Genomic DNA, 40,993 nt, shown 5'->3' with positions numbered 1-40,993 from the left:
TGATCAGCGCGCGGGCGACGGCGACGCGCTGCTGCTGGCCGCCGGAGAGCTGGGCCGGCCGGCGCCGGGCGAAGTCGCCGAGCTGGACGAGCTCCAGCATCTCGGCCACCTGCTTCTTCACCGACTTCACGCCTCGGCGGCGCAGGCCGAAGGCGACGTTCTCGTAGATGTCGAGGTGGGGGAAGAGGGCGTAGCTCTGGAAGACGGTGTTGACCGGGCGCTTGTACGGCGGGAGGGCGGTGACGTCCTGGTCGCCGAGGTGGACGGTGCCGGCGGTGGGGTCCTCGAGGCCGGCGATCATGCGCAGGGTGGTGGTCTTGCCGCAGCCGGAGGCGCCGAGCAGGGCGAAGAAGGAGCCGGCGGGGATGTCGAGGTCGAGCGGGTGGACGGCGGTGAAGGACCCGTAGGTCTTGCTGATGCCGGTGAGGCGGACGTCGCCGCCGGGGGCGGTCTTGGGCATGGGTGGGTTCCCTCGCTGGTCAGGCGCCGGTGAGCTTGGCGAACTTGTCCTCGAACGCCGTCTCTTCCTCGCCCGACAGCGAACGGAAGGCGTGGGCCTTGGCGGCCATCTCCTCGTCCGGGAGGATCAGCGGGTTCTCGGCGAGCTTCTTGTCGATCTTCGCGAGTTCGGGGCGCACCCCGTCGACCGGGCAGACGTAGTTGATGTAGGCGGCGACCTTCGCGGCGACCTTGGGCTCGTAGTAGTAGTCGATGAGGCGTTCGGCGTTCTTCTTGTGCCGCGCCTTGTTGGGGATCAGCAGGTTGTCGGTGGAGATCATGTAGCCCGCGTCCGGGATGGCGAACTCGACCTCCGGGTTGTCCGCCTGGAGCTGGATGAGGTCGCCCGCCCAGGCCACGCACGCGGCGAGGTCGCCCTTGCTGAGGTCGCCGGTGTAGTCGTTGCCGGTGAAGCGGCGGATCTGGCCCCGGTCGGTGGCCTTCTGGAGGCGCGCGACGGCGGCGTCGAAGTCGTCGGCGGTACAGGTCTCGGGCGGCTTGCCCATGTCGAGGAGGGTGAGCCCGACGGTGTCGCGCATCTCGGTGAGCAGGCCCACCCGGCCCTTGAGCTTCGGGTCGTCCAGGAGCTGGGCGAGGGAGGTGACCTTGCGGCCGCCGGTGGCCTTCTTGTTGTACGCGATGACGGCCGGGATGCCGGTCCACGGGTAGGAGTGGGCGTGGCCGGGGTCCCAGTCCGGGTTGCGGAAGGTCTTCCCCAGGTTGGTGTAGGCGTGCGGCAGACGGGACGCGTCCAGGGGCTGGATCCAGCCGAGCCGGATCATCCGGGCGGCCAGCCAGTCGGTGACGCAGATCAGGTCGCGGCCGGTGTCCTGGCCCGCGGCCAGCTGCGGTTTGATCTTCCCGAAGAACTCGACGTTGTCGTTGATGTCCTCGGTGTACTTCACCGTGATGCCGGTGCGGCGCCGGAACTCCTCCAGCGTGGGACGGTGCTTCTCGTCGTCGGTGACGTCCATGTACTCCGTCCAGTTGGAGAAGTGGAGCGTCTTGTCCTCGTCGGAGTGGTCGTCGGCGGCGCCCGACTCGCCCTTGCGGCCGGCGGGCGGAATGCCGCAGCCGCTCAGCGCCCCGAGCCCGCCGAGCGCGAGCGCGCCGGAGCCGGCGCGCAGCAGCGACCGGCGGGTCAGGGCCATGCGGCCGCTGGTCATGCTGCGCCGTATCGCGGCGATCTGGGGCGGGGACAGGCTCTCGGGCTCGTGCCGTGCTTCCATGCGCTGTGCCCTTTCGCGGGTGTCGGCCGGTGGTCAGCCGGTACTGCTGGTCATCGGTCCCCGAAGACGGTGCGGTGCCCCCGCACGGTGGTGACGGTGCGGCGCCCCCGCACGGTGGTGGTCGGCGCGCCCGCGACCGCGCCGTGCGCGGCGGGGGCTTCAGAGGGGTGGTGTGGCCCGCGGCGAGGGCCGGCCGGGCCTTCCGGGCGGTCTTGTCCGGAGCGGCCGGTCAACCGGCGTGGCCGGTCATCCGGATGGGGCGGTATCCGGAGGGGCGGTCATCCGGAGGGGGCGGTCGCGGGAGGCGAGGGAGCCGGTGGTCCCGATCGGCTCCCGCCGGAGGTACGAGGTGGTGGGGCCGCGGCCGTTACGCGGCGGCGGCCATGGCCCGCCTCGGGCGGGCGACGCCCGCGACGCGGGCGGGGTCGTCGAGCGCGCCTGTGGGGTCGTGCCCGGTCGGGAGCCCGATCGGGCGGCCGTGCGCGGCGATTCGGCGCGGGCGGGGCGCGGCGCCTGCCGGACAAGTCCGGCCGCGCGGCGGTGGGGCGCGTCGGGCCGCTCGCCGGGGGCGGGGGCGGCCACCGTGTGCGTACGCCCGGGGGTGGCCACCATGTGCGTACGCCCCGGGGCGGCCACCGTGTGCGTACGCCCGGGGCCGGCCGGCCGCGGACGGCCGGCGAGGCACCGCGCGCCGTCGGCGAACCGCCCCGTCACCTCGAACCGCTGCTCCATCGCGACGCACTCCTCCGCCGGGCCCCAGAGGGGCTGCGGCGTAGCTCCAACCGGAATCGGAGGCCGATCCTGACAGAGGATCCGCCCCTCAACAAGGGATTCCGTTGTTGCTTTTTGGTTTCGCGACGGATTCGGTCATCGGAGCGGCGCCGACGTCACCGATTCCGGCCGTGGAGAGCCGGGGGGAAGGCGGCTAGAAGACGGAGTCGAGTGCGGCGTCGAGCGCCAGCAGGTAGATGGCCGGGATGACCATGCCGACGATGCCGCAGACCAGGCCCGCGGTGGCCGATCCGCCGTTGCCGGCCTCGCCGCGGCTCGCCTTGCCCTTGCCGACGGCACCGAAGATGATCGCGAGGATGCCCAGGACGATGGCGAAGACCCACAGGAAGTAGGTGATCCCGCAGACCAGGCCGATGATGCCGCACACCAGCGCGGCGGTCCCCATGCCGTTGCTCTGCTGCATGGGCATCCCGGTGGGGCCGCCCGGGTAGACGGGCGGCGCGGCGGGGTAGCCGGCGCCGGCGGGGTACTGCGGGGGCTGGCCGGGCGGTTGGGGCGTGCCGTACTGGTTCGGGTCGTACGGGCCGGGCTGCGGGTTGGTAGCGGACATGGGTTGTCTCCCCTCCTGGTAAGTGCCGGGCAATGCTATGGGCTGACCGATCTTCGGGCCCAACCGTCGCGATGGCTCCATCGAGCGCTGTCGGTGGCGGGTGCGAGAATCCGGGCATGGAGACGAACGGGGAGAGGGATTCGGTTTCGGCGGACGGCGGGCCGCGTTCGGTGGCGGAGCTGACCGAGCGGGCCGGGCGCGGCGAGCGCTTCAAGTACGTCTGGTTCTGGGGGCATCGTCCGCCGCGCGGCGGGGGCCTGGGCCCCGGCTGCTTCAGCCAGTGGTGGCCCTCCGAGTTCGTCGTCGACGGAGTGCGGTACGCGACGGCGGAGCACTGGATGATGGCGGGCAAGGCCCGGCTGTTCGGCGACGCGGACGCCGAGCGGCGGGCGTTGGAGGCGGTCCACCCCAAGCAGGCCAAGGACGCGGGCCGTTCGGTGCGCGGCTTCGACCAGGCGGAGTGGGAGCGGCACCGCTTCGAGTTGGTGGTCCAGGGCAGTGTGCACAAGTTCGGCGCGGATCCGGGGCTGCGCGACTATCTGCTGGGGACGGGGTCACGGGTGCTGGTGGAGGCCAGCCCGCTGGACCGCGTCTGGGGCATCGGACTGGCGGCGGACGACGATCGGGCGCAGGACCCGGCCCGCTGGCGGGGGCTGAATCTGCTGGGCTTCGCGTTGATGGAGGCCCGTCAGCGGCTGTCGGCCGGGGAGTCCACGAGCGTGGCGGCGACCTCCGTGTAGCCGGGTCCGGCGGCGTACGGGTCGTCGTCCTGCTCGTCCGCGATATAGACGAAGATCATCACCACGCTCGCGATCACGGCGATCACCCCGAGGACGAGTCCGGTCAGGGCCTGTCCGCCGTTGTCCGCCTCGCCGCGCGTGGCCTTGGCGCGGCCGAGCGCCCCGAAGATGATCGCGAGCACGCCGAGGATGACGCCGAAGACGACGGTGAGGAAGAGGACGGTGCCGACGATGCCCAGCACCATGGCGGCGGTGCCGTTGCCGTTGTCCGGGGCGTAGGACCCGGGCCCGTAGCCCGGGCCCGGGTAGCCATAGGCGGGATACCCGGGGTCCGGATACCCGGGATAGGTGGGCTGCGCTCCGTACGGGGTCGCGCCGTAGCCGGTCTGCCCATAGCCGGTCTGCCCGTAGCCCGGCTGCCCATAGCCGGCGGGCGGGTACGGGACCGGCCCGTACGGCCCGGGCGGGGGCTGATACGCGCTCGGCGTGCCGGGGCCGGTCGGCGCGAGGGGCGGCGGGGGCACCGCGCCCGGCCCGGCCTGCGGGGGCGGCGGCTGGACCGGGGGTGCTCCCGTGACCAAGGGCGCTCCCGGCACCGGCGGGGCACCTGGCACCGGCTGGGCGCCCGCCCCCGGGGCGGCCGGCTTGTCCAGGGCCACCCGCGGCTCCGGCGGGGCCCATGGATCGCGCTCGCGCGGCTCCGGCGCCTTCGGCTGTCCCGTCTGGTCAGGCTGGTCAGGCTGGTCAGGCTGGTCGCCCATGTCTCCCCCCAGGTGATGTCCGCCCATGTTACGGCCTGCGCCGGCCCGGGGCCGACGCCCCATTACGATGACCGGAACCGTCGCAGCCGGCCGCCTCCCGGAGGATTCGTTGACCGATCTGACCACCTTCATCGCGGGCCTTCCCAAGGCGGAGCTGCATGTCCACCATGTCGGCTCCGCCTCCCCGCGCATCGTGGCCGCGCTCGCCGCCCGCCACCCCGACTCCGCGGTCCCCACCGACCCCGAGGCCCTCGCCGACTACTTCGTCTTCCGCGACTTCGCGCACTTCATCGAGGTCTACCTCTCCGTCGTCGACCTGGTCCGCGACGCCGACGACGTACGGCTGCTCACCTACGAGATAGCCCGCGACATGGCCCGGCAGAACATCCGCTACGCCGAGCTGACCGTCACCCCGTACAGCTCCACCCGGCGCGGCATCCCCGACGTCGCCTTCGTCGAGGCGATCGAGGACGCCCGCAAGGCGGCGGAGTCCGAGCTGGGCACGGTGCTGCGGTGGTGCTTCGACATTCCCGGCGAGGCGGGCCTGGAGGCCGCCGAGGAGACCACCCGCATCGCCTGCGACCTGGGCGCCGCGGGCCTGGTGAGCTTCGGCCTGGGCGGCCCGGAGATCGGCGTGCCCCGCCCCCAGTTCAAGCCGTACTTCGACCGCGCCATCGCGGCCGGGCTGCACAGCGTGCCCCACGCGGGCGAGACCACCGGCCCGGAGACCATCTGGGACGCGCTCACCGAGCTGCGCGCGGAGCGCGTCGGCCACGGCACCAGCGCCACCCGCGACCCGAGGCTGCTGGCGCACCTCGCCGAGCGCCGGATCCCGCTCGAGGTCTGCCCCACCTCCAACATCGCCACCCGCGCGGTCGCCACGCTGGACGAGCACCCGCTGAGGGAGATGGTCGAGGCCGGGGTGCTGGTGACCATCAACAGCGACGACCCGCCGATGTTCGGCACGGACCTCAACACGGAGTACGCGGTGGCGGCGCGGCTGCTGGACCTGGACGCGGCGGGCGTCGCGGCCCTCGCCAAGAACGCGGTCGAGGCGTCCTTCCTCGACCCGGAGGGCAAGGCGCGGCTCGCGGCCGAGATCGACGCCTACACGGCGGTCGCGGGCCGATGACGGCGGCGGCCCCGTCCTGCACGGCGGTCGGCCACCGCGGCGACCCGTACGTGTGCCGCGAGAACACCCTCGCCTCGGTGCGCTCCGCGGTGCTGGCCGGGGCCGGCGCGGTGGAGATCGACGTGCGCTCGACCCGGGACGGCGTCCCGATGCTGCTCCATGACGCGACCCTCAAGCGGCTGTGGGGGCACGACCGCCCCCTCGCCGCGCTGACCGCCGCCGAGGTGCGGCGGCTGACCGGCGGCGGCGTGCCCCTGCTGCGGGACGCCCTCGCCGCGGCCGACTCGACCCGCGTGATGATCGACCTGCCCGACGCCTCGGCCGCGCACGGTGCCCTCACCGAGGTCCGCGAGTCCGGGGCGGCCGACCGCGTCTACTACTGCGGCAACCTGGCCGCCCTGCGCGCGGTGCGCCGCGCGGACCCGGACGCGGAGATCGCCCTGACCTGGACCACCCTCGCCCCGCCCCGCCCGACCCTGCTCGCCGATCTGCGCCCCCGCTGGCTCAACTACCGCTTCGGCCTGGTCTCCCCCGAGCTGGTCGCCCGCAACCACGCGGACGGGCTGCTGGTCTCCGCGTGGACCGCCGACACCCGGCGGTCGATGGCGCGGCTGCTGCGCGCCGGGGTGGACTCGATCACGACCAACCGGGTCGGGACGCTGTGCGCGCTGCTGCGGGTCAGTCGTGAGGGAACTGCTCGGTCGAGATGACCAGGTCGACGACCGTGCCGGTGAGGTCGATCGGCTCGCCGAAGTCCACCGTCCGATGGGTGCGGTACTCATCGCCCTTCGGCTCCGTGAAGACGTGGCACTGCCGCTGGTAGGGGTCGGCGATCAGATAGACCGGGACCCCTGCGACGGCGTAGGTGTCCCGCTTGGGCCCGTAGTCGTTCCGGCCCGTCCCCCGGGAGATGACCTCCAGCACGAACTCCACGTCGCGGTAGGACCATCTGTCGTCCTCGTCGCGCACCGCTCCCTCGGCCACCTTCGCCAGGTCCGGACAGAATCCGTTGAGGTAGCCGGGGAAGTCGATCCGCACGTCCGAGGTGATCTCGGCGTCCTCACCGAAGCGGTCCTCCAACTGCCGCAGCACCCTTCGGATGATGTTCCAGTGCGTCCTGCGCTGCGGCGTCATGCAGATGGCCCCCTCGACGACCTCGGCCCGGTAGCCCTCGGGGAGCATCCGCTCCAAGGGCTCGAACATCTCGTCCAAACGAGCCTTGTCGCTGTCGGCCATCTCGATCCGTTCGGTCAATTCGACGGTCATCGTGCCGCTCCCTCCCCTGTCGCGCGTGTGTACGCGCAGCCGCACAGTTCAACGATACGGACGGCCCCGGGACACGGGGGGGGTGAGCCCCGGGGCCGTACGCCGTCAGCCGTCCAGCGAGGTCATCACGTGCTTGATGCGCGTGTAGTCCTCGAACCCGTACGCCGACAGGTCCTTGCCGTAGCCGGACTTCTTGAAGCCGCCGTGGGGCATCTCGGCGACCAGCGGGATGTGGGTGTTGATCCAGACGCAGCCGAAGTCCAGGGCCTTGGACATCCGCATGGCGCGCGCGTGGTCCTTGGTCCACACCGAGGACGCCAGCGCGTACTCCACGCCGTTGGCGTAGGAGACGGCCTGGGCCTCGTCGGTGAAGGTCTGGACGGTGATGACCGGGCCGAAGACCTCCTTCTGGATGATCTCGTCCTCCTGCTTGAGCCCGGAGACGACGGTGGGGGCGTAGAAGAAGCCCTTCTCGCCGACGCGGTGGCCGCCCGCCTCGACCTTGGCGTGCGCGGGCAGCCGGTCGATGAACCCGCTGACCTGCGCGAGCTGGTTGGCGTTGTTGAGCGGGCCGTACAGCACGTCCTCGTCGTCGGGGGCGCCGGTCCTGGTTTCGGCGGCGGCCTTGGCCAGGGCGGCGACGAACTCGTCGTGGATGGACTCGTGGACCAGGACGCGGGTGGCGGCCGTACAGTCCTGGCCCGCGTTGAAGAAGCCCGCGACCGAGATGTCCTCGACGGCCTTGGCGATGTCGGTGTCCTCGAAGACCACGACGGGCGCCTTGCCGCCGAGTTCCAGGTGGACCCGCTTGAGGTCCTTCGAGGCGCTCTCGGCGACCTGCATGCCAGCCCGGACGGAGCCGGTGATGGAGGCCATGGCGGGCACGGAGTGCTCGACCATCAGCCGGCCGGTCTCGCGGTCGCCGCAGATGACGTTGAAGACGCCGCGGGGGTGGCCCAGCTCGGTGAGCACCTCGCCGATGATCTCCGCGATCAGCACGGTGGAGGCGGGGGTGGTGTCGGAGGGCTTGAGGACGACGGTGTTGCCCGCCGCCAGCGCCGGGGCGAACTTCCACACGGCCATCATCATGGGGTAGTTCCAGGGCGCGACCTGCGCGCACACCCCGATCGGCTCGCGCCGGATGATCGAGGTCAGCCCGTCCATGTACTCGCCGGCCGAGCGCCCCTCCAGCATCCGCGCCGCGCCCGCGAAGAAGCGGATCTGGTCGATCATGGGCGGGATCTCCTCGCTCGCGGTGAGCGCGAGCGGCTTGCCGGTGTTCTCGGACTCGACGGCCACGAGTTCCTCGGCGCGCGCCTCGAAGGCATCGGCGATCTTGAGCAGCGCCTTCTGGCGCTCGGCCGGGACCAGGTCGCGCCAGGCCGGGAAGGCGGCCGCGGCGGCCGCCATGGCGGCGTCCACGTCGGCCTGGCCGGACAGCGGGGCGGTGGCGTAGGGCTCGCCCGTGGCCGGGTTGACCACCTCCGTGGTCCGCCCGTCCGCGGCGTCCCGGAACTCCCCGTCGATGTAGTTGCGCAAACGACGCAGTTCGGTGGTCACGTGCCACCCCTCCTTGTCGGGTGTCCATTGGATGAGACACCACAGTAGTCGGCATGACGACGCTTTCAACATACCCGCCACACCCAAACAACGGAATCAGCGATATAAGACCCTCTCGACAACGAATTTCATCGAATAAGGGTTGCGAGACGGCTGAGGCTCGTGCACAGTGGGCTCCGTGGCCACACCTGACAAGAACGGCACACCGCCGGTCGACTCCGTCTCCCTGGCGATCATCGAGCAGCTCCAGGAGGACGGCCGCCGTCCGTACGCCGCGATCGGCAAGGCCGTGGGCCTGTCCGAGGCGGCCGTACGGCAGCGCGTGCAGAAGCTGCTCGACCAGGGCGTCATGCAGATCGTCGCGGTCACCGACCCGCTCACCGTGGGGTTCCGGCGGCAGGCGATGATCGGCATCAACGTCGAGGGCGACCTCGACCCGGTCGCCGACGCCCTGACCGCCATGGACGAGGTCGAATACGTGGTCGTCACCGCGGGCTCCTTCGACCTCCTCATCGAGATCGTCTGCGAGGACGACGACCATCTCCTCGAGGTGATCAACAAGCGGATCCGCACGCTTCCCGGCGTGCGCTCCACCGAGAGCTTCGTCTACCTCAAGCTCCGGAAGCAGACCTACACCTGGGGAACGAGATAGCAATGAGCGCCGACCTCTCCACCACGGCGTACGACCACCTGTGGATGCACTTCACCCGCATGTCGTCGTACGAGAACGCCCCCGTACCCACCATCGTGCGCGGTGAGGGCGCCTACATCTACGACGACAAGGGCAAGCGCTACATCGACGGCCTCGCCGGGCTCTTCGTCGTCAACGCGGGCCACGGGCGCGTCGAGCTCGCCGAGACCGCGTACAAGCAGGCCCAGGAGCTCGCCTTCTTCCCGCTGTGGAGCTATGCCCACCCCAAGGCCGTCGAGCTCGCCGAGCGGCTCGCCGGCTACGCCCCCGGCGACCTCAACAAGGTCTTCTTCACCACCGGCGGCGGCGAGGCGGTCGAGACCGCCTGGAAGCTGGCCAAGCAGTACTTCAAGCTCGTCGGCAAGCCCACCAAGCACAAGGTCATATCCCGCGCCGTGGCCTACCACGGCACCCCGCAGGGCGCCCTGTCCATCACCGGGCTGCCGGGCCTGAAGGCCCCGTTCGAGCCGCTCGTCCCCGGCGCCCACAAGGTGGCCAACACCAACATCTACCGCGCCCCCCTCTTCGGCGACGACCCCGAGGCGTTCGGCCGCTGGTGCGCCGACCAGATCGAGCAGCAGATCCTCTTCGAGGGGCCGGACACGGTGGCCGCGGTCTTCCTGGAGCCCGTGCAGAACGCGGGCGGCTGCTTCCCGCCGCCGCCCGGCTACTTCCAGCGGGTCCGCGAGATCTGCGACCGCCACGACGTGCTGCTCGTCTCCGACGAGGTGATCTGCGCCTTCGGGCGGCTGGGCACGATGTTCGCCTGCGACAAGTTCGGCTACGTCCCGGACATGATCACCTGCGCCAAGGGCATGACCTCCGGCTACTCCCCCATCGGCGCCTGCCTGGTCTCCGACCGGCTCGCCGAGCCCTTCTACCGCCAGGACAACACCTTCCTGCACGGCTACACCTTCGGCGGCCACCCGGTCTCGGCGGCCGTGGCCCTGGCCAACCTCGACATCTTCGAGCGCGAGGGGCTCAACCAGCACGTCCTGGACACCGAGGCCGACTTCCTCGCCACCCTGCGCCGGCTGCACGACCTGCCGATCGTCGGCGACGTGCGCGGCAACGGCTTCTTCTACGGCATCGAGCTGGTGAAGGACAAGGCCACCAAGGAGTCCTTCGACGCGGAGGAGACCGAGCGCGTCCTGTACGGCTACCTCTCCAAGGCGCTGTACGACAACGGGCTGTACTGCCGCGCCGACGACCGCGGCGACCCGGTCGTCCAGCTCGCGCCGCCGCTGATCGCCGACCAGGCGCTCTTCGACGAGATCGAGCAGGTGCTGCGGGCGGTCCTGACCGAGGCGTGGACCAAGATCTGAGCGCCTCCGGGCCACCCCTTCCGACCGGCCGGATTGCGGCTGATCGGAGGAAACGGCAGCGTGCCCGCGCCGAGCCTGGGCGCGGGCACGGGCCGGAGTCCTTACCGTGCCAGTGACCCATTGGCTCTGCGGTCGTTCCCCCAACCGGGGGAACGCACGGACGATCGCAGCTGAGGCGAGGTGCTTCGCATGGTGGCTCCGCCGGACAACGACGTGCTCTGGGCACGCACCCTGACGTACGCCTACGGCGGGTCGCCCGCCCTCGCCGGCGTCTCCCTCGGCGCCCGCGACGGCGAGATCCTGGCCGTGACCGGCCCGCGCGGCTGCGGGAAGACCACCCTCCTCAAATGCCTGTCCGGCCTGCTCGTCCCGGACCGCGGGGAGGTGTGGTTCAACAGCGCCCCCGTGCACACCCTCTCCCCACTCGGCCGCGAACAGCTCCGCCGCGACCGCTTCGCCTGGATCGACACCGAGCCCCAGCTCATCGCCGAGCTCACCGCCTGGGAGAACGCCGCGCTGCCCCTGATGCTGCGCGGCACCGGCCGGCGCGAGGCCAAGAGCACCGCGCACGAGTGGCTGGACCGGCTCGACATCGGCGAGTGCGCCCGCCTGCGCCCCGCCGCGCTCCCCCAGGCACAGCGCCAGCGCGTGGCGATGGCCCGCGCGCTGGCCTCCGCGCCCGCCGTGCTGTTCGCCGACGAGCCCACCGCCCCGCTGCACAGCACGGACCGCGCCCAGGTGCTGCGCACCCTGACCACGGCGGCCCGCTCGCACGGCATCACGGTGCTCCTGGCCACCCATGACGAGGAGGTGGCCACCCTCGCCGACCGCACCGTCGCGCTGCTGGACGGCCGCCGGGTGGGTTCGCCGCACTCCCCCGAGGCGGAGGGCAGGTCCGCGTGCTCAGTCTCCGCCTAGCCCGCGGCGCCCGGCCCCTGGCCCTGCTGCGCCGGTCACTGGTGGCGACCGCGGCGGCGGGCACGGGCTTCCTGCTGCTCTGCGCCCTCGGGTACGCGGCCGGGCATCCCGAGCAGGCCGACGACGCGGTCGTACGGCTGCTCTGGTGCGTGGTGCCCCTGGCGGCCACCGCCCAGCTCGCGGTCTCGGTCGCGCGCGCCGACCCGAGCGTCCCGTTCGGACCGGTCTTCGCGGCGGCCGGCGGCGGCCCGGCCAGGTCCGCGCTGCTCGCGGCGGCCTCGGCCGCCCTGTCGTGCGCGCTGGGCTGTGTGCCGGCCCTGCTGGTCTTCCTGCACCTGCGGGGCGATCTGGGCGGCTCGTGGCCGCTGTGGCCCGATGCGGGGAGCGGGGCGGCGAGCGGCGCGCTCGGCGCCGGTCACCCGGTGCCCTGGGCGGCCGCGGTCACCCTGCTCGCACTCGTACCGGCGGTGGCGGCCGCGGCCTGCGCGGTCCACCTGTGGCCCCGGGGAGCGCGGCGCGCGCGGGGGGCGCGGGCGGGCGGCCGGGCGCGGGGCGCGGAGACGGCCCCGCGCGGCGCGGCGCCGGAGCTCGCGGCCCGGCGACTGCCCTGGGGCATCGCGCTGACCGCGGCCGGCATCGCCATGGAGGCGTACACGAACAACGCCGACAGCGGCCCTCCCCCGCCCCCCGGCGGGCTGCTGCCGCTCCCCGGCCACCTCGGCGGCAGCCCGCCCGGCGTGGTGGGCGGCTGGGCGCTCACGGCGGTCGGCCTCGTGCTGGCCGGGCCCGGCCTCACCCACCTGTGCGGCAGATTGCTGGCCGCGGGCCGCCCGGGGGCGCTGCGGCTGCTGGCCGGGCGGGTGCTGCAGCAGGAGGCGGGGCGCCTGGGGCACCCGATCGGCGTGCTGTGCGCCGTCGCCTCCGGCGCGTACGCCGCGGTCCAGCTCTACGGCGCGGGCCCCGGCCCGTCCGGGGACCGCCCCTTCGGCCCGCTCACCGGCCTGGGCGCCGCGCTGATCATGATGTGCGCCACCGCCTCGGCGCTCACCGCGGCGCTCGAGACGAAGAGCGCCCGGGGCAGGACGACCGAAGCCCTGCTGCGCCTGGGCGCGCCGCCGCGCCTGCTGCGGGGCGCCGCGGCCCTGCGCGGGGTGGCCCTGCTGATCTTCCTGGCCCCGCTGGCCTGGGCGGTCGCGGAGCTGAGCACGCTCCCCTTCGACCGCTGAGCCGCGCCACGCGCCACTTCGCGGCCCGCCGACCGCCTCGGCCCGCCGCCCGGGGCCGCCAGTAGCATGTCGCCGTGCTGACCGACGACGCTTCCACCGCCGCCCAAGACCCGTGCCCCGACCGGGAGATCGAGTCCCTGCGGGAGTTCGACGAGGTCGTGGCCCGCGGCTCGCTGGCCGGGTACCGCGTCCAGTCCGTCGATCTGACGGACCGTACCCCGGCGCTGCTCGGCACGGACACCGCCGAGGCCGTCTTCCTCGGCTGCCCGATGGAGCCCGAGGCCGCCGCCAAGGTGCGGGCCGGTGGTGCGCTGGTCTTCCCGCCGGTGCCGGGACTGCCGTTCGACCCCTACCGCGGCACCCTCTACTCGCCGAGCGAGCTGTTCGAGGGGCTGGCGGAGCGGGGCTACGCGGGGACGCCCGACGCGCTCGCGTACGCCTGGTTCCAGCGGACCAAGGCCGACGGCGACATCTTCTCCTCGATGCTGCGCTCCATCCACGACGACGCCGTCTCGGACGCCTTCGACGAACTCCTCGCCGGGTCCCGGGTGGTGGGTGTGATGGGCGGGCACGCCCTGGAGCGCGGCTCCGACGGGTACGCGGGCGCGGCCCGGCTCGGGCGGGCGCTGGCGCGCTCGGGGTTCACGGTCGCCACGGGCGGCGGGCCGGGCGCGATGGAGGCCGCCAACCTGGGCGCCTACGCGGCGCCGTTCGCCGACGGGATGCTCGACGAGTCCCTGGAGGTGCTCGCCAAGGCGCCCTCCTTCCGGCCGTCCGTCGGCGAGTGGGCCGAGGCGGCCTTCGCGGTGCGCGAGCGGTGGGCCGGCGGCGGCACGTCGGTCGGCATTCCCACCTGGTTCTACGGGCACGAGCCGCCCAGCGCCTTCGCCTCGCACATCGCGAAGTACTTCGCCAACGCCACGCGCGAGGACGGCCTGCTCGCGCGGTCGAACGCGGGGGTGGTGTTCCTGCCGGGCGCCGCCGGGACCGTCCAGGAGATATTCGACAACGCGACGCCCAACTACTACGAGTCGCGCGGCGAGCCGACGCCCATGGTGCTCGTGGACCGCGACCACTGGACGCGCCGCCTGCCGACCTGGCCCCTGCTGGAGGCGCTCGCCGAGGGCAGGTCCATGGCGGCCCGGATCGCGCTGGTGGACTCGGTGGACGAGGCCCCGGAAGCCCTCATGTCCCTGACGGGCCTGACGGGCTGAGCGCAGAACCTCCGTGTGGGGCGCGGGGGGCGCGCCCACGTCTCAGGCCACGGCTCAGGCGCCGGCGCCCAGCACCACCACGTCGCCCGCGTCGAAGGCGGCCCCGACCCGCTCCCCCTCCCCCGGCGCGTCCCGCAGCGCGCACGCCGCCTCCAGGCGCGGCGCGCCCACGGGCTGGAGGGCGAGCGCCACCCGGTCGCCTCGGAAGGTCCGCGCCTGCACCGTGCACGGCAGGCCCTCCTCGGGGGAGACGAGCCGCACCCCGGCCGGGCGGACCAGCAGCCGGCACGGCCCCGGCGGGGTGCCGTCCGGGACGGGCAGCTTGCCCCAGGGCGTATCGGCGCGCTCGCCGTGGACGACGGCGTCAACCACGTTGTCGAAGCCCAGGAAGCGGGCGACGAACTCGGTGGCGGGGCGCTGCCACACCTCCAGCGGGGTGCCGGTCTGCGCGACGCGCCCCCCGTCCATCACCACCACCCGGTCCGCGAGCGCGAACGCCTCGCCCTGGTCGTGGGTGACCGCGAGCACAGTCGTGCCCAGCTCGCCGAAGAGCCGGCGCAGTTCGACGACGAGCCGCTCCCGCAGCCCGCGGTCGAGCTGCCCCAGCGGCTCGTCCAGCATCAGCAGTTGGGGGCGCGGGGCCAGGGCGCGGGCCAGCGCGACCCGTTGCTGCTCGCCGCCGGACAGAGAGGCGACCGCCCGCCGCTGGGCGCCGGGGAGGCCGACCAGGTCCAGCAGTTCGGCGACCCGGCGCTCGGCCTCGGCGCGCGCCACCTTGCGCATCCGCAGTCCGAACGCGACGTTGCCGCCCACGTCCCGCTGCGGGAAGAGCTGGTGGTCCTGGAACATCAGGCCCACGCCGCGCCGGTGGGTGGGCACCCCGGACTGGTCGCGGCCGGACAGCCACACCCGCCCGGTGTGGGCGCGCTCCAGGCCGGCCACGACGCGCAGCAGCGTCGACTTGCCGCTGCCGCTCGGCCCCAGCACCGACACCGTCTCGTGCTCGGCCACATGGAGGTCCACGGCGTCCAGCGCCGTGCGCTCGCCGTAGCGGACCGTCACCTCGTCCAGTCGCAGCAGGGTCATCAGAACTCCCCCGAACGGTCGGTGCGGATCCGCTCCAGGAGCAGCAGGGAAGCCGCGCACACCAGCATGAGAATCGTGCTCAGGGCCATGGCCTGGCCGTAGTTGAGCTGCCCGGCCCGGCCGAGGAAGCGGGCGACGGCCACCGGCAGGGTCGGGTGGTCGGGCCGGGCGATGAACACGGTCGCCCCGAACTCGCCCAGCGACACGGCGAACGCGAAGCCCGCCGCGACCCCCAGCGCCCGGGCGACCATCGGCAGGTCCACCTCCCGCCAGGCCCGCAGCGGGGACGCGCCGAGCACGGCCGCCGCCTCGCGCAGCCGATGGTCCACCGCGCGCAGCACGGGCAGCATGATCCGTACGACGAAGGGCACGCCCACCAGGGCCTGGGCGAGCGGTACGAGGATCCATGAGGCGCGCAGGTCCAGCGGCGGCTCGTCGAGGGCGATGAGGAAGCCGAACCCGACGGTGACGGCGGAGGTGCCCAGCGGCAGCATCAGCAGCGCGTCGAAGCCCCGTACGAGCCTCCCCGCTTTCCTGGTCAGCGCCGCGGCCGCCAGGCCGCCCACCACGAGGGCGAAGACGGCCGCCACGGCCGCGTAGCGCAGGGAGTTCCAGACGGCCTCCATGGGGGCGACGAAGAACGTCCCGCCGCTCTCGGCCGCCGACTGCAGGGCGCGGTAGTACCCGAGGCCGTAGCCGCCGGGGGCGTCCAGGGAGCGCTCGACGAGGACGGCGAGCGGCAGCAGGATCAGCAGCGCCACGGAGGCGAGCACGCCCCACAGCAGCGCCCACTGGGCCGCGCCCCGGGGGCGGCGCGCGGTCCGCTCGGGGTCGACGAGCTTCAGGGCGCCCTCGCGCCGCCGTACGGTCCAGGCGTGCAGGCCCAGGACCGCGGCGACCGCGGCGAACTGGACGAGGGTCAGCACGGCGGCCGTCGGCAGGTCGAGCAATTGCGCGGTCTCCCGGTAGATCGCGACCTCCAGGGTGGCGTACCGGGGGCCGCCGAGGATCTGGACGACGCCGAAGGAGGTGAAGGTGAACAGGAAGACCATCAGGGCGGCGGCCGCCACGGCGGGCGCCAGCGCCGGCAGCGTCACCCGCCGCCACGCGGCCAGGCGGCTCGCGCCGAGCACCCGCGCGGCCTCCTCCTGGCGCGGGTCGAGCTGTGCCCACAGCCCGCCGACGGTCCGTACGACCACCGCGTAGTTGAAGAAGACGTGCGCGAGGAGGATCGACCAGACGGTGGTGTCCAGGCGTACGCCCCACAGGCGCTCCAGCAGCCCGCCGTGGCCGAGCAGGGCGAGGAACGCGGAGCCGGCGACGACGGTCGGCAGGACGAAGGGGACGGTCACGACGGCGCGCAGCAGCCGCTTGCCGGGGAAGGCGAAGCGGGCGAAGACATACGCGCCGGGGAGCGCGAGCGCAAGCGTCAGGGCGGTGGACGCGGCCGCCTGCCAGCCGGTGAACCACAGGATGTCCAGGACGGCCGGGTCGGTGAGCACCTCGCCGGCGCGGCCCAGCCGCCACTGTCCTCCGTCGCGCAGTCCGCGGGCGACGATGGCGGCCACCGGGTAGAGGAAGAACAGCGCGAAGAAGGCGGTGGGCACGGCCATCAGGGCCAGCCGCAGCGCCGCCCCGCGGAGGTCCGCGCGCCGCCGGGGGCTCTCCTTCGGCGCCCCCGGCCCCACCGCCCCGGGGGCGTCGGGAGCGTCGGAGGCGTCGGGAGCGTCGGGGGCGCCTGCGTCACGTTCGCGGCGCTTTACAGGACGAGCGAGGACCATGCCTTGACCCACTGGTCACGGTTCTTGGCGATCTTCTGGGGGGCCAGGGTGGCCGGGTCGGCGATCTTCACCCCGTACTTGGTGAACAGCTCGGGCAGCTTGGCGTCCTCGCGGGCCGGGTTGACGTACATCTGGAGCGGCACGTCCTCCTGGAACCTCTTGGTCAGCAGGAAGTCCAGCAGCGCCTTGCCGCCCTTGGTGTTCGACGCGCCCTTCAGAAGGCCAGCGAATTCCACCTGCCGGAAGCAGGTTCCCGTCGCGACCCCTATGGGGGACCGCGCGGGACGCGGCTTCGCGTCGACCACCTCGGCCGGCGGGCTGGAGGCGTAGGAGACGACCAGCGGCCGGTCGCCCTTGGCCCCGCCCGCCGAGCCGGAGAAGCGGTCGTAGTACGCCTGCTCCCAGCCGTCGACGACCTCGACGCCGTTGGCCCTGAGCTTCTTCCAGTAGCCCTGCCAGCCGTCGTCGCCGTAGCGGGCGGCGGTGCCCAGGAGGAAGGCGAGGCCGGGCGAGGAGGTGGCCGCGTTCTCGGTGACCAGGAGGTTCTTGTAGGCGGGCTTGGTCAGGTCGGCGAAGGTCTTCGGCGGGGCGAGCTTCTTGTCGGCGAAGTACTTCCGGTCGTAGTTGACGCAGATGTCCCCGAAGTCGACCGGGGTGACGCGGTGCTTCGCCGCGTCGAGCTGGAGCGCCGCCGGGACCTTGTCCAGGCCCTTGGCCCGGTACGGGGTGAACAGGTCGTTGTCGAGCGCGCGGGACAGCAGGGTGTTGTCCACGCCGAAGAAGACATCCCCCTGAGGGTGCGACTTGGTGAGGATGGCCTGGTTGACGGCCGCCCCGGCGTCACCGCCCCGCTGGAGCCGCACCTTGTAGCCGGTCTTTCGGGTGAACTCCTTCAGCACGGCCTTGGAGGTGGCGAACGAGTCGTGCGAGACCAGGGTCACGGTCTTGGACCCCGAGCCGCCGGAGGAGCCGGAGGAGTCCTCGCCGCAGGCGACGAGGGTGGTGAGGCCGAGCGAGCCGAAGAGGGCGGTGGCGACGGCATGCCGAAGACGGCGGTTCATACGATCTGACTCCCTACGCCGGTATGACCCGGATCAGGTCCGAGGGTCTGCGGCCGGGCCGCACTCTCAGCGCTGTTCGCGCTCCCCTGTCGGAATGTTCATTTGTTCGAGCTGGCGCCCCGTGTACGAGGCGGTGCCAGGGCACCGTATCAGCCGGGCCTCAGCGCTCGGCCGCCGCCAGCTGCCCGCAGGCCCCGTCGATCTCCTGGCCCCGGGTGTCCCGGACGGTCACGGGCACGCCGTGGGCCTCCAGGGCGGCCACGAACGCCTTCTCGTCCTCCGGCCTGGACGCGGTCCACTTGGAGCCGGGAGTGGGGTTGAGCGGGATCAGATTGACGTGCGCCCGGCGGCCCTTGAGCAGCCGCCCCAGCAGGTCGGCCCGCCACCCCTGGTCGTTGATGTCCCTGATCAGGGCGTACTCGATGGAGACGCGGCGGCCCGACTTCTCCGCGTACTCCCACGCCGCGTCCAGGACCTCGCGGACCTTCCAGCGGGTGTTGACCGGGACCAGGGTGTCGCGCAACTCGTCGTCGGGCGAGTGCAGCGACACCGCGAGCCGGCACTTGAAGCCCTCGTCGGCGAAGCGCAGCATCGCCGGGACGAGCCCGACGGTCGAGACGGTGATGCCGCGCTGGGACAGGCCGAGGCCGTCCGGCTCCGGGTCCGTCAGCCTGCGGATGGCGCCCACGACGCGGTTGTAGTTGGCGAGCGGCTCGCCCATGCCCATGAAGACGATGTTCGACAGCCGCGCCGGGCCCCCGGGGATCTCCCCGTCGCGCAGCGCCCGCATACCGTCGACGATCTGGTGCACGATCTCGGCGGTGGACAGATTGCGGTCCAGGCCCGCCTGGCCGGTGGCGCAGAACGGGCAGTTCATGCCGCAGCCGGCCTGGGAGCTGATGCACATGGTGACCCGGTCCGGGTAGCGCATCAGCACGGACTCCACGAGCGTGCCGTCGAAGAGCCGCCACAGGGTCTTGCGGGTGGTGTCGTCGTCACAGCTGATGTGGCGCACCACGCTCATCAGGTCCGGCAGCAGCCCGGCCGCCAGCTTCTCGCGCGCGGCGGCCGGGATGTCGGTCCACTGGGCCGGGTCGTGGCTGTAGCGGGCGAAGTAGTGGCGCGACACCTGGCCGGCGCGGAACGGCTTCTCGCCGAGGGCGGCGACGGCCTCGCGGCGCTCGGCGGGCGTGAGGTCGGCGAGATGCCACGGCGGCTTCTTGGCTCCGCGCGGCGCGACGAAAGTGAGTTCTCCGGGCTTGGGCATGGTCTCCCCAGTGTCTCAGACGTGCGTACGGCCCCGCGCCAGGAGCGGCGCGGGGCCGTAAGGCCAGGGTGTGGGGCCGGTCAGCCGCCGCCCACGAAGATCACCATCAGCAGCCAGACCACGGGCGCGGTGGGCAGCAGGGAGTCCAGCCGGTCCATGATCCCGCCGTGGCCGGGCAGCAGCTTGCCCATGTCCTTGATGCCCAGGTCACGCTTGATCATGGACTCGCCGAGGTCGCCCAGGGTGGCGCTGACCGCGACGGCGGCCCCGAGCAGCAGCCCGTGCCACCAGGCGCCGCCCTCGATCAGGTACTGCATGCACAGCGCGCCCGCGACCATCGCGAAGAGGATCGCGCCCAGCAGGCCCTCGCGGGTCTTGCCGGGGCTGATGCGCGGGGCGAGCTTGTGGCGGCCGAAGCGCCAGCCGACCGCGTACGCGCCGGTGTCGCTGACCACGGTCAGCAGCAGGAAGACGAGCACCCGCCGCGGCCCGTCGTCGGCCGAGAGCATGAGCGCGACGAAGGTGGCCAGGAAGGGCACGTAGAAGGCCGCGAAGACCCCGGCCGTGACATCCCTGAGGTAGTTCTCCGGCGGCTCGGTCATCCGCCACACCAGCACCGCCAGGGCGGTCAGCGACACGGCCACCCACGCGCCCTCCGCGCCACGCACGTAACCGGCGACCACCATGGCGACGCCGCCCACGGCGAGCGGGACCAACGGGACGCGGATGTCCTTGCGCTCGGCCAGCCGGGAGGTCAGCTCCCACAGGCCGACGACCACGGCGACCGCTATGACGCCGACGAACACCGGCTTGTAGATGAACAGCGAGGCGACGACCACCACGCCCAGGCCGACGCCCACCCCTATCGCGGCGCGCAGATCTCGGCCCGCGCTCTTCTTCTTGGCGCCCCCGGCCTCGTCGGGGCGGTGTGCGCTGTCGGCCGGCATGGCGTCGGGTCGCTCCGGGGGCGTCGGGGGATGTACGGCGGGTCGCCGCGGGCCGCGTTCCGGCTCCCGGTCGTCGCGGAACAGGGGGCCGCTCGGCCGAGCGGCCCCCCGATCACGGTCGGCGGCATCCCGAGGGTCTCCGCCTGCGTGGGGCACGGTGGGCATGGGCCGAGTCTGCGCCGCCCCGCCCACCTCGCGCGCGGGACCCGCCGAGGGCGGGGGCACCTCCCCACGAAGCGAGGGGGAGGGCCCCTGGTCGGCCGGTCCCCGGAGGCGGGCGCTCGGCGGAGCTCCCCAGGATGAGTCGTTCATCAGACCTCGAGCAGCTCGGCTTCCTTGTGCTTGAGCAGCTCATCCACCTGCGTGACGTACTTCGCGGTGGTGTCGTCGAGCTCCTTCTCCGCCCGGCGGCCCTCGTCCTCCCCGACCTCGCCGTCCTTGACGAGCTTGTCGATGGATTCCTTGGCCTTGCGGCGGACGCTGCGGATCGAGATCTTCGCGTCCTCGCCCTTGCCCTTGGCGACCTTGATGAATTCCTTGCGGCGCTGCTCGGTGAGCTCGGGGAACACCACCCGGATGATGTTGCCGTCATTGCTCGGGTTGACGCCCAGATCGGAGTCGCGGATCGCCTGCTCGATGTTGCGCAGCGCGCTCTTGTCGAACGGGGTCACCACGGCCATGCGCGGTTCCGGAACCGAGAACGACGCCAGCTGGTTGATCGGCGTCATCGCCCCGTAGTAGTCCGCCACGATCTTGTTGAACATCGCCGGGTGCGCACGCCCGGTGCGGATCGCGGCGAAGTCCTCCTTGGCGACCACAACGGCCTTCTCCATCTTCTCCTCGGCCTCGAGGAGGATCTCTTCGATCACCACTTGCTCCTGGTGTTATCAGTAAGCAGAGCCTCGCCCCTGCGTGCGTCTTCTCCTGCACGGTGTCCGACCGGCAGGCCGTTGTCCATCCCCCGTATGAGCCGTCAGGCCCGGGAGCCCTGGTCGCTCACGAGCGTGCCGATCTTCTCACCCTTCACCGCACGCGCGATGTTCCCTTCGGCGAGCAGCTCGAAGACGAGGATCGGCAGTTTGTTGTCGCGGCACAGCGTGATGGCGGTGGCGTCGGCGACCTTGAGGTCGCGGGTGATCACCTCGCCGTACTCCAGGGCGTCGAACTTCACCGCGTCCGGGTTCCGGGCGGGGTCGGAGTCGTACACCCCGTCCACCCCGTTCTTGCCCATGAGCAGGGCCTCGGCGTGGATCTCCAGGGCACGCTGGGCCGCGGTGGTGTCGGTGGAGAAGTACGGCATGCCCATGCCCGCGCCGAAGATGACCACGCGCCCCTTCTCCAGGTGGCGCACCGCACGCAGCGGAATGTACGGCTCCGCGACCTGGCCCATGGTGATGGCGGTCTGGACGCGGGAGTCGATGCCCTCCTTCTCCAGGAAGTCCTGGAGGGCGAGGCAGTTCATGACCGTGCCGAGCATGCCCATGTAGTCCGAGCGGGCCCGGTCCATGCCGCGCTGCTGCAGTTCGGCGCCGCGGAAGAAGTTGCCGCCGCCGATGACGATGGCGATCTCGGCGCCGTCCCGGACGACCGCGGCGACCTCGCGGGCGATGGCGTGCACGACATCGGGGTCGACCCCGAGCCCCCCGCCCCCGGCGAACGCCTCACCGGAGAGCTTCAGCAGGAAGCGACGGCGTTTGACCCTGCCCTGAGCGTTCTTCTCGTCGGCGGCCTGTCCGGCGCCCGCGCCCTGATTCATTGGAGATCTCCTCGTGCACATACGAAGAAGGCCACTGCCGGACGGGTCCTTGATCGACCTCTGCGGCAATGGCCTCCTCGTCACATCTGCGGCCGACCGGTTGACGGTTGGCTGCCTACGACCCTATCGGGGTCGCCGGTCATTCGCTGCTCGGCTCCGACGCCGACGCTCAGACGCCGACGCGGAAGCGCGCGAAGCGCTTGAGCGTGACACCGGCCTCGTCCAGGACCTTCTGGACGGACTTCTTGTTGTCCTTGGCGAACGGCTGGTCCACCAGGACGTTCTCCTTGAAGAAGCCGGTGACGCGACCCTCGACGATCTTCGGCAGGGCGCCCTCGGGCTTGCCCTCCTCGCGAGCGGTGGCCTCGGCCACGCGGCGCTCGTTCTCGACCGTCTCGGCCGGGATCTCGTCACGGGTCAGGAACTTCGGCGCGAACGCGGCGATGTGCTGCGCGACGTCCTTGGCGACCGTGGCGTCTTCCTTGTCGAGCTCGACCAGCACGCCGACCTGCGGCGGCAGGTCCGGGCTGGTGCGGTGCATGTACGCGGCGACGTAGCCGCCGGAGAACTGCGCGAAGCGGTCCAGGACGATCTTCTCGCCCAGGGTCGCGTTGGCCTCGTCGACGAACGCCTGGACGGTCTTGCCGGCCTCGATCTCGGAGGCGAGCAGGGCCTCCAGGTCGGCCGGGGAGGTCTTGGCGACGTGGGCGGCGATGGCGTCGGCGACGGCCACGAACTTGTCGCCCTTGGCGACGAAGTCGGTCTCGCACTTCAGCTCGACCAGCACGCCGGAGGTCTTGTCGTCCGAGATGATGGAGACGACGGCGCCGTTCTCGGCGCTGCGGCCCTCGCGCTTGGCCACGCCCTTCTGGCCCTTGACGCGCAGGATCTCGACGGCCTTGTCGACCTGGCCCTCGGCCTCGTCCAGCGCCTTCTTGCAGTCCATCATGCCGGCGCCGGTGAGCTCACGGAGCTTCTTGACGTCAGCGGCGGTGAAGTTCGCCATGATCTGTGAATCTCTTCTCGAAAGTCGAAAGCTCTACGGGGGAACGGCGGGGGCGGCGCACCGGGCGCCCTCCCCCGCCGTCACGTCGCAGCCTGAGTGGTCAGGCCTGCTCGGCGTCCGCGGCCGGGGCCTGCTCGGCGGCCGGGGCCTCGGCCGGCTGCTCGGCCTCGGCGGTCTGCTCGGCCTCGGCGGGCTTGGCCGCCTCGGGCTCGTCGGCCTTCTTCTCGCCCTCGAGCAGGTCGCGCTCCCACTCGGCGAGCGGCTCACCGGCGGCCTTGTCGGCCTTCTCGTCACCGGTGGCGACACCGGAGCGGGCGATGAGGCCCTCGGCGACCGCGTCGGCGATCACACGGGTGAGCAGGGTGACCGAGCGGATCGCGTCGTCGTTGCCCGGGATCTTGTAGTCGACCTCGTCGGGGTCGCAGTTGGTGTCGAGGATCGCGACGACCGGGATGCGGAGCTTGCGCGCCTCGCCGACGGCGATGTGCTCCTTCTTGGTGTCGACGATCCAGACGGCGCTCGGCACCTTCTGCATCTCGCGGATACCGCCGAGGGTCTTCTCCAGCTTGGCCTTCTCACGCGAGAGGACCAGGAGCTCCTTCTTGGTGAGGCCGGAGGCGGCCACGTCCTCGAAGTCGATCTGCTCGAGCTCCTTGAGGCGCTGCAGGCGCTTGTAGACGGTCGAGAAGTTGGTGAGCATGCCACCCAGCCAGCGCTGGTTCACATACGGCATGCCGACGCGGGTCGCCTGCTCGGCGATCGCCTCCTGCGCCTGCTTCTTCGTGCCGACGAACATGATGGAACCGCCGTGGGCGACGGTCTCCTTGACGAACTCGTAGGCGCGGTCGATGTACGACAGCGACTGGAGCAGGTCGATGATGTAGATGCCGTTGCGCTCCGTGAAGATGAAACGCTTCATCTTCGGGTTCCAGCGGCGGGTCTGGTGCCCGAAGTGGACGCCGCTCTCCAGCAGCTCCCGCATCGTGACGACGGCCATGGCCGTACTCCTTGAAGTGCTCGGTTCCACGGCGGCCGGGCGGCCGCCGCGCCTGACGCCCCGGCGCGCCTGCCACGGAAGGTGCCCTCGCGGAGGGCTCGTCCGAGGACCGAGGGGCGCGGCCGCCATGCTGTTCGAGCGGTATCGATGGAAGGATCGAGGCCGATCGGGGTGCCGGTGGCGGGGCGTGCGAAGTCGATCCGGTGACCCGGATCGCCACAAGAAGTGTACGGGACCCGTGCGGTGCCGGGTGACGGCGATATCCACAACCCGTGAGTAGTCCCCAGATCGTGTCCATGATCCACGCGAATCGGCGCGTCGCGCCACGGTGTTTCCATGCGACTTCCCGTGCGCCTTCCCGTGCGACTCCCTGGGCCGCTTCCCGGGCGACCGCGCCCCGCCGACCCGGCCCCCTGCCCGTGCCCGCCGACCCTCCCGACCTCGCCTTTCGCGCTCCTGCGCGCGGTCCTGTGCGTGGTCCTGTCCGGTGTCGTCCTCGGCTGGATCCCGCTGCTCCTGGGGTGGCCGGCCGCCGCGGCCCAGGCCCGTGACGGGCGGTCCTGGCCGGTGGGGTCCGAGGCGGGAGGGGGCAGGCCGACGGTGCTGCGGGGCTGGGAGCCGCCGCCGACGCCCTGGGCGGCGGGCCACCGCGGGGTGGACCTCGCCGCGCGCCCCGGCCGCCCGGTGCGCGCGGCGGCGGCCGGCCGGGTGTCCTTCGCGGGCCCGGTCGCCGGCCGCGGGGTGCTCACCATCGAGCTGCCGGGCACCGGCCGCCCGCCGCTGCGGACGACGTACGAGCCGGTGCGGGCCCTGGTGGCCGAGGGCGAGCGGGTGCGGGCCGGGCAGGTGGTGGGGACGGTGGCCGCGGGCCCTTCCCACTGCCCCTCCGGCTGTCTGCACTGGGGGCTGCGCAGCGGCGATCGCTATCTGGACCCGCTGTCGCTGCTCGACCGGTGGATGCTCAGGCGTGGCCCCTCCCGGCTGCTGCCGGTGTTCGGCGTACCGGAGCCGGCGGACGCGGCGGAAGAAGCGGGCGGCCCGGCCGGGCCGCGCGCGGGCACGGACCGGGTGCCTTCCGTCCTGCCACCGGGCACCGCGGGCCCCTCGGGGCCCGGAGAGCTGGCCCAGGCCGCCGCCCTGGCCGGCGCCGCGGCCTGGGCCGGTGCGCGGCTGCGCGGCGCGCGGGGGGGCTAGGGGTGCCCGGGGCGCGCCTCGCCCACGGAGCAGGGGCACAGCGTGCGGGGCGGGTGCGCGGGGTCAGGGGCGTGCGCCGCGGAGGGCCATGGCGACGGCCGCCTCGGTGACGCGCGCGGGGTCCTCGGCGCCGAGCTCGATCCGGCGGACCGCGGCGTCCACGACGCCCTGCAGCAGCACCGCGGTCAGCCGCGGCTGCTCATGGCCGAGGTCGCCGAGGGCCTCGACGACCATGGCGATCAGCCCGCCGTGCGCGGCCCTGATCTTCTCGCGGGCGCCCGCGTCCAGCTCCCCGGCGGAAATCGCCACGACGGCGCGGTGGCGGCGGTCGCCGACCAGCGCCAGCTGCCGCCGCACATACGCCTCGATCTTGGCCTCGGGCGAGTCGGCCCGCTCCATGGCCGCCTCGACCTCGGCGGCCCAGACGGGGAAGTCCACCGCGCACAGCTCCTCGACCACGGCCGCGCGGGAGCGGAAGTACTCGTAGACGGAGGACCGCGCGAGGCCCGTGCGCTCGGCGAGGGCGGGGAAGGTCAAGGCCTCCGTACCGCCCTCGGACAGCAGGGAACGGGCGGCGTCCAGCAGGGCGCCGCGCTGCATCGTCCGGTGCTCGGCCACGGAGGCCGCTCGAATCCTGGGCACGCCTCCACTTTACGAAAGGCCCCCTGACCGGGGCGATACAGACGGGAGGATTCACCGTCCGACATCGGCGAGCTTGGCCCGCAGCTGCAGCACGGACTTGGTGTGGATCTGGCTGACCCGGCTCTCGGTGACCCCGAGGACCTGCCCGATCTCGGCCAGCGTGAGCCCCTCGTAGTAGTAGAGGGTGACCACGGTCTTCTCCCGCTCGGGCAGCGTATTGATCGCGCGGGCGAGCAGCCGGCGCAGCTCGCGGTCCTCGGCCACCTCCACGGGGTTGTCGGCGGCGGTGTCCTCCAGGGTGTCCATGAGGCTGAGCCGCTCGCCGCCCTCCCCGCTCCCGTGCAGCAGCTCTTCCAGGGCGACCACATTGGCCAGCGACAACTGGCTGAAGACGCCGTGGAGTTCCTCGAGGCCGATGTCCATCTCGGCGGCCACCTCGGCCTCCGAGGGGGTGCGGCGCAGGGCCGCCTCCAGCGTGGCGTACGCCCGCTCGACGGCCCTGGCCTTCTGCCGCACCGAGCGCGGGATCCAGTCCAGCGCCCGCAGCTCGTCGATCATCGCGCCGCGGATGCGGGTGATCGCGTAGGTCTCGAACTTGATGGCCCGCTCGGGGTCGAACTTCTCGATGGCGTCGATGAGTCCGAAGACTCCCGAGGAGACGAAGTCGGCCTGCTCGACATTGGACGGCAGCCCGACGCTGACCCGCCCGGCCACATACTTCACCAGCGGTGAGTAGTGGAGGATCAACTGCTCCCGCAGCCGACCGTCGCCCGTGGACTTGTAGGACCGCCACAGCTCGTCGAGCGACGAGGGGGCGGGGGGACGCACCGCGCCGCGGGCAGGGGTCGGCGCCGCGCGGTCAGACCCGGAGATGTGCTGGGGCATTCGTCGCCTTGTGCCGTTCTGCCATGACGTGGGTGAGGACGTGCGCTTCCGCCGGAAACCTTGTGAGCGTAGCGTGAGTGAGCCATCGCGGTATGCGAAGGGAGTCGGCTCGGCGGTGTGCGGATACGGTCATCGCCTCAACCCTTTCACCCGATTGCCCCAAATCTGCGGACCGCCTCGCCGTGTGGCCCCGTTCCGGTGGGCCGGCCGGGCCAACTCCCAGCGGTCGCCATGACGTTCGACGAATCCCAGGGCGAGCAGCTCGTAGAGCCGGCTCAGCGCCTCCTCGCAGCTCGTCCCGGAGTCCCGGGCGACCTCGCGGCCGTCGCTGCCGCCCTGTGCCGACAACGCTTCCAGGACGCGAGCCGTCACGGGATCGAGCAGGTCCCGCTCCACCAGCGGCCCCTGCCGGGCGGGGGCGAGGTCCCCGATGCCGCCCACCAGCTCGGCCACTTCATCGGCGTCGGTGACCAGGACGGCCTCGCCGCGCAGCAGTTCATGGACCCCGGCGGAGAGCCCGCTGGTGACCGGGCCCGGCACGCCCATGGTGTGCCGGCCGAGCTTCAGCGCGCGGCGCGCGGTGACCAGGGACCCGCTGCGGTACTGGGCCTCGACGACGACCGTGCCTCGGGTGAGCGCGGCGATGACCCGGTTGCGGAGCACGAAGCGGCCGCGGGTCGGGTGCGCGCCGGGCGGCAATTCGCCGAGCACCAGGCCCTGTTCCGCGATGCGCTCGATCAACTCGGCGTGTCCCCGGGGGTAGGGGACGTCGACGCCGGAGGCGAGCACGGCGACGGTCGCCCCGGCGGCGGCCAGCGCGCCCCGGTGCGCCGCGCCGTCCACGCCGTGGGCCGCGCCGGAGACCACCACCCAGCCCCGCTCGGCGAGCCCCGCGCCCAGGGTGGCCGCGACATGGGCGCCGTAGTCGCTGCAGGCGCGGGCGCCCACCACGGCGACGGAGCGCAGCGCCCACATCCTCAGCGAGGGCCGGCCGCGCACCCACAGCCCCACCGGACGGGCGTCGCCCAGGTCGTCGAGTTGACCGGGCCACTCCAGATCGCCGGGGCAGACGAAGCGCCCGCCGCGGGCCGCGACGGTGGCCAGGTCGGCGGCCGGATCGAGGCGCTCGGCCCGCAGCCGGCACCCGGCGAGACGCTCCTCGCTCGCCCCGGGCGGCGGCTTTCCGGCCCCGCAGAGCGCCCGCCGCAGCGCCACGGGCCCCAGCTCGCGCAGCCAGCGCCCCACCGTCTCGTCCCCGGGCTCCACCAGCCGGGTGAGGGCGGCCCGCGCCAGGCGCTCCTCCTCCGGCGCGGCCGCCGATCCCCGCTCGCTCCCGCCCGGGCCGGGCCCGCGCCCGTCGGCCTGCCCGCCCGCCTCCGGCCCGCCCGCCTCCGGCCCGCCCGCCTCCGGCCCGTACGCCTCCGGCCCGCCCGCTTCCGGAGTACCGGCCGTTCCCGGGGTGCCGGCCATCAGAACCCCACCGCCCCGGCCGGGATCCCCCGGCTGACGCCGGTGCGCAGCTGGAGCGCCTGCGCCACGTCCTCGGTCTCCGGCCGGTCGTGGCCCGCCAGGTCCGCGAGGGTCCAGGCGACCCGCAGAACGCGGTCGAGACCCCGCGCGGTGAGCAGCCCGCGCTCCATGTCGCGCTCGGCCTCGCGCAGCGCGCCGGGGCGCGGGTACCAGCGGGTGCGCAGCTCATGGCCGGGCACCTCGCTGTTGGTGCGCCAGGGGGTCTCGGTGAAGCGCGCGGCGGCGCGCTCCCGGGCCTCGCGCACCCGGCCCGCGACGGTCGCGGTGCTCTCACCCGCGCCGGGCGCCCCGGTGAGCTCCGCCCGGCTGACCGCCTCGACCCTGACCCGCAGGTCCACCCGGTCGAGCAGCGGGCCGGACAGCCGCGCCTGATAGCGGCGGACCGTCGTGGGCGAGCAGTCGCAGCCGTCGCCGACGTACGAGTGGCGCCCGCAGGGGCACGGGTTGGCGGCGAGCAGCAGCAGGAAGCGCGCGGGCATGCGCACCATGCCGGCCGAGCGGGCCACCACCACATGGCCCGACTCCAGGGGCTGCCGGAGCGCGTCGAGCACCTGGGCGCTGAATTCGGGCGCCTCGTCCAGAAAGAGCACTCCCCGATGAGCGAGGGACACCGCGCCGGGCCTCGGCAGCCCGTTTCCCCCGCCGACCAGGGCGGCCATGGTGGCCGAGTGGTGCGGTGCGCAGTAGGGCGGCGCGGCCACCAGCGGCTGGCCGGGCGGGAGGATCCCGGCCACCGAGTGGACGGCGGTCACCTCCAGGGCCTCCCGCCGGGTGAGCGGGGGCAGCAGGCCGGGTAGCCGCTCGGCGAGCATGGTCTTGCCCGCGCCCGGCGGTCCGGCCAGGAACAGATGGTGGCTGCCGGCCGCGGCGACCTCCAGGGCCTTGCGGGCGGCCTGCTGACCGGCGACCTCGGCCAGGTCGGGGCGGCGCTCGGCGGCCCCGGCACCGGCCGCCACGCCGGCGCCCATGCCCGCGCCCGCCAGGCTCAGCCCGGCGAGCATCGGATCGGGGCGGCCCTCCTCCGGCTGCTCCTCCTCGGCGGGCACCGGTTCGTCCGTCAGCACGGCGATCAGCTGGCGCAGGGTCCGCACGCCGAGCACCGAGACATCCGGCACCAGGGACGCCTCGGCCGCCGTCTGCTCGGGAACGACCACCTGCCGGTAGCCGGCCTCGGCGGCCGCGAGCACCGCGGGCAGCACCCCGCGCACCGGGCGGACCCGGCCGTCCAGACCGAGCTCCCCGATCATCATCAGGTCGGCGATCAATCGCGGGTCCAGGCGCTCGGCGGCGCCGAGCACCGCGCAGGCCACGGCCAGGTCGAAGCCGCTGCCGCCCTTGGGCACGGACGCCGGGCTGAGACCCACGGTGAGCTTCTTCTGCGGCCACTCGGCGCCGGAGTTGACCACGGCCGCGCGGACCCGGTCCCGGCTCTCCACCAGGCTCTTGTCCGGCAGCCCCACCAGGGTGAAATTGGCGACGCCCGGCTCCAGGTCGGCCTGGACCTCCACCACCACGCCCTCGACCCCCAGCAGGGCGACCGAGCAGGTGCGGGCGAACCCCATCAGGCGGCCCCCCGCACATGCTCGACCACCGGCGCGCCGCGCTCCGGCAGCACCACGCCGACCAGGTCGATCCGCACCCCGCCCGGCGGCGGGCCGCCGTGCCGCTCCAGCCAGCGCTCGGCCAGCCGGCGCAGCCGGTCGGCCTTGCCGGGGGTGACGGCCGCCATCGGGTGTTCGTACCCTCCGGCGCGGCGGGTCTTGACCTCGCACACCACCAGCGCCCCGCCGTCCAGGGCGACGATGTCGATCTCCCCGTCCCGGCACCGCCAGTTCCGCTCCAGGACGGTCATCCCGGCCTGTGACAGCCGGCGCACCGCCAGATCCTCGCCGTAGCGTCCGAGCGCTCCTCGGGCGTTCATTCGGCACCACCTCCGGCACCGACTGTGACGCCCCGGCGCCGGATTATTGGATCTTTGTGGACAACCGACCGGTTGTGGACAACTCAGCCACTCGGAAGGTCGAGATCGCTCTTGTTCAGCTCCTCGATGTTCACGTCCTTGAACGTCAGGACGCGCACCTGCTTGACGAAGCGAGCCGGCCGATACATGTCCCACACCCAGGCATCGGCCATGGAGACCTCGAAGAACACCTCACCCTGCACCGAGTGCACCTGCATCTCGTAGTCATTGGTGAGATAGAAACGCCGCTCGGTCTCGATCACATACTTGAACAGGCCGACGACATCGCGATACTCCCGGTAGAGCTTCAGCTCCATCTCGGTCTCGTACTTCTCGAGGTCCTCGGCGCTCATGGCATGTTCCCCTTCAGCCGTGCGTCCCCCCATTGTGCGTCAGACGCGTTCAGTCTCCAGGATCACCGGCGCAGTCGGGGGTCCCTCGTCGAGCAGCCTACGCAACAGTTCCACGAGCCGTGACGGGTACACCGGCTCCCGCACCCGGGCCAGCTCCTCGATCGCCCACCAGCGCAGCCCCGTGACGGAGCGCCGCTCCAGCTCCGTCTGGCCGCCGGTCCGGGTCGCGGTCTGCTCCGTACGGCCCAGGTAGTACCACTCGTCCTGGTGCCAGCGCCGCCCGTCGAACGGGAAGGAGCACACCCGCCGCCACAGCACCGGGCCCAGCTCCACCTCGGTGATCCCGGTCTCCTCCGCCAGCTCCCGGCGCGCCGCCTGCTCCCGGCTCTCCTCGCCCTCGAGCCCGCCGCCCGGGGTGAACCACCAGGTCGTCGACGGGTCCGCCGGCTCGAAGCCGTGCAGCAGCAGGATCCGGTCCCGCGGGTCGAGCAGGACCACCCGCGCGACCTTCCGCAGCGGGCCCTCGGCGCGGTCGTCCGCACCGGCCCCGTCAGACACCGCTCGCCACCTCCGGCCGCTTCTCGCCGCGCCTGGCGCCGCGCCCCAGCCGGCGCGCCAGCGGCCCGTACGCCGCGCCCGCCAGGATGAGCACCGCCCCGGCCACGGCGGAGCCGAGGATCAGCCGCAGCGGGCCGGGCCGCGAGACGCCGCCCGGCAGCGCCTCGAACGCCTTCGGGCGCTCCAGCATCCCCAAGTCCAGCGGCCAGGCCCGGGCGTCCACCCGGCCGCTCACCGCGCCGCGTGGGACGGCCCCGCCGGTGCGGTCGGCCAGGTGCACCCGGGAGTCCAGGGAGTCGGCGCGGTGGTCGCCCAGCAGGAACAGCTTCCCCTTGGGCACGGTCGCCGAGAAGACGGTGGGCGAGGCCGGCTTCCTGCTCTGCAGATACGGTTCGTCAAGGGGGGTGCCGTTCACCGTCAGCCGCCCCTGCTCGTCACAGCAGGCGACCTTGTCACCGCCGACCCCCACGACCCGCTTGACCATGGGCAGATCGCCCCAGAGCGCGTCCTTGAAGACGACCACGTCGCCACGGCGCACCTCGTCGCCGTCTATTCGCTCCGCGAGCACGCGGTCACCCCGGCCGATGGTCGGCGCCATCGAGTCGGTCGGGACCGTGTACGGCTTGTAGACCACCGCTCCCCACACGAACGCGCCCAGGAACAGCACACAGCCGACCCCGACCGCCAGCCCGGACACCAGGCTCCCGCGCCCCTTGCCGCCTCCGGCCTGCCGGGCTCCGCTCATTCCAGTGCTCCTGCCTCACGTAGCAGACGTGCGTACGGGCGTCAGTCAACCGTCCCGCGCGCCTTGCGGACCAGCCGCCGACGGCGCCACAGCACGATCGGCACCGCGCCCGCGAAGCCGAGCGCCGAGGGGGCCATGGAGGCCGCCGCGCCCAGCCCCGGCTGGTCGAAGGTGCCGGGGACGGGGAGGGTGGACCAGCGGTCGACCGGCCAGGCGATGACGATGGCCCGCCCGACGACCTGGTCCACCGACACCGTGCCGTTGTTCAGGTCCTGGTGGTAGCGGGAGTCCAGCGAGTCCTGGCGGTGGTCGCCCATCACCCAGATCCGGCCCTTGGGCACCTTGATCGGGCCGAACGGCTTGTCGTCGCACGGCGTGCCGCCGGGGAAGATGTACCCCTTCTCGTTCAGCGCCTTGCCGTTGACCTTGACCGGCCCGCCCTTCTGGCACTCGACCGTGTCCCCGCCGACCGCGATGACCCGCTTGATCAGGTCCTTCTCCTCCGCGGACGGCATCAGGCCGATGAAGCTCAGCACCCGCTGGACACCCCTGGCGAGCGGGCCCGAGTCGGACTGCTGGGTCTCGTCGCCGAGCCAGCCGCCCGGGTCGTGGAAGACGACGACCTCGCCGCGCTCCGGCTCGGCGCCGAACCACGGGGTCAGCTTGTCCACCAGCACCCGGTCGCCGCGCTGCAGCGTGTTCTGCATCGAGTCGGAGGGAATGGAGAACGCCTGCACCAGGAAGGTCTTGATCAGCAGGGCGAGCAGCAGGGCGATGCCCACCAGGATCGGCAGCTCGCGCCAGAACGAGCGCGGCTTCTTGTCCTTGGCCCCCTCGGGCTTGTCGTCCGGGCCGTCCTCGCCGTCGGAGGAGTCGGAGGAACCTCCGGAGGAGCCGCCCGGGGAATCGGGGGAACCGGAAGAGCCCGAACCGTCCGGCGGGTCCGCAGGAGGGTCCGAGGCGTCGGGAGAACCCGGCTTGCCGAGCGGGACCGGGGTCTCAGAGGAGCCCGGAGCGGCCTGGGAGCCGCCCGCCGGGCCGGGCGCGGCGTCCGTGGCACCGGGACCCCCCGGCGCCTGTGTCGCGTCGGGGGCCCCGCCCGAGGGCGCACCGGCCGGGCGCTCCCCGCTCGCGGGTGGCTCTCCGCTCGCCCCCGGCTGCCTTTCGGGCTCTTCGTGACCGGATCGAGCGCCTACCGCCAAATCCCCCACATTCTCTCCTCACGCCGCGCTGCCGCCCGCGCCACGAACGGCGCAGGCCCACCACTCCCATAACGAGCGGGAGTTCCGCAGGGGTCGGGAGCTGGACCAACCCTTGCTGATCCGAGGACAGCCTATGCGGCGAGCTCCGCGCCTGCGTCGCCCCGCTCGGCGCGTCCTTCACCGACGCATAGGTGTCGGGTTCCTCCAGGCGCCGCCAATGGCTGAAGGGCCACGCGATCACCACGGCGCGGCCGACGACGAGGTCGTCCGAGACGGTGCCGTGGTCGGGCTCGTCCAGATGGACCCGGGAGTCCGCCGAATTCTCCCGGTGGTCACCCATCACGAAGATCCGTCCCTCGGGGACGGTCACCTTGAACCGGCGCTCCGAGGGCACATTACCCGGGTGCAGATACGGCTCGTCCAGCGGCGTGCCGTTGACCGTCACCCGGCCCTGCTTGTCACAGCACTCGACCGTGTCGCCGCCGATCCCGACCACCCGCTTGATCAGATCCTGCTCGTTCGACGACGGCAGCAGCCCGATCCAGGTCAGGAACTCCTTGGCCTGCTTGATGACCACCGGGTCCTCCGCGGGCGGCTTCCGCTCGTCCTCCAGCCAGCCCCCGGGGTCCTTGAAGACCACCACATCGCCGCGCGACGGCTTCGAGCCGAACCACGGCGTGAGTTTGTCCACCAGCACCCGGTCACCGATCCTGATCGTCTGCTCCATCGAGCCCGACGGGATCACGAACGCCTGGACCAGGAAGGTCTTGAGCACCAGGGCGATCAGCAGCGCCACCCCGATCAGGATCGGGATCTCCTTGATGGCCGAACGGCGCCGTCTGCGCTTGATACGGCGCTGCACCTTGCGCCGCTCCGCCCGCCCGCCCAGCCGCGGCCCCGTGCGCGGGGCCTCCACGCTGTGCGCGGGACCGGGGCGGCCGCTCGCGTGCCGGGACCGCCCACGGCTACCCATGGCCGCCGCCCGGGGCCGGATCCGGCACGCGCGCGAAACCCTCCGGGCGGTGCACCGACCTCCAGCGGCCGACCGGCCAGCCGATCCAGTCCACCCGTCCGATCACCTTGTCGACCGGGACCGATCCGCCGCCCGGCTCGCCGAGGTGGTCCCGCGAGTCCCTGGAGTCGGCGCGGTGGTCCCCCATGACCCACAGCTTGCCGCGCGGCACCACGATGTCGAACGGGACCTGTGACGGGGCGTCCCCCGGAAACAGGTAGTCCTCGTCGACCGGCTGCCCGTTCACCTCGATCCTCCCCCGCTTGTCGCAGCACCTGACGCGGTCACCGCCCACGCCCACCACACGCTTGATGTAGTCGGTCTCGGCCGGCTCGGCCAGCCCGACCGCCGCGGCCGCTCCTCGCAGCAGCGCCGCCACCGGATTCTGGGACGGCTCCTCCTGCACGAAGGATCCGGTGCCGTCGAACACGATGACGTCACCGCGGCGCGGCGTGTCACCGAAACGGTACGCCAGCTTGTTCACCAGGACCCGGTCTCCGGGCCGAAACGTGTTCTCCATCGATCCGCTGGGGATCAGGAAGGGCTGCACCACGAAGGCGCTCAGCAGCAGGACGAAGGCGACGCAGGCCGCCGCGAGCACCCCCGCCCGGCGCCAGGGCCCGCCCCCGGTCAGCCACCGGAGCGCCCGCCGCGTACGCGAAGAGCGCGACCCCTCCTCCGGTCCCTCGGGGGAACGGGAGGAGCGGTCGCGCTCCGAGAGCTGTGCGTCGGTCTCCATCGGGCCAGAGCCTATCCGGCCCGCCCGTGTCGCCCGGCAGTAGCTCAGTTGTCGCGCAAAAGTCAGTTGTCGCGCTTCTCCTTGATCTTCGCGGCCTTGCCGCGGAGGTCACGCAGGTAGTACAGCTTGGCGCGGCGGACGTCACCGCGGGTGACGACCTCGATCTTCTCGACGATCGGGGTGTGCACCGGGAAGGTGCGCTCGACGCCGACGCTGAAGCTCACCTTGCGGACGGTGAAGCTCTCGCGCACGCCGGAACCCTGGCGGCGGATGACGACGCCCTTGAACTGCTGGACACGGGAGCGGTTGCCCTCGATGACGCGGACGTGCACGTTGACCGTGTCACCGGGGCGGAAGGTCGGGATGTCGCTGCGCAGCGACGCGGCGTCGACGGTGTCGAGCAGGTGAGACATGAGTGTCTGCTTTCCTCGCTGATGCCACAGGTCATCAGCGGCATATCGGATGATGATTCGGAGTGCCGCCTGGTCGGGTGGGCGTCGATCCCCCTGTGGCAGGGGCGCACACCGGACGTACGGCAGCGACCTATTCTTCCACGGCCCCGCCCGGCCGCCCAAATCGAGGCCCTTGATCGTGTTCGCTCGCCTCCGGGCGCTCGGGTCCCCTGTCGACGGGCTTCGTCGCACGGTCCCCCGCGCCGCGGAGCGGCATATCGGATTCGAGCCCTCGGTCCCTCCTCCTCAGCCCTTTCGACAGGGGCGCGCCCTTTGGCTCGCTCACGGGGCCTTCTTCCCAGCCCAGCTCCGCCAGGAGCTTGCGGTCGTGCTTGTCCAGCGCCGCCGGGTCGCAACGCTCTATGAGGTCGGGCCGGTTGCGGCTGGTGCGGCGGAACGCCTCGTCCCTGCGCCAGCGCGCGACCTTGCCGTGGTGGCCGCTGAGCAGCACCTCGGGGATGCCCCGGCCGCGCCACTCCGGCGGCTTGGTGTAGACCGGGCCCTCCAGCAGATCGGCCATGGCGCCGGGGGCGAAGGAGTCGTCGCGGTGCGACTCCGCGTTGCCCAGCACACCGGGCAGCAGCCGGGCCACGGCCTCCGTGATCACCAGGACCGCGGCCTCCCCGCCGGCCAGCACGTAGTCGCCGATGGAGACCTCGTACACGTCCAGGCGCTCGGCGTACTCGTCGATCACCCGGCGGTCGATGCCCTCGTAGCGGGCGGGGGCGAAGACCAGCCAGGGGCGCTCGGCGAGCTCGACGGCGAGTGCCTGGGTGAACTGGCGGCCGCTGGGGGTGGGCACGACCAGCGTGGGCAGCTTCGCCGCCCCGTCCCCGTCGTCCCCCGACTCGATGATCTGGTCCAGCGCCTCGCCCCACGGCTCGGGCTTCATGACCATGCCGGGCCCACCCCCGTACGGGGTGTCATCGACGGTGTTGTGCCGGTCGTGCGTCCAGTCCCGCAGGTCGTGGACGCGTACGTCCAGCTGTCCGCGGGCGCGCGCCTTGCCGACCAGCGAGACGTTGAGCGGCTCCAGGTACTCCGGGAAGATCGTGACGACGTCGAGCCGCATCACGCGCCCCCGCGGTCCGCGCCGCCCCGGCCGCCCGGCTCTTCGGGGGCCTGGCCGCGGGCGACCTCGGCCTGGGTGTCGTCGAGCAGGCCGGGCGGCGGGTCGATGACGGCCCGCTGCCCCTCGAGGTCGATCTCGGGAACCACCTGGGAGACGAAGGGGACCAGCACCTCGCCACCGTCGGGCCGCCGGACGACCAGCAGGTCCTGGTACGGCAGATGGGAGATCTCCGCGATCCGCCCGACCTCCGTGCCGTCGACCGTGACCACGTCCAGGTCGATCAGCTGGTGGTCGTAGTACTCCTCGGGGTCCTCCGGGGTCTCCTCGGGGTCGACCTCCGCGATGAGCAGGGTGTTGCGCAGCGCCTCGGCGGCCGTGCGGTCCGCGACCCCCGCGAAGCGCAGCAGCAGGCGGCCGCTGTGCACCCGGCCGGTCTCGATGGTCAGCGGCCCGACCGAGGACGGGTCGGTGGCCAGGACGGCCCCCGGGGCGAGCCGGAGCTCCGGCTCGTCGGTGCGCACCTCGACGGTGACCTCACCCTTGATGCCGTGGGCACGGCCGATCCGCGCCACAACCAACTGCACTGTTCGCTGTCCCTTCACACACACGGGCCGGGGACGGCCCTAAGCCCTCCCCGGCCCGTGCCGGTGCTCTTCTTGACGCTGCTCAGCGAACCTGGTCCACGTCGACGAGGTCGACGCGGATGCCACGGCCGCCGAGGGCGCCCACGACGGTGCGCAGGGCGCGGGCGGTCCGGCCGTTACGGCCGATCACCTTGCCGAGGTCGTCGGGGTGAACCCGCACCTCGAGAACGCGCCCGCGCCGCAGGTTGCGCGAGGCGACCTGCACGTCGTCGGGGTTGTCGACGATGCCCTTGACCAGGTGCTCGAGGGCCTCCTCGAGCATCCTCAGGCCTCGGTCGACTCGGTGGACTCGGCCGCCGCGTCAGCAGCCGCCTCGTCCGCCTTCTTGTCGGACTTCTTCGCCTTCGGGGTGATGGCCTCACCCTTCGGCTCGGCACCGCTGTCCTTGGCGGCCGCCTCGAACAGCGCACGCTTGTCGGCCTTCGGCTCGGCGACGAGCATCGGGGCCGGGGCGGGCAGGCCCTTGAACTTCTGCCAGTCGCCGGTGACCTTGAGGATGGCGAGCACCGGCTCGGTCGGCTGCGCGCCGACGCTCAGCCAGTACTGCGCGCGCTCCGAGTCGACCTCGATGCGCGAGGGGTTCTGCACCGGGTGGTACAGACCGATCTCCTCGATGGCCCGGCCGTCACGGCGGGTACGGGAGTCGGCGACGACGATGCGGTAGTGAGGCGAACGGATCTTGCCCAGACGCTTCAGCTTGATCTTGACTGCCACGGGAGTGGTGTCTCCTGGTCTTGACGTGATTGAGCACCGCGAAGTGCCGCGTGGGGTTGCGGTACCCGAGTGCCCGATGGACGCGTCAGCCGGAGGAGAGAGGGGTCCTGGTCGGCTGTCGAGTACAGCAGACCATTGTGCCACACCGTGACAGGTCAGCCGACCGCGGCCACCGCCTCCGGGATACGGAACGGCTTCCCGCATCCCCCGCACATGATCGGCGCCTGGGCCAGCACCGACGGGACGACGCGGACATTGCGCCCGCAGTCGCACACCGCCTTCACCCGGACCCCACCGCCCGACGAACCGTGCCGGGCGGCCGGCCCGCGGAAGGTGCGGGCGGTGTCGGCGGCGGTCGCCACGGTGTGCGCCTTGAGGGCACGCTGCAGCCGGTCGATGGTCGGCCGATAGCGCCTTCTCGCCTCGGGGCTGAGCGTGACCAGGGAGAAGCCGCTGCTGGGATGCGGCTCATCGGAGTGGTCCAGGCCCAGCTCCTCGGCGATGGCCAGGAACCGTCGGTTGTGGTAGCGGCCGGCGCGCGAGGTGTCACGGACACCTCGCGCCGCGGCGATGCCATGGACTGCCTCGTGCAGCAGCCGTTCGAAGGAGAGCTCGGCGCCACACGCGGACGACGACTCTCCGATCAGCGATTCGGGCGCGGCGAGATCCGGCAGCTCGGGGTGGTGCCGTTGAATGTCGGCCCACGCCTGCGCCAGTTCCGCGGCGAGTACAGGTGGTGTCGTGCTCACGTCGTGATAACGAGCGGGGAGGGCCCGGTGTTCCGATTCCGGGGCATCGCAAATAATTTGCACGTACCAGTCAGTTCAGCGCTGATGCGCCCCGAGGAGGGCGGGTGCGCAAATGTGTGGACGAGGCACCCACCGCGCACCAAGGCGGTACGTAACACCCCGCCCGCCACTCCCCCGGTTCACTCCGGCTCACCCGGCTTCACCCCGGATCACCCGGCTTCACCCCGGATCGGCTCAGGAGGCGCGTCAGTAGGCGCGCGCGACAAAGGCGACGTTACCGGGCGCGTCATCGGCGTCCGGCACCGACCCGTCCTCGGCCACCAGGCAGCGCACGGTCGCGGCCTGCTCGGCGAGCGCCGCCTCCCCCTCCGGCCCCAGGTCCGCCCACCGGATCCGCGCCCAGCCGCCCGCCGCCGCGGCCTCGGCGGCCTCCTGGACGGTCCGCACATCCGAGGTCCGGGCCTCGCGCCGCTCCCGCGCCTGGCGCAGCAGCAGCGCCTGGTCCTCCTCCAGGACCTTCGGCAGCAGGTCGGGCAGCAGGTCCAGGCGCACCGGCTCCTTGCCGCCGGGGATGCGCCGCGCCACCATCGCGGTGCCGCCCTCCAGGTCGCGCGGGCCGACCTCGATCCGCACCGGAACGCCCTTGAGCTCCCAGTCCACGGCGCGGCGGCCGAAGGGGGTGTCGGTCCGGTCGTCCACCTGGACCCGCACCCCGGCCGCCGCCAGCCGGTCGCCGATCTCGCGGACCTTGGCCAGCACCGCCTCGTCGCCCTTGATGGCCAGCACGACGGCCTGGACGGGCGCCAGCCGCGGCGGGACGCGCAGCCCGTTGTCGTCGCCGTGCATCATCACCAGCGCGCCGATCATGCGGGTGGTGCTGCCCCAGGAGGTCTGCCAGACGAGTTCCTGCGTGCCGTCCTTGGAGAGGAACTGGGTGTTGAACGCGCGGGCGAAGTTCTGGCCCAGCTCATGGCTGGTGCCCAGTTGCAGCGCCTTGCCGTCGCCCATCATCCCCTCCAGGGTGAGGGTGTTGATGGCGCCCGCGAAGCGCTCCTTGGCGGTCTTGCGGCCCAGCACGACGTCCATGGCCAGCACGTTCTCCATGAAGTCCGCGTAGACGTGCCGGTGGATGCGGGCGGCGAAGTCGCGGGCGTCCTCGTACGTGGCGTGGGCGGTGTGCCCCTCCTGCCACAGGAACTCGGAGGTCCGCAGGAAGAGCCGCGGCCGCAGCTCCCAACGCACCACGTTGGCCCACTGGTTGATCAGCAGCGGCAGGTCGCGGTAGCTCTGCACCCACTTCGAGAAGTACTCGTTGATGATCGTCTCGGAGGTGGGCCGCACCACCACCGGCTCCTCGAGCTTCTTCCCGCCGCCGTGGGTGACGACGGCGAGCTCGGGGGCGAACCCCTCGACGTGCTCCGCCTCCCTGGTCAGGTACGACTGCGGGATGAAGAGGGGGAAGTACGCGTTCTGGACGCCCACGGCCTTGATCCGGGCATCCATGTCCTGCTGCATCCGCTCCCAGAGCCCGTAGCCGTACGGTCGGATGACCATGGTGCCGCGCACCGGGCCGTTGTCGGCCAGTTCGGCCTTGTTGATCAAATCCTGGTACCAGCGCGGGAAATCCTCCGCCTGGGGGGTGAGAACGGGAGCCTTCGCCATGGCGCCGATCGTACGGCGGCGGCCCGCGTAACCGTGAATCCGGCTGGACAGGCCATCAAGGGGAGCCGCCCCGGCAGCGGGCACCTCCCAGCGGTAGCCGGGCGACAACCGGGCCTCGGAAGACAGAGAAGACAAGAGAAGACAGAGGGGGCGTGCGGGGGCGCACAGCGGGGGCACGTAAGCACGGCCGTGAAAGCTCTGGACGCGCGGACGGATGCGGAGTTCCCTGGCATACGGGGTGGGATCGCGCAGCGCACAACGGTGGCAACAGGCTCTTGGCTCATGCTCTCGTCGGATTGGGGCGCTTTCGATGACATCTACGCTCGTACGGCAGCACGTCCCGCACCCCCCGCACCCCTCCTCGCCGAGCGCGGCGGCACCCCGCTCCCGCGCCCGCGACTGGGCGGAGATCCAGGAACGGATGCTGGTGCCGCTGTACGAGGCCGTGTACGAACGGCTGGAGGTCGGCACCGGGACCCGGCTGCTGGGCCTGGGCTGCGGCTCGGGCCTGGCTCTCCTCATGGCGGCGGCGCGCGGCGCCGCGGTCTGCGGGGTGGACCCGGACGAGGAGCGCCTGGAGCTCGCCCGCGAGCGGCTGCTGGCCCGGCCGGGCCCACGGCCGGGCGCGCATCCGGGCGCGCCGGAGAGGGCCGCGCGTCTGGTCCGTCTGGGCGACGGCGGCTTGGGGGACGCCCTGAAGGGGACGGGGGCCGAAGCGGCGGGATCGGGGACGGGAACGGGGTCGGGAACGGGCTTCACCGTCGTCACGGCGTTCGAGCCCCTGTCCGCTATCGGCTCCGGCGGCGGGCCGTCCGGTCCCGGCGACGCCCTGTCCGGGCGGCTGGCCGCGGCCGCCGCCCTCGCCGAGCCGGGCAGCCCGGTCGTACTGGCCGGCTGGGGCCCGCCGGAGCGGTGCGCGACCTCGACGGTGCTGCGCGTGGGCGCGCGGCTGGCCGATCCGATGTTCCCCCAGCTACCGCTGGGAGGTGCCCCCTCCCCCGCGCGCTGGCAGCCGTGCGGCAGGGACGACCTGGAGCACCTGGCCCAGCGGGCCGGGCTGCGGCCCGACGGGTCGGG

At 72.6% G+C, this 40,993-nt stretch carries 42 protein-coding genes, 1 pseudogene and 1 riboswitch (1 of these 44 cut by a window edge); of the genes and pseudogenes, 10 read left to right on the top strand and 33 right to left on the bottom strand.

What is annotated here, in order from left to right:
• From BBH68_RS22260 to BBH68_RS22245, 3 genes are all read right to left on the bottom strand, one after another.
• Positions 1–460 (bottom strand): ABC transporter ATP-binding protein (locus BBH68_RS22260; protein WP_141713042.1); only part of this gene is annotated, 460 nt, incomplete at its 3' end.
• A 19-nt stretch (positions 461–479) separates the two neighbouring features.
• Complete coding sequence (locus BBH68_RS22255) at positions 480–1,727, bottom strand: polyamine ABC transporter substrate-binding protein (protein WP_065965225.1); 1,248 nt, start codon at positions 1,725–1,727, stop codon at positions 480–482.
• A gap of 925 nt (positions 1,728–2,652) precedes the next feature.
• Positions 2,653–3,069 carry a DUF4190 domain-containing protein gene (locus BBH68_RS22245; RefSeq protein WP_065965221.1) on the bottom strand — a complete coding sequence of 139 codons (417 nt, stop codon included), beginning with the start codon at positions 3,067–3,069 and terminating at the stop codon, positions 2,653–2,655.
• Between the two features lie 116 nt (positions 3,070–3,185).
• Between BBH68_RS22245 and BBH68_RS22240 the strand changes: the two genes are divergently transcribed.
• Positions 3,186–3,809 carry a riboflavin biosynthesis intermediates N-glycosidase gene (locus BBH68_RS22240; RefSeq protein ID WP_065965219.1) on the top strand — a complete coding sequence of 208 codons (624 nt, stop codon included), beginning with the start codon at positions 3,186–3,188 and terminating at the stop codon, positions 3,807–3,809.
• Here the strand turns inward: BBH68_RS22240 and BBH68_RS44085 are convergent.
• Positions 3,758–4,570: a DUF4190 domain-containing protein gene (locus tag BBH68_RS44085; protein ID WP_158080292.1), complete on the bottom strand. Its 813-nt coding sequence runs from the start codon at positions 4,568–4,570 to the stop codon at positions 3,758–3,760. The two genes, BBH68_RS22240 and BBH68_RS44085, sit on opposite strands and share 52 nt — an antisense overlap.
• Positions 4,571–4,679: 109 nt before the next feature.
• Here BBH68_RS44085 and BBH68_RS22230 point away from each other — a divergent pair, with 109 nt between their 5' ends.
• The gene (locus BBH68_RS22230) at positions 4,680–5,702 is read left to right on the top strand and encodes an adenosine deaminase (protein WP_065965215.1); all 1,023 of its coding nucleotides are present in this window, start codon (positions 4,680–4,682) and stop codon (positions 5,700–5,702) included.
• On the top strand, positions 5,699–6,412 hold the full coding sequence (locus BBH68_RS22225) for a glycerophosphodiester phosphodiesterase (protein ID WP_065965214.1): 714 nt from the start codon (positions 5,699–5,701) through the stop codon (positions 6,410–6,412). The genes BBH68_RS22230 and BBH68_RS22225 overlap by 4 nt, the downstream gene beginning before the upstream one ends.
• Here BBH68_RS22225 and BBH68_RS22220 read toward each other — a convergent pair.
• Complete coding sequence (locus BBH68_RS22220) at positions 6,381–6,968, bottom strand: Uma2 family endonuclease (RefSeq protein ID WP_065965212.1); 588 nt, start codon at positions 6,966–6,968, stop codon at positions 6,381–6,383. The genes BBH68_RS22225 and BBH68_RS22220 overlap by 32 nt on opposite strands.
• Positions 6,969–7,073: 105 nt before the next feature.
• Complete coding sequence (locus tag BBH68_RS22215; RefSeq protein ID WP_065965210.1) at positions 7,074–8,528, bottom strand: gamma-aminobutyraldehyde dehydrogenase; 1,455 nt, start codon at positions 8,526–8,528, stop codon at positions 7,074–7,076.
• A 178-nt stretch (positions 8,529–8,706) separates the two neighbouring features.
• Here BBH68_RS22215 and BBH68_RS22210 point away from each other — a divergent pair, with 178 nt between their 5' ends.
• The 5 genes from BBH68_RS22210 (at position 8,707) to BBH68_RS22190 (ending at position 13,902) form a co-directional block, all read left to right on the top strand.
• Entirely contained in the window at positions 8,707–9,180 is a 474-nt protein-coding gene (locus BBH68_RS22210) for an Lrp/AsnC family transcriptional regulator (RefSeq protein ID WP_065965235.1), read from the top strand.
• Between the two features lie 2 nt (positions 9,181–9,182).
• Complete coding sequence (locus BBH68_RS22205) at positions 9,183–10,544, top strand: aspartate aminotransferase family protein (RefSeq protein WP_065965208.1); 1,362 nt, start codon at positions 9,183–9,185, stop codon at positions 10,542–10,544.
• A 189-nt stretch (positions 10,545–10,733) separates the two neighbouring features.
• Complete coding sequence (locus BBH68_RS22200; RefSeq protein ID WP_065965206.1) at positions 10,734–11,462, top strand: ABC transporter ATP-binding protein; 729 nt, start codon at positions 10,734–10,736, stop codon at positions 11,460–11,462.
• Positions 11,444–12,688, top strand: coding sequence for a hypothetical protein (locus tag BBH68_RS22195; RefSeq protein ID WP_065965204.1), 1,245 nt, complete (start codon positions 11,444–11,446; stop codon positions 12,686–12,688). Before BBH68_RS22200 ends, BBH68_RS22195 begins: the two co-directional genes overlap by 19 nt.
• Before the next feature lie 74 nt (positions 12,689–12,762).
• The gene (locus BBH68_RS22190; protein ID WP_065965202.1) at positions 12,763–13,902 is read left to right on the top strand and encodes an LOG family protein; all 1,140 of its coding nucleotides are present in this window, start codon (positions 12,763–12,765) and stop codon (positions 13,900–13,902) included.
• 54 nt (positions 13,903–13,956) lie between these two features.
• On the opposite strand, the gene BBH68_RS22185 is transcribed toward BBH68_RS22190, so the two are convergent.
• The 9 genes from BBH68_RS22185 to rpsB all read right to left on the bottom strand — a co-directional run bounded on the left by BBH68_RS22185 (position 13,957) and on the right by rpsB (position 23,803).
• Positions 13,957–14,988, bottom strand: a complete 1,032-nt coding sequence (locus BBH68_RS22185; RefSeq protein ID WP_065965200.1) for an ABC transporter ATP-binding protein — start codon at positions 14,986–14,988, stop codon at positions 13,957–13,959.
• Positions 14,988–16,601 (bottom strand): ABC transporter permease, encoded by a 1,614-nt coding sequence (locus tag BBH68_RS22180; RefSeq protein ID WP_245738216.1) that lies wholly within the window; start codon positions 16,599–16,601, stop codon positions 14,988–14,990. Before BBH68_RS22180 ends, BBH68_RS22185 begins: the two co-directional genes overlap by 1 nt.
• Positions 16,602–16,747: 146 nt before the next feature.
• The gene (locus tag BBH68_RS22175; protein ID WP_065965198.1) at positions 16,748–17,830 is read right to left on the bottom strand and encodes a thiamine ABC transporter substrate-binding protein; all 1,083 of its coding nucleotides are present in this window, start codon (positions 17,828–17,830) and stop codon (positions 16,748–16,750) included.
• A riboswitch (TPP riboswitch) is annotated at positions 17,824–17,928 on the bottom strand. Its footprint overlaps the gene before it by 7 nt.
• A gap of 62 nt (positions 17,929–17,990) precedes the next feature.
• Positions 17,991–19,097 (bottom strand): dual-specificity RNA methyltransferase RlmN, encoded by a 1,107-nt coding sequence (gene rlmN / locus BBH68_RS22170; RefSeq protein WP_065965197.1) that lies wholly within the window; start codon positions 19,095–19,097, stop codon positions 17,991–17,993.
• 80 nt (positions 19,098–19,177) lie between these two features.
• Positions 19,178–20,356 carry a phosphatidate cytidylyltransferase gene (locus BBH68_RS22165; RefSeq protein ID WP_076970712.1) on the bottom strand — a complete coding sequence of 393 codons (1,179 nt, stop codon included), beginning with the start codon at positions 20,354–20,356 and terminating at the stop codon, positions 19,178–19,180.
• Complete coding sequence (frr, locus tag BBH68_RS22160) at positions 20,356–20,913, bottom strand: ribosome recycling factor (protein WP_065965233.1); 558 nt, start codon at positions 20,911–20,913, stop codon at positions 20,356–20,358. Before frr ends, BBH68_RS22165 begins: the two co-directional genes overlap by 1 nt.
• A 104-nt stretch (positions 20,914–21,017) precedes the next feature.
• Entirely contained in the window at positions 21,018–21,800 is a 783-nt protein-coding gene (gene pyrH, locus BBH68_RS22155) for a UMP kinase (RefSeq protein WP_065965195.1), read from the bottom strand.
• Positions 21,801–21,969: 169 nt separating this feature from the next.
• Positions 21,970–22,806, bottom strand: coding sequence for a translation elongation factor Ts (tsf, locus tag BBH68_RS22150; protein WP_065965194.1), 837 nt, complete (start codon positions 22,804–22,806; stop codon positions 21,970–21,972).
• A gap of 100 nt (positions 22,807–22,906) precedes the next feature.
• On the bottom strand, positions 22,907–23,803 hold the full coding sequence (gene rpsB / locus BBH68_RS22145) for a 30S ribosomal protein S2 (protein ID WP_065965192.1): 897 nt from the start codon (positions 23,801–23,803) through the stop codon (positions 22,907–22,909).
• A gap of 474 nt (positions 23,804–24,277) precedes the next feature.
• On the opposite strand from rpsB, the gene BBH68_RS22140 reads away from it, so the two are divergent.
• The gene (locus tag BBH68_RS22140; protein ID WP_425428833.1) at positions 24,278–24,997 is read left to right on the top strand and encodes a murein hydrolase activator EnvC family protein; all 720 of its coding nucleotides are present in this window, start codon (positions 24,278–24,280) and stop codon (positions 24,995–24,997) included.
• A 63-nt stretch (positions 24,998–25,060) separates the two neighbouring features.
• Here BBH68_RS22140 and BBH68_RS22135 read toward each other — a convergent pair whose 3' ends face one another.
• From BBH68_RS22135 to proS, 18 genes and pseudogenes are all read right to left on the bottom strand, one after another.
• Positions 25,061–25,615, bottom strand: coding sequence for a TetR/AcrR family transcriptional regulator (locus tag BBH68_RS22135; protein ID WP_065965190.1), 555 nt, complete (start codon positions 25,613–25,615; stop codon positions 25,061–25,063).
• Between the two features lie 75 nt (positions 25,616–25,690).
• Positions 25,691–26,524, bottom strand: a complete 834-nt coding sequence (gene whiG / locus BBH68_RS22130; RefSeq protein ID WP_065965188.1) for an RNA polymerase sigma factor WhiG — start codon at positions 26,522–26,524, stop codon at positions 25,691–25,693.
• 129 nt (positions 26,525–26,653) lie between these two features.
• Complete coding sequence (gene dprA / locus BBH68_RS22125) at positions 26,654–27,994, bottom strand: DNA-processing protein DprA (protein ID WP_065965186.1); 1,341 nt, start codon at positions 27,992–27,994, stop codon at positions 26,654–26,656.
• Entirely contained in the window at positions 27,994–29,616 is a 1,623-nt protein-coding gene (locus BBH68_RS22120) for a YifB family Mg chelatase-like AAA ATPase (protein ID WP_065965185.1), read from the bottom strand. The genes dprA and BBH68_RS22120 overlap by 1 nt, the downstream gene beginning before the upstream one ends.
• Positions 29,616–29,975 carry a YraN family protein gene (locus BBH68_RS22115; RefSeq protein ID WP_065965184.1) on the bottom strand — a complete coding sequence of 120 codons (360 nt, stop codon included), beginning with the start codon at positions 29,973–29,975 and terminating at the stop codon, positions 29,616–29,618. The genes BBH68_RS22120 and BBH68_RS22115 overlap by 1 nt, the downstream gene beginning before the upstream one ends.
• 83 nt (positions 29,976–30,058) lie before the next feature.
• On the bottom strand, positions 30,059–30,367 hold the full coding sequence (locus BBH68_RS22110; protein WP_004944840.1) for a DUF2469 domain-containing protein: 309 nt from the start codon (positions 30,365–30,367) through the stop codon (positions 30,059–30,061).
• Positions 30,368–30,406: 39 nt separating this feature from the next.
• Positions 30,407–30,925, bottom strand: a complete 519-nt coding sequence (locus BBH68_RS22105; RefSeq protein ID WP_065965183.1) for an NUDIX hydrolase — start codon at positions 30,923–30,925, stop codon at positions 30,407–30,409.
• Positions 30,918–31,670 (bottom strand): signal peptidase I, encoded by a 753-nt coding sequence (gene lepB, locus BBH68_RS22100; protein WP_065965182.1) that lies wholly within the window; start codon positions 31,668–31,670, stop codon positions 30,918–30,920. Before lepB (BBH68_RS22100) ends, BBH68_RS22105 begins: the two co-directional genes overlap by 8 nt.
• A gap of 41 nt (positions 31,671–31,711) precedes the next feature.
• A complete protein-coding gene (gene lepB / locus BBH68_RS44300; RefSeq protein WP_342673146.1) occupies positions 31,712–32,881 on the bottom strand; it encodes a signal peptidase I in 1,170 nt (389 codons plus the stop codon).
• Positions 32,793–33,845: pseudogene (gene lepB / locus BBH68_RS22090) on the bottom strand (signal peptidase I); the annotation flags it as partial. The gene lepB (BBH68_RS44300) and the pseudogene lepB (BBH68_RS22090), both read right to left, overlap by 89 nt.
• A complete protein-coding gene (lepB, locus tag BBH68_RS22085; RefSeq protein ID WP_065965181.1) occupies positions 33,838–34,623 on the bottom strand; it encodes a signal peptidase I in 786 nt (261 codons plus the stop codon). The pseudogene lepB (BBH68_RS22090) and the gene lepB (BBH68_RS22085), both read right to left, overlap by 8 nt.
• A gap of 62 nt (positions 34,624–34,685) precedes the next feature.
• Positions 34,686–35,036: a 50S ribosomal protein L19 gene (gene rplS / locus BBH68_RS22080; RefSeq protein WP_065965179.1), complete on the bottom strand. Its 351-nt coding sequence runs from the start codon at positions 35,034–35,036 to the stop codon at positions 34,686–34,688.
• Between the two features lie 130 nt (positions 35,037–35,166).
• The gene (gene trmD / locus BBH68_RS22075) at positions 35,167–36,147 is read right to left on the bottom strand and encodes a tRNA (guanosine(37)-N1)-methyltransferase TrmD (protein WP_079151132.1); all 981 of its coding nucleotides are present in this window, start codon (positions 36,145–36,147) and stop codon (positions 35,167–35,169) included.
• Positions 36,147–36,731, bottom strand: a complete 585-nt coding sequence (gene rimM, locus BBH68_RS22070; protein ID WP_065965178.1) for a ribosome maturation factor RimM — start codon at positions 36,729–36,731, stop codon at positions 36,147–36,149. The genes trmD and rimM overlap by 1 nt, the downstream gene beginning before the upstream one ends.
• A gap of 82 nt (positions 36,732–36,813) precedes the next feature.
• Complete coding sequence (locus BBH68_RS22065) at positions 36,814–37,053, bottom strand: RNA-binding protein (RefSeq protein WP_030267150.1); 240 nt, start codon at positions 37,051–37,053, stop codon at positions 36,814–36,816.
• Between the two features lie 2 nt (positions 37,054–37,055).
• On the bottom strand, positions 37,056–37,505 hold the full coding sequence (gene rpsP / locus BBH68_RS22060) for a 30S ribosomal protein S16 (RefSeq protein ID WP_065965174.1): 450 nt from the start codon (positions 37,503–37,505) through the stop codon (positions 37,056–37,058).
• A gap of 155 nt (positions 37,506–37,660) precedes the next feature.
• Positions 37,661–38,254 (bottom strand): hypothetical protein, encoded by a 594-nt coding sequence (locus BBH68_RS22055; protein WP_065965172.1) that lies wholly within the window; start codon positions 38,252–38,254, stop codon positions 37,661–37,663.
• 246 nt (positions 38,255–38,500) lie between these two features.
• The gene (gene proS, locus BBH68_RS22050) at positions 38,501–39,916 is read right to left on the bottom strand and encodes a proline--tRNA ligase (RefSeq protein ID WP_065965171.1); all 1,416 of its coding nucleotides are present in this window, start codon (positions 39,914–39,916) and stop codon (positions 38,501–38,503) included.
• Between the two features lie 310 nt (positions 39,917–40,226).
• Between proS and BBH68_RS22045 the strand changes: the two genes are divergently transcribed.
• On the top strand, positions 40,227–40,993 hold the 5' portion of the coding sequence (locus BBH68_RS22045) for a methyltransferase domain-containing protein (protein WP_076970715.1). Its footprint extends 205 nt past the window's final position; only the first 767 of its 972 coding nucleotides appear in the window; the start codon lies at positions 40,227–40,229; the stop codon falls past the right edge of the window.

Origin of the sequence: Streptomyces sparsogenes (genome assembly GCF_001704635.1) — a bacterium.
Lineage (GTDB): Bacteria > Actinomycetota > Actinomycetes > Streptomycetales > Streptomycetaceae > Streptomyces > Streptomyces sparsogenes.
The sequence above is the reverse complement of the archived record's forward strand: the minus strand, read 5'-3'. Positions and strand labels throughout refer to the sequence as shown.

Bases quoted from the DNA above. Each gene is read 5' to 3' on its own strand.
- BBH68_RS44085 (WP_158080292.1), bottom strand. From the start codon at position 4,570: ATGGGCGACCAGCCTGACCAGCCTGACCAGCCTGACCAGACGGGACAG.
- BBH68_RS22110 (WP_004944840.1), bottom strand. From the start codon at position 30,367: ATGAGCGCCGAGGACCTCGAGAAGTACGAGACCGAGATGGAGCTGAAG.
- BBH68_RS22180 (WP_245738216.1), bottom strand. From the start codon at position 16,601: ATGGCCGTGCCCACCGCCTTCTTCGCGCTGTTCTTCCTCTACCCGGTG.
- lepB (WP_065965181.1), bottom strand. From the start codon at position 34,623: ATGGAGACCGACGCACAGCTCTCGGAGCGCGACCGCTCCTCCCGTTCC.
- BBH68_RS22240 (WP_065965219.1), top strand. From the start codon at position 3,186: ATGGAGACGAACGGGGAGAGGGATTCGGTTTCGGCGGACGGCGGGCCG.
- BBH68_RS22165 (WP_076970712.1), bottom strand. From the start codon at position 20,356: ATGAACGACTCATCCTGGGGAGCTCCGCCGAGCGCCCGCCTCCGGGGA.
- BBH68_RS22120 (WP_065965185.1), bottom strand. From the start codon at position 29,616: ATGGGGTTCGCCCGCACCTGCTCGGTCGCCCTGCTGGGGGTCGAGGGC.
- BBH68_RS22115 (WP_065965184.1), bottom strand. From the start codon at position 29,975: ATGAACGCCCGAGGAGCGCTCGGACGCTACGGCGAGGATCTGGCGGTG.
- BBH68_RS22245 (WP_065965221.1), bottom strand. From the start codon at position 3,069: ATGTCCGCTACCAACCCGCAGCCCGGCCCGTACGACCCGAACCAGTAC.
- BBH68_RS22065 (WP_030267150.1), bottom strand. From the start codon at position 37,053: ATGCTCGAGGAGGCCCTCGAGCACCTGGTCAAGGGCATCGTCGACAAC.
- BBH68_RS22200 (WP_065965206.1), top strand. From the start codon at position 10,734: ATGGTGGCTCCGCCGGACAACGACGTGCTCTGGGCACGCACCCTGACG.
- rpsB (WP_065965192.1), bottom strand. From the start codon at position 23,803: ATGGCCGTCGTCACGATGCGGGAGCTGCTGGAGAGCGGCGTCCACTTC.
- BBH68_RS22175 (WP_065965198.1), bottom strand. From the start codon at position 17,830: ATGAACCGCCGTCTTCGGCATGCCGTCGCCACCGCCCTCTTCGGCTCG.
- lepB (WP_065965182.1), bottom strand. From the start codon at position 31,670: ATGAGCGGAGCCCGGCAGGCCGGAGGCGGCAAGGGGCGCGGGAGCCTG.
- BBH68_RS22220 (WP_065965212.1), bottom strand. From the start codon at position 6,968: ATGACCGTCGAATTGACCGAACGGATCGAGATGGCCGACAGCGACAAG.
- rplS (WP_065965179.1), bottom strand. From the start codon at position 35,036: ATGTCTCACCTGCTCGACACCGTCGACGCCGCGTCGCTGCGCAGCGAC.
- whiG (WP_065965188.1), bottom strand. From the start codon at position 26,524: ATGCCCCAGCACATCTCCGGGTCTGACCGCGCGGCGCCGACCCCTGCC.
- BBH68_RS22205 (WP_065965208.1), top strand. From the start codon at position 9,183: ATGAGCGCCGACCTCTCCACCACGGCGTACGACCACCTGTGGATGCAC.
- BBH68_RS22225 (WP_065965214.1), top strand. From the start codon at position 5,699: ATGACGGCGGCGGCCCCGTCCTGCACGGCGGTCGGCCACCGCGGCGAC.
- BBH68_RS22255 (WP_065965225.1), bottom strand. From the start codon at position 1,727: ATGGAAGCACGGCACGAGCCCGAGAGCCTGTCCCCGCCCCAGATCGCC.
- proS (WP_065965171.1), bottom strand. From the start codon at position 39,916: ATGGCGAAGGCTCCCGTTCTCACCCCCCAGGCGGAGGATTTCCCGCGC.
- tsf (WP_065965194.1), bottom strand. From the start codon at position 22,806: ATGGCGAACTTCACCGCCGCTGACGTCAAGAAGCTCCGTGAGCTCACC.
- BBH68_RS22185 (WP_065965200.1), bottom strand. From the start codon at position 14,988: ATGACCCTGCTGCGACTGGACGAGGTGACGGTCCGCTACGGCGAGCGC.
- dprA (WP_065965186.1), bottom strand. From the start codon at position 27,994: ATGGCCGGCACCCCGGGAACGGCCGGTACTCCGGAAGCGGGCGGGCCG.
- trmD (WP_079151132.1), bottom strand. From the start codon at position 36,147: ATGCGGCTCGACGTCGTCACGATCTTCCCGGAGTACCTGGAGCCGCTC.
- pyrH (WP_065965195.1), bottom strand. From the start codon at position 21,800: ATGAATCAGGGCGCGGGCGCCGGACAGGCCGCCGACGAGAAGAACGCT.
- rlmN (WP_065965197.1), bottom strand. From the start codon at position 19,097: ATGCCCAAGCCCGGAGAACTCACTTTCGTCGCGCCGCGCGGAGCCAAG.